The sequence below is a fragment of the Microcoleus sp. OTE_8_concoct_300 genome (assembly GCF_031383065.1).
Classification (GTDB): domain Bacteria; phylum Cyanobacteriota; class Cyanobacteriia; order Cyanobacteriales; family Microcoleaceae; genus Microcoleus.
Genome location: NZ_JANMZH010000141.1, coordinates 1 through 45,000, shown reverse-complemented (window position 1 = coordinate 45,000; position 45,000 = coordinate 1). Strand labels below are relative to the sequence as shown.

Sequence of the window (45,000 nt, the reverse complement as noted above, 5' to 3'; positions counted from 1 at the left end):
GAATTTCCAGTTTGTACCAGTTGAAACTGCTCCATAAATTGCGGATTGTTCTTGCCCTTTGCGGGCATTAAATATTTGAGCTGCTGCCATCTGAGCCGCACACTGTCCCAATCCTATTCTAATATCGTTGTCTTTTGCTTCCACCAATGTCAAGACTGGGGCAGTCACCAATGATTGATTGCTCGATGCGCTGAGGAGAAAGTCACAAGCCCCGGTTAATCCTTTGCTCTCTTCTACGTTAAATGTGTTGCCGGAAAAATAGCCAATTTTGTTGTTGAAAGTGCGCCGTATCTCGAGTAGAATGGGAGTGAGGATTAATTCCGATCGAGCTTTTTCCGTGCTGATACTTGAGGCTAAGTCTAAAGCTTCGTCTAGAGTTTGTTTGAGGCGTTCTGAAGGTGCGAGGGGGGTAATTTGGCTGAATAAGTGGGGAATGTCTTCAACGGTTAAATCCAGGGTTGAGACGGCTTGGTCGATGGTTTTGAAGTCGCTGTAGGACATATTTGATTTGGGGTGGGAGATATGATTTTTTTAACCGCAGATGCACGCGGACAGTGATATAATTATCACCAGTTTAGGCTATAAAATTAATTTTTAGTCTGCTGACACTGCTTAAATTGTCTAGTTTCTGCGTTATGGTTGTGCCTTGCGGTGCTTAACTTTTTGTTTAAAAGAGTGTAAAATTTTAGGTTGGATTGTATTTAATCATCGCGGGAGGAGGAAATGACTACAGGAGAAGAGTCCGAAAATAAGAATTTAGCATACTATCGCAATTGTTTTTCTCAGATCAATGTAGGCAAGAATAAACAAGGAGGCGATGCTCTAAATCAGCCAATAATGCTACTGTCTGTAATTGAGTTAATTACACAAGGTTTGCTTAAGGAGAACAACATTACCATTTCCGATGAATTAATTAACACATTCAAAAAATACTGGTCTGTGTTGACTTCTGATTCCTTCAAGGGTGTTAATTTTGCTATTCCATTTTTTCACTTGAAAAACAGGGAACCTAAATTTTGGTACGTTAAATTTAGCGAACAATACGAAGGAGGGCGTGCTCAAACAATCAACACCTTAAAAAGAGATGTTGATAGTGCCAAACTTGACGATGAACTATTTAATTTATTGCAAGATACTAATGCCCGCCAAGAATTAATAGATATATTGATATCTAGCTGGTTTTCATCTAACAAAAAACAGATAGAAGATGTTTTAACAATTAACGAGTCTCTCCAAGATTCTACCTGGGATAAATTAGATAGTAGTGAATCTGTTAATACAGATGGACTACCAAAGATGTATTTAAAAAAATCTCTGTTTAGAGAGGCTTTTTTTCGTAAATCTGTCGTGCATTTGTATGATTACCGATGTGCTTTTTGTAGATTAAAAGTGACTCGTTCACTTAGTCAAAGTATTGTAGATGGCGCACATATCAAGCCCTTCTCCGAGTTTTATGATAATAGAGTAGATAATGGACTCTCACTGTGTAAAAATCATCACTGGGCATTCGATCGCGGATGGTTTGCTGTTGACGATCGTTATCAAATTATAGTTGCTAGCGATCTACAAGAGGACTCACCATACCCTAGATTAATGAGAGAGTTTCACGGAGAACCGATTCTTTTGCCAAGTTTAGAGCAATATTATCCGAGAAAAGATGCGCTTCAGTGGCATCGCAAAAATGTGTTTACTTTAAAATCAAAACGGAGCTCTAGAAAATGAATGATTTACAACAAATGTCACTATTTCCGCCCCGCAATATTGGCGATTTAATGGCAGACATAGAAATTTTGAAAAAGGAAATTCAAGAGCTTTATTGTCAAGATGAACTCCCACTTGTAATCGGTTGGAGTGGCGGCAAAGATAGTTCGGCAGTCCTACAGCTTGTCTGGTATGCGATTGCAGAGTTACCACTTGAAAAACGCCACAAAAAAATTCATGTTTTAACAAATGATACACTGGTAGAAAACCCTATAGTAGCTGCTGGAGTACATAATTCTCTAAAACGGATGAAAGTTGCAGCCCAAGAACAGGGAATGCCAATAGAGACTCATTTAACTTATCCAGCCGTTCAAGATACCTTTTGGGTGTGCTTAATAGGTAAAGGATACCCAGCACCTAGAAATCGATTTAGATGGTGTACGGAACGATTAAAAATACAACCAACCGGTTCTTTTATTCGTGAAATAATTAGAACTAGCGGCGAGGTAATTCTTGTTCTAGGTACTCGCAAGGCTGAAAGTGCTAAACGCGCCGCAAATATGGCTAAACATAGGGAGTGGCGGGTAAGCGAACGCCTTAATGCTAATCCCACTCGCCCTAACTCTTATATTTACCTTCCCATTGAAGACTGGCGAACAGATGAAGTGTGGCTTTACTTGATGCAGTGGGATAATCCGTGGGGAAATAACAATAAAGATTTGCTAACTATGTATCGAGGTGCGACAGCAGATAATGAATGTCCTCTAGTTGTTGATACTTCCACCCCTAGTTGTGGAAATTCTCGCTTTGGCTGCTGGGTTTGCACAATGGTAAGCCAAGATAAATCTATGGAGGCAATGATTCAAAACGATGAGGAAAAAGAATGGATGCAGCCTCTACTCGATATTCGCAACGAATTAGACATTCCAGACGATCACCCAAAAAGAGACTTCCGCCGCATCTACGGTAGAGTAGAACTGTTTGAACGCAATATGGGCGACGACACAACCTCCGTCGAACCCATCCCAGGGCCCTACACCAAATTCTGGCGAGAACACTGGCTGAGACGAGTCTTGGAAGCACAAACCCAAATCCGCAAAACCGCACCCCTAGAAATGCGCGATATCACCTTAATTACCCCAGAAGAACTTAGCGAAATCCGCCGAATTTGGCTGGAAGAAAAGCATGAATTTGACGACTCTTTGCCCCGGATTTACGAAGAAGTTACGGGCGAACCTTTTGAAGATTCCCGTCCCGCCGCCGAAAGAAAACTCTTAGGTAGCGACGAATGGGCTGTGATCGAAGAGATTTGCAGAGACGACAAAATGCACCTCGAATTGATGGCAAAACTCCTGGATACAGAACGCCAATACTACACGAAGCCCCGCCGTACAGGCATTTACGCCGATTTGGACAAATGCTTTGAAACCAGTTCGCGATCGAAGGAAGAAGCGATTGGCAACGCCCACTATCAACGCAATTTAAAAAAAGCGGTGGAAGATATTAAAGCAAATCCGACCGAAAACATTCAGCAATTCAAAGATGCGATCGCCCAAACCAACAGTTCCGCCAAAAACGATACCGTTGATATTGCCAAACTTAAAGAAGAACTCGAAAGCAACAGCAATCAAAGTAGGCAGCTATCTTGGGCGGATATTAAATTTTCACCGCCAAATTCAGGAGAGGAAAAACCTAGCGATTAGCACGCGCTAGCCTGCGGTTAAACCCAAACTTGTTGACAGCCACCCCGCCGAGCGATCGGATACAATAGGCTGTCAATTAACCTGATTATTACCCAACCCTCATCGTTGAAATTACAAAATTTTTACGACCATGATTAATCCTAATATTCCCCATCAGGAACTTACATACAGCATCATCGGCTGTGCAATGAGAGTACACCGGAGGACGCAAAAAGGTTTAAGAGAAAAACATTACCAAAGAGCCTTTGATGCAGAAATGATAGAATCCGGTTTAACAACAGAAATGGAGTATCCCAGACAAATTTACGACGGTCAAGTTTGGATGGGAATCCTCTATCTAGACCATTGGGTGAATGAAGGTATTGTAGTAGAGGATAAAGCCGTAAATTATCCAATGACCGATAAAGATAAAGCTCAAATAATAGCTTACGTAGCAGCTACAGGAGCACAAGTAGGTTTATTTATAAACTTTGGACGCAGCAAGTTAGAATATCACCGCATCCTCCCACCAAAATCTGTACAAGGTTGGCAGAAACACATTCAACCATACTTGTGGACGCCGAAAACAAGTGGCAGGGGTTGGACAAGAGGAAGTTCAGGAACCTATGAAGAAACAGATGCTGAACTACCCTTACCTCCCAGCATTCAGCCCCGGAACCAGGAGGAAGATTCAACCGATGTGATTGATTGGTAGCAAGGGGGGGACGGTTAGCAACGGATTTTGTAACGGATGTAACGGATGATTGGTGGGTGATTACCAAATCCGCTGCTAATCGCCCCCCACCAACCACCCATCTGTTAAATCCGTTGCTAACCGCCACCCCACCAACCACCCATCCGTTAAATTCGCTGCTAATCGCCCCCCACCAACCACCCATCCGTTAAATCCGCTACCAAATCCGTTGCTAACCGCCCCCCCCACCAACCAACAACATCTACATCTACAATGCAATTCCTCGAACTCGTTCTCAAAAACTTCGGCCCCTATGCAGGCACCCAAACCATCAATCTCCGCCCCGAAAAAGACGGAAATCCCTGCCCAGTCATTTTATTTGGCGGCATGAATGGCGGCGGCAAAACCACCCTCATGGACGCCATTCGCCTCGCCCTCTACGGTAGCCGCGCCCAATGTTCCACCAGAGGCAATTTAAGCTACAGCGACTTTCTAAATCAATCCGTCAACCGCCACACTCCCCCATTAGAAGATACCCGCGTCGAACTAACATTTGAACAAGTCCAAGACGACAAATTAACTCAATTCAAAATAGTTAGATACTGGAAAAAATTAGATATCAAAGACAACCTAAGCATTCTCATCTACAGCGAGATTGTCAGCGATTGGTGGTCGGACAAAGCAATTACTAACACCTGGGACGAATACATCGAAACCCTTTTGCCCGTCGGAATATCCAACCTGTTTTTGTTTGACGGCGAACAAGTAAAAGAACTCGCCGAACTCGAAACACCGCCAGAGTTTGTCGTCGGAGCGATTAAATCTCTTTTAGGTTTAGAATTAGCAGAACGCCTCGCCGTCGATTTAGAAATATTAGCCGGCCGCAAGCGGAAAGAAATTGCTGGCAAAAAAGACTTGGCTGCTTTAGAGAAAATCGAAGAAACTTTTAAGAAAATTAGTGATGAAATAGACTCAGCTAAGCAAGAACAAGCTAGCTTTAAAAACGAATTAGATAAAGCTCAAAGAAATCAGCAACAAGCATCCGAAAAATTTATTTATGAAGGCGGGAAAATTGCCGCCGATCGCAGTCAACTAGACAGACAGCTAAACGACTACAGAAATCAGGCAGAAAAAAGCCGTCAAGCCATGACGGAATTGGCGTCAAATACGCTACCACTAGCCCTAATTTCGCCCTTGCTAAGCGAAGCAAAAATTCAAGCACAAACAGAAGCCAGCCAGCAGCAAGCAAAGATTGCCCAAAATGTTATCAAACAAAGAAGCGATCGCCTTCTCAACTATATCGCAGAAATCTCGTTAAATCCCCAACAGCTAGATAAAATTCAAGACTTCATCCGCCAACAAGACCAAGAACTCGAACAGCAAGCCGGAACAGACACTCAGCCCTGGATGAACGCCGACAACAACAGCATCCAGCAACTAGAAAACCTCCTTAGCTACCAAATCAAAGCCCAGCAAATTCTAGCCCGCGACCAAATAGAAGAAATCAAAAACATCGAAGCAGAAATTGACTTTACAGACAGACAACTCGCAGCCGCAGCTTCCCCCGAAGCATACGAAAAACTAGAAGAAGAAGTCAGGAAAGCCCAAAAAGCAGTCGCTATCGCAGCCGCAGCCTTGGAATCAGCCAACCGCCGCGTCGATGAATTAGAGAGAGAATTAGCCAAAAACCAAAAAGAACTAGAAAACTACAGCAGCGAATACATCACCATCAGAAACAGCCAACACGTCATCGCTTCGATCGCCAAAGCCCAAGCTACCCTGAAACTCTTTAAAGAAAAACTCACCCTCAAAAAACTCAACAAACTTGAAATAGAAATTACCGACTGTTTCCGCTACCTCTTGCACAAAACCGACCTCGTGCACAGAGTTGCGATCGACACTCAAACATTTAGCCTCTCCATTTACGATCCAGAAGGCAAACCTGTACCCAAACACCGACTTTCAGCCGGGGAAAAACAATTGCTGGCGATCGCCTTTTTGTGGGGATTGGCTAGAGTATCCGGGAGACAATTGCCAGTGGCGATCGACACTCCCTTAGGCCGCCTCGACTCCTCCCACAGAAACAACCTAGTCGAACGCTATTTCCCCTCGGCCAGCCACCAAGTCATCCTGCTTTCTACCGACACGGAAATTAGAAAAGTAGAATACGAAAAACTCCAAGAATTAGAGGCGATAGCCCACAGCTACCTCCTCAAATACGACTCCGCCAAACACCAAACCACCGTCGAAAAAGGTTACTTCTGGGAATAAAAATTCGCGCTAAAAAATAGCCGCAACCCCTTGACTTTGCTGGGGAGTTGCGGTAGTATATATTGTATAATGGGATGGTTGCGAAAATTTTATTTTGGCGAATATCCGATTATATAGGATAAATCCTACTAGAAATACAATACCAAAAACCGCCGATTTTATCAAGCCCGCGCCGTGTAAAAATTTGTTAATGAACAGCAGATGGAATTTTACCAGGTGTCAAATTATTGTAGCAGAAGGTGATTTTTGGTAGAGTTTTGGATGTGGGATTTTTTGAACCGCAGATGAGGGCAGATGAACACGGATGAACGCAGATTGGAACTTAATGAGATTACGGAAAAAATTATTGGGTGTGCTTTTAAGGTTGGAAACAGGTTGGGTTACGGGTTTTTAGAGAAAGTTTATGAGAATGCTTTGGTTTATGAATTGCGGAAAACAGGAATGTTGGTTGAACCTCAGTTTACAATTTATGTCCATTACGAAGATATAATTGTTGGGAAATTTGTGCCTGATGTGTTAGTGGAAAGAGCCGTGCTTGTAGAACTCAAAGCTATCAAATCACTCGGTGAAAGAGAAACAGCACAGTGTCTCAATGTCATAAAAGCTACAAAAATAACCATCTGCTTGCTAATCAATTTCGGCAACCCCAAAGTAGAAATTAAACGAATAGTCCACAACTTCTAAACAGCAGCTCCAATCTCATGGTATCATCTGCGTTAATCTCCGTTAATCTGCCAACATCTGCGGTTAAAAATATTAGACTCATGGAACCACCAGTCGATCGCATCCGCCTGTCCCAAACAGGCAAAGACCAACTATCAAAACTGAAACGATCGACCAAAATAGACCAGTGGAACATCCTGTGTCGCTGGGGATTTTGCCGATCGCTCGCCGAACCCAGCATCCCATCCCCAGTACCAATTCCCAGCGACAGCAACGTCGAATTAAGCTGGGATGTCTTCGGTGGCGACATGGCCGATATCTTGATAATTGCCCTCAAGCAGCGGTGTCACCAAGACAATTTAGGCACAGAAAAAGAAACACTAGCCAAACAATTTCGCCTGCACTTGCACCGAGGGATTGGTTATTTGGCCGGCGATCCGAATATTAAGAAAATCGAAGACTTGGTGGCGATCGCTCTATCGCCTGAAAAATTAAGAAATTAAACGAACCGCGAAGGCGCAAAGGACGCGAAGGAAGAAAGGAAGAGAAGGGATGAGTTCACAATTTACTTCAGTAAAAGCGGGAAAAAATGACCTACTGGCCCTTGGCCTTCCCCAATATCCAAAGCATATTTGAGAGCAGTAGTAACATAATCCTTAGCCAATGTCACGGCTGTAAACAAATCTTTACCCAAAGCCAAATTAGCAGCGATCGCAGCACTCAAAGTACAACCAGTCCCGTGAGTATTCCGAGTATCAACAGTCTCAGTCTTCAACACATCCAACCGCGTACCATCAAACCAAACATCAATTCCCCGCAAATCTCCCGCCATCCCGCCGCCTTTCACCAAAACAGCTTTCGCACCCAAACGATAAATCTGTTGCGCCGCCACCCGCATATCCTCTAAAGAAAAAATCTCCAAACCGCTCAAAATCTGAGCCTCAAACCGATTCGGAGTCACGACAGCAGCCATTGGCATCAAAACATCCCGCAAAAACGCGATCGCCCCGTCATCAACCAATCGATCGCCCGATCGTGAAACCATCACCGGATCGACAACCAAAGTCCCTATTCCCAAAGTTTCCACCTGTAAAGCCACCGCCGCCATAATTTCCCGATTCAGCAGCATCCCAGTTTTCACAGCATCCACCCCAATATCCCCAACCACCGCCTCAATTTGAGCCGCCACAGCCTCCGCAGACAAAGCATCAACTCGCATCACCCCCAAAGTATTTTGAGCCGTCACGCAAGTCAAAGCACTCGTACCGTGCACACAGTGAAACGCAAAAGTCCGCAAATCCGCCTGAATTCCCGCCCCGCCGCCACTATCCGAACCCGCCACAGTCAAAGCCACAGGAATCTTCCATTTAATCATCTTATTTCAACCGCAGATAAACGCAAACAAACGCAGATAAATCCCATCATATCCGCGTTCATCAGCGCTCATCCGCCCTCATCTGCGGTTACAAAATCCCATCATATCCGCGTTCATCAGCGCTCATCCGCCCTCATCTGCGGTTAAAATTCCCCAAACAAAATTAGGTATGATTAAAACAAATGTAAAGAATTATTGCAAACAACAGTGAAACTCACCCGAATCGACCTCAACTCTTGGATCTTCCAAATTGCCGGCCAAACAATCCTCGTCGATCCCTGGCTAGTCGATCCCCTCGTATTTTACGGTCAACCCTGGCTGTTCACCGCTTACCACAACACCCCCGTCGCCTTCACTCCCAGCACCTTACCGCCGATCGACCTCATCCTGATTTCCCAAGGATTAGACGACCACTGTCACAGACCAACACTCAAACAGCTTGATCGCACAATTCCCGCGATCGCCTCACCCACCGCCGCCCAAGTCCTCAGCAGTTTAGGCTACACCTGTATCACATCTTTAGCAAATTGGCAAGAGTTAAATTTTAAAGAAAAGTTACAAATTACCGCCGTACCCGGAGCCCAAATCCAGCCGGGACAGGAAGAAAACGGCTATTTGCTCAAAGATTTAAGCAGTGGCGAGACACTTTATTACGAACCGCACCTGCCACCATTAGAAAAAGTCAAACAGAAAATAGACACAGTAGACGTAGCCATCGCCCCAGTCATCGGTCAAATCTTCCCCTTCCTCGGACAAGTCCTCATGGGCCCAAAACAAGCCCTCAGCCTCGCCCAAACACTGAAACCTCGGTTTTTCCTGCCTACAGCGGCGGGAGACATCCGAGCCACAGGCATTTTACCAATGTTAGTGCGATCGGTCGGCAGCATCCCCGAATTTCGCGATTTACTAGCAAAATCGGGACTCTCCACCCAACTCCTCGAACCCGAACCCGGTCAAACCCTAGAAATTTTAGATTTTAGATTTTAGATTTTAGATTTAATCCGCCATCCAAAATCCAAAATCTAAAATTACCTCGTCGGACGACGGTTGCGCAGAAACTCAGGAATATCCAATCCCAAATCCTGCGGTTTCGTTTTCGGATCAGGCGTCTGTTGAGCAGGAGCCACAGGCACAGTTGCAGCCCGCCAAGGAGCATTAACATTTTGCGTCCGCCCCGGAGCCGGAGGCGACGCAACTTCTCCCGAAAAACCAGTAGCGATCACAGTAATCTTAATTTCCCCCTGAAGCCGCTCGTCAATCACCGCTCCAAAAATAATATTGGCATTCGGATCGACAACCTCGTAAATCGTCTCAGCCGCCGCATTCACCTCGTGCAGCGTCATATCAGTACCGCCAGTAATGTTAAACACCACACCTCTAGCGCCCTCAATAGACGAAGCTTCCAGCAGAGGCGAAGAAATAGCCTGCATCGCAGCCTCCCTAGCCCGCGACTTGCCAGAACCCACGCCTATGCCCATCAAAGCCGAACCCGCATCCGCCATTACTGCCCGCACATCAGCAAAGTCAACATTCACTAAACCGGGAATAGTAATAATGTCAGAAATACCCTGAACCCCTTGGCGCAGGATATCGTCAGCAACTCGAAAAGCCTCTTGCACCGGCATTTGTTCCGAAATCACAGACAGCAGCTTGTCGTTAGGAATCACGATCAGCGTATCCACTCGGGTTTGCAAAGCCGCGATCCCTTCCTCAGCTTGGCTGGTCCGCCGCCGTCCCTCAAACGTAAAAGGCCGCGTCACTATGCCCACAGTCAAGGCGCCCATTTCCTTAGCCACCTCAGCCACGATCGGAGCCGCGCCCGTACCCGTACCGCCGCCCATGCCGGCCGTGATAAATACCAAATCCGCGTGATTCAAAGCATTAGCAACCTCGTCGCGAGATTCCTCCGCAGCCTTTTGACCGATCGCCGGATTGCCCCCCGCGCCCAAACCGCGCGTCAACTTCTGTCCGACTTGCAAGCGTTTCGGAGCATTTGAGAGAACCAGAGCTTGGGAATCTGTATTCACGCACCAAAACTCGACACCAGAAACCTCGCTAGCAATCATCCGGTTAACGGCGTTGCCCCCACCGCCGCCGACGCCAATTACTTTGATTTTGGCGGCACTGCTGGGCATTATGTCTTTGGGATTGACCATAGGATCGATATCAATACTATCTACATTTACATAACCAGACTTGCGTCTAAAGGGATTGGCGGAATCTGCAGCCACCGGAAAATTTTTTACTTCTTCCGAAGTGGGACTGTTTTGCTCAGACTCCTCTCTATTATTAAGCTTCATGAGAGTCGGGGATAGTAGATTACAGCTTGTTAACTAAACGCCAATTCACAATCAACTATAGGCTAAGTTGCGCGAAAAACTAACACTGGTCGAGCCTCAATGTTAGCAATCTCAGATTTTGTCGGCTTCCCTAGCCCGTACCTGGCTTGACCCCGCCCAAAAACGGATATAATCCCCCGACTCGTGTCGTGGAGAGATCCCCATTTTAGACTCTTGTTCAAGCTCCCAGATTCATCTATGCAGTAAATCTCAAATCGTCTAGTCGTTCCACGCCTCGCGCTCGCGCCCCCCTCTAACATCTAAATATCGACTGACCCCATCAAGGCCCTGGTGCATAAGGCACTTTTAGGCAAGGCATAAGAAAAAAAAATGGATACCAGCCGAGCGATGCGGAACTCTCTCAAAAAAGTATCCTTATTTCAATCCCTGGGTATTGATCCTGATGTTTGACACTCACCGCCCGATCGAACGTGCGGTGATTCTTCGCTCAACGACCCAGCTTGCTGAAATAGGCTTGCACCTAAAACAGTAGAGGCTAAATCTCCCGAAGCGTTCGGGTTTAAAACCCAAGTTCCCATATGCCCTATGGTACTCAAAGCTAGCTCCAGAATATTAATAGCGGCATTCCAGTCTCTGTCTAACACGAATCCACACTCACAAATGTGGGTTCTTGTAGACAGAGACTTTTTGATTAGAGTGCCACAATTAGAGCATTGCTGGGAAGTATATGCCGGATTGACTGCAACAGTTATCCGACCATACTTAAGGCCAAAATGCTCTAACCATTTTCTGAATTGAAACCAACCTGCATCATTAATAGACTTGGCGAGACAATGGTTTTTGACTAAGTTCTTAATCCTCAAATTTTCATAAGCGACCAAATCGTTAGATTGGATTACGCAACGCGCCACTCTCTTGGCGTGTTGCAACACGATTGCCTACTTATTTTGAGGTGTACTCGCCCTAACTTATTAATAGCCTTCTTGCGGTTAGCAGAGCCTTTCTTTTTACGAGAAACACGGCGCCCGTGAAACTTCAACCGTTTTTCTCTGGTCCAATAAAACTTTGGGTTAGGTTCCGTGTGTCCATTGCTATCGGTGTAGAACTCTTTAATTCCTACATCTAGTCCTATAGTTTTCCCTGTTGGCTTCAAGGCTCCCTTGTTCTGAGCATCAACCAAGAACTGAACATAGTAGCCATAGGCACGACACACCAACCTAACCCGTTTGATCTGATGTAGTTGATAGAAGTTTAAATCCCACGTTCCTTTGAGCTTGAGCTTGCCAATCCCTTTCTTGTCGGTGAAAGCGATTTGTTTCCTAGTTTCGGAAAGTTTCCATCCTGAAGTTTTGTACTCCACCTCGCTGCAATTCTTCTTAAATTTTGGATAGCCTTTCTTCCCTGGAATAGATTTTTTGCTGTTGTCGTAGAACCGAGCTATAGAACTATAGGCTCTTTCAACAGATGCTTGGCAAGCACTTGAGTTTAAGGCTTTAGCAAAAGGAAATTCTTCTCTCAACGTCTTGCTAAGACGATACAGCTCTTTCTGTCCTACGCCTTGGTTATCCATCCAATAGCGGATACACTTATTGCGGACAAATTGAGCCGTCAATATCGCCTCATCAATAGCGGCATATTGAGTTGTTTTTCCCTTAGCCTTGAACTCTAGGACTATCATTTGCGTGGAAAAAGTCTACGCAAATATCATATCACAAAAAAGTCCCCCTAAAAGGGGGAGGCTTTAAACCCATTATTTTGGTAAAAATTCTGCCAGCCGATCGATACCTTCTAGCTTCTGTGGACAGAGGATCAATTCTGGGCGCGAGTTGGTGCGGGAGTTGAACTCTCCAAACTGCCAGGGAGTTCTGGCAAGTGGACGATCGGGGAAGCAGGATTTTTCAAGTCAATGTAGGCTATAAGGCTTGAATCTAGCTGTGAAGGCAATTGTCGCATTCGGTCTAAAACCTTAAGTTGCTCCGCAGTTCTGGAACTGTACGGCCCTAAGTGTACGGTACCGATCTCTGTTTTCAAGATCAAGTTGTTCGGGTCTTGCCAATCAATCTCAAACACTTTCACCGTCAAGCCGCTGAGTCCTTGGTAAAACTTCGGCCAAGAGGCGCGATACAGTTCCAAAGGCCCGATGACTTTTAAAGTTGGCAAAGAACGCTGAGGCCCAGGTCCCTGAATGCTGCCGGGCCCTTTTGAAGTATTCTGCGATCGTACAGTAGCAGTATAGCTCTCCGACGGCATCCAACCTCCGCGAGCGTCCAGCCACCCCACTTTTTCCTTATCGCTGTTGGATCTCAACACCGCCGTCGGCTGCGCCACCGCCACCGGTAGCCGTTCTGCCACTTCTATAGTCAAACTCGGGGGAAACAAGTTGCGAGTCACCTTAGCTTTGGCTATTGGCCCCGTTGACTCCAGTTTTTCTGCCAGCGCCTGCGGTTGAATCCCCCACAGTGACTGCGGGTAAGACAACGGCACCAAAGACCGCACCGCCTTGTCCGACAGCCACTGATTGCCCTCCACCTTCACTTGTTCCGATCGGGCAATCAACCAAGCCGGCTGAGCAATCCACCACAGCAAACCCCCGGCGATTGCGCTCGCTGCCAGCATTTGCCACACAACAGCCGCCAATCGAGCGCGCCTGCGCTGCCGCAACTTTTGGCGCCTGCGCCCTAACTCTGTTTTAGAAACCGCTCCAAAACTAGCCATCTACCTCTTGACAATATAGTAATTAAGGATTAGCACACATTCAAAACTGTTTAATCTCTCTCTAGCAGCCCCCTTCTCCCCTACCATTTAACCAGATCCCCGCAAATTTACCCAGACTCCTGCCAAGATCAGTAAAATCACTGATGCAGCTAGGTAATTAAAAATTATTAATTAAAAATCCACAATTCCAGCGCCGTCCAAGCCGCTTAGCAGATCAAGGTTACTTGGGTATTTAGGGCATTACCCCACAGGGCAAAAGGTTACAAATCCAACTAAACTCAAGCAAAGAAAGTTTAGACTTTCGATTAGCTTGTTTAACTTTTATTCGGCTTCAATTGTGATCCCACTCGAATTAGACAGATTCTATAAAGCGTGCAACCCGAGCAAAACCCTTGTTGCGGGAGACCCAGGAGATTATCAATACTACATTGATTTTGGTTCCGTGCGGGGCGGCAAAATCATTGAATCTTTACAGCGAACCATTACCCGCATCTCGCCCGATCAGCCAACCTGTCAGCTATTTACAGGACATATCGGCTGCGGCAAATCTACAGAATTGTTTCGACTGAAAGCTGAGCTAGAGCAAGAGGGTTTTTGTGTCGTTTACTTCGAGTCTTCCCAGGACTTAGACATGGGTGATGTAGACATCAGCGATATTTTGCTGAGCATTGCGCGCCAAGTCAGCGAAACTATGGAATCCGCGAAAATCAAACTCAGACCGAGCTATTTTACAAATCTGTTTGCAGAAGTGGCAGAATTTTTGCAGACTCCCATAGATTTGTCAGCGGAAGCGGAGTTATCTATAGGCATTGCTAAAGTTACTGCTAAAACTAAAGACTCTCCCAAACTGCGATCGCAACTCAGGCAATATCTCGAACCCCGCACCAACAGCATCTTGCAGTCCATCAACGAAGAACTCCTCAACAAAGCTAACGCCGAACTCAAGCAGCAAGGGAAAAAAGGACTCGCAGTCATCGTTGACAACCTCGACCGCCTCGACGCCTCCCTCAAACCCAGCGGACGCACCCAGCCAGAATATCTATTTTTAGACCGCGGCGAACAGTTGAAAAAACTCAATTGCCATGTCGTCTACACGATTCCCCTGACTTTGATTTTTTCCAACGACTTCGGCCGCCTCGCCAGTCGATTTGGAGTCAAGCCCAAGGTGATGCCGATGGTACCGGTGCAAATGCGATCGGGCGACGACCACAAGGAAGGAATGGCACTGCTGCGGCAGCTAGTATTAGCTAGAGCTTTCCCCGCAGTTGCTCCGGATCAACGCATCGATTTGATTTCCCAGGTCTTTGACTCTCCCGAAACTTTAGACCGGCTTTGCCGGATTAGCGGCGGTCACGTTCGCAATCTACTGATGCTTTTGTATAGCTGTTTGCAGCACGAAGACCCTCCCTTCTCTCGCGAATGCCTCGAAAGCGTCATTCAAGAATATCGCGATGACCTTTTGGCAGCGATCAATGACATGGAATGGGAATTGCTGTTTCAAGTCGTCAACCGACAAAGTGTAACCGGCGAGGAAGAGTCTCAAATCTTGTTGCGAAGTATGTTTGTGTTTGAATACCGCGATCAAGAAGGTCGCTGGTTTGGCATCAATCCAGTTCTAGCAGAAACCACAAAATATAAGGAGTGGCGACAGGGCATTGAGCCAAAATAGTTAGGATTTTTGAGATTATTCGCGACTCTCGATCGCAGCAACGCCATTCGTTACTTAGAAACTCTTTAACTTAAAATTCACCGCTCACAACTCCGAACTCCTACAATCCAATACAGCCCTCAGTCAGCGGTTTTTGCCGCTGGCTGATTTCTGTTGAATGCGGGCTATCTGCAGCGGATGTTTTTGTCGCGTAAAACTGTGCCGCCACCAAGGACTTTCCCCACTCTCAACTCTCATATCTGCAATGCCAGACCCCCTATGTCTGTTTTTACCTGTTGCTCTTAATTTCAAATAATCCCATCCCGGACGACAATTTTTTTGCCTGTTGTGCTAAATGCCTGCTACAGATATATTGGAGTTGTTTACTAATAGCTAGTCGTCGGTATTATCATAAATTTAGCGGTTGGCTATTTAGGGCCTGTAGTAATTTATCTGTAGCTGACTAAAAATTTTATTAGGCGGGCTTAAATTTTCTTGTGATCTCTCGCATTCTCTGAGATTGAGAGGTATGATATCTTTACATTGGAGCTAATAACTATGTAAGTATTGATACCAGAAGTAGGAAAAACTACGTATTTCTAAAGATACAAAGCCTCCAATAGAGACGCGTATCTCTGTAGAAATACCCTTTCTGTCACGATTGGCGAGGGTTAGGTAATTGATTTATGCAAAAGAGGTGCACGCATGACAGATCTAATTAAGGTTCAAGAAACTGCCAACTACAACGAGCGATCGCTCAAAACTCTGGTAAGATCCATCGCCATGTCTCAACAGCAATTCTCGCTAATTTTGGTGCGCTGCAACTACGAGCAGTTGCGGCAGCAAATAGCGCAGCGGCTGCGAGAAGCGTCCCCAGTTCCAATTCAAGATATCGTCCTGCCAGCTTCAGTCAAAACCCTCTACACTACCCTGCTCTCAAGCACTTTCCTGGAGGGGTATTCGCCTGTCGATTCCGCCTCGGCTTTGATGGTATTCGGTTTAGAAACAGTAGTAGCAATCGACGAACTGATGGCCTCTACCAATCAAGTGCGAGACGAATTTCGCAAAAATTTTTCCTGCCCGGTGATTTTGTGGGTAACAGATGAGATCGTGACCAAAATGATTCGTCTGGCCCCGGATTTCAAAAGTTGGGCCGCCGCCACAATTAAATTTGAAATGGCCGTTGACGAATTAATTAATTTCCTCGCTGGGCGAGCCGATACTATATTTAAAGTAGGCGAACTCAATCAAGAACTCGGCAGCAGCACCGTCGGCGCCCTCGCTAGTTTTGGAACCGGCCTTCCAAGGTGCGAAAAAGGCGCCCTGGAGCGCGAAATGGGTTCCGGAGAACGCTTTCTCACCTTTGACACTCAACGCCAAAACGGACGACAATCAGATGTCCACTCCTATTCGCCCTTGAGTCCGGGCAATACCCTCGATTTGGCGATCGGCTCTTTGCCACGCCGAGAACTAGAATTAGCTTTAAGAGATTTACAAAATCGCGGTCAAGAATTAGAACCCGCCCTCAAAGCCAGCCTGCAATTCGTTCTCGGTCGAGATTACTACGTCAGCGACCAAACCGAAACTGCCTTAATTCATTACAAAGAAAGTTTAGCATTTTGGCAGCAGCAAACCGGCAACTTGGAACTGGCCAACTTGGAACAGGGCGAAAACCCACAAACCTTGTCTTCCTTGTCGAATCCTGTCCCCAATATTTTATTTTTAGAGAGAGAAGGCATAGTGCTGTTTCACATAGCCCTGTGTCACCGTTTGCAAGCAGCCAGAAATCCGGTAGCCAACCGCCAGCACTGGGAACAAGCTTTGATTAGCCTCGAACAATCTAGAAACGCTTTCTCCCTTGCCTCACGCCTCGAATTGGTAGCTGAGGTGACAGCACACCTCGGAGAAGTGCTGCAGCGCCTGAAAGCTTGGGGAGAGTTGCAAGCATTAGCTGAAAATTCTTTGCAGCTGCACTTCACTTACGGTACTCCCAGCCAACTAGCTCAAGATTACGGATTTTTGGCTGAAGTTGCCCTGCAAGAGTCGAGGTGGAGTCAAGCCCGCCAACTAGCCGAGTTGGCTTTGGCGATTTTGGATCAAACACCTAATGATTTGAGATTGCTGATTGAAGATTTGAGATTGGGGTTTGAGGGAAATTATCCAGAATTTGTCGGCACTAACGAGTCAAGTAACGAACTCAAATCTAAAATCCAACATCCCAAATCCGACAGGAGTTCGTATCTTTTACTTTTAGCCCGAAGTTTGCGGCAGCTAGGCCAGTGGGAAGCGGCGGTTCATTCTTTGGAGTTGGCTCAATCTCAAAGCGAGCCGAAGTACGACCCCCGACTTTACATCGATATTTTGACGGAACTGCAAGCGGTTTATTTCGAGCAAGGAGAGTATCTTAAAGCGTTTCGGATTAAAAAAACCCAGCGGTCGATCGAATATCAATACGGATTTAGAGCTTTTATCGGAGCCAGCCAATTGCAGCAGCAGCGACAAGCCGTCAATCCTTCGGGTCCCTCAGCTCAAAATCAAGCCGCGATCGCAGCGTCCATGACAGCTTACTCGCGCCAAACAGATATCAATAGCTTGCTAGAAAGAATTAGCAGGGACGACCATAAATTAACTATTATTCACGGGCCCAGCGGCGTCGGAAAAAGTTCTCTAGTCAATGCTGGCTTAGTACCAGCTTTGAAAAATATTACTCCGGGCGCCCGCGATACATTGCCCGTAGTAGTCAAAGTTTACACCGACTGGCTGGTCGAGTTAGAAAATGCTTTGAATGGCGCACTGTACGAAAAACAAGCCGAGGAGGAAAGTAAATTAATCTCCAAAGGAGTACAGGAAATCCACAAAAGAAGTGGCTCGGTTATTCCTGCTCGTAGCTCGGAAGTCTCTTCTTTTATTCTAGAGCAGTTGCGCGAAAATGCCACAAATAATTTGTTGACTGTGCTGATTTTCGATCAATTTGAAGAGTTTTTCTTTGTTTCTACTTCAGTGGCACAAAGACAACTTTTTTATAAATTTTTGCGCTTGTTTTTGAATGTGCCTTATGTTAAGGTAATTTTGTGTTTGCGTGAAGATTATTTACACTACTTACTAGATTGCGATCGCTTCCCAAATCTTGACGCTATTAACAATAATATTCTCGACAAAAGCATCCGCTACCAACTGCGCAGTTTTTCTATCAAAGACGCGCGGGCTGTCATCGGACACTTAACGGAACGGGCGGAATTTTATTTAGAGCCGGCACTGATCGATGCCTTCGTGGAAGATTTAGCAGACGAACTGCAAGAAGTGCGACCTATCGAATTGCAGGTAGTGGGAGCGCAATTGCAAGAAGAAGGTATTACCAGTCTCGCACAATACCAGCAATTGGGGGACAATCCCAAAGCGGAATTAGTGAAGCGATCGCTCGAAAGAGTCATCTCTGACTGCGGACTCGTTAACGAAGACGCAGCTTGGAAAATCTTGTTTTCCCTGACAGATGAAAGAGGCGTTCGGCTGATAAAAACCAAACACGAACTCTCATTAGTTACAGGCCAGCAGCCAGCCGATGCCTGCGAAACCGAATTATCGGCGATCGGCAGCATCGGCAGAATTTCTCTACAGCGACAGTTGGCAAAAGACCCAGAAAGCCGACAAAAGAAAACCGACAACCTCGACTTAATTTTAGACATTTTAGTCGGTCACGGTTTGCTATTTCTGCTGCGGGAAGCCCCAGAAGACCGCTATCAATTGGTACATGACTATTTAGTGCGGCCGATCCGCCAAAGATTCGGCTTAGAAGCCAGACTGCACAAAGCAGAAGCGGACAAAAAGATGAGTCAAGCACAGCTCTACCGAGCCAATACTTTTCTCAAACAACTGCTGGGATTAGCAGTGATCGGCGTACTGCTGCTAACGAGTTCCACGATCGCCGCCGTAAACTTTTGGTGGCGGGCTGTGGGTCAAAAACAGCTAGCTGTGGCTCAAACTCAGCGAGCCGAAATCAGTACCCTCACAGCAGCTTCTGAAGCACTTTATTTCTCAAACAACAAATTTGACGCCATGATGGAAAGTTTGAGAGCTGGTAAAAAGTGGAGGCAGCTCGAACACTCCCAACAAATGTATACTCTCAAAGACACGGAAATTCTGATTTCTGCCGCCCTCCAGCAGGCCGTTTATGGAGTCAAAGAACGCAACCGCTTAGAGGGACACGGTGATGTAGTTTGGGGTCTTAGTTTCAGTCCAGACGGCGAAACAATAGCTTCTTCCAGTGTAGATAAAACCGTCAAACTTTGGCGGCGCGACGGCAGTTTGCTGGCAACTTTCAAAGGCCACACTGACAGCGTCTCCTGTGTCGCGTTCAGTCCGGACAACAAAACCATAGCCTCGGCAAGTTTAGATAAAACCGTCAAAATTTGGCAAAGAGACGGCAGTTTGCTGGCAACTTTAAAAGGGCATACTAATAGCGTTACCAGCGTTGCTTTTAGCCCTGATGGTCAAACGATCGCTAGTGCATCTAGAGACAAAACTATCAAACTTTGGAAAACCGACGGCACGCTGCTGCGAACGATCGAACAATTTGCTCCCGTAAATTGGCTCAGCTTCAGCCGCGACGGCAAAATAATCGCTGTGGCGAGCGATGACGGTAGTGTGAAACTATGGAGTTCTGACGGTAAGTTAATCGCTAATTTGTGGCACAGCGAAAACAGACAACCCTCGAAAATTTACGCCGTCAGTTTCTCCCCCGATGGTGAAACGATCGCCAGTGGGGGTGAAGACACAACGGTAAAAATCTGGAGCATCGCTGCACTAAAACACCCAGCAACACAAAATTCAACACAGGCGCGGGACGGCGAACTGCTAGCAACTTTGCGGGGACACAGCAAGTGGGTATTTGGTGTCAGTTTCTCAAACGACGGTCAAACACTTGCTTCTGGAAGTGCAGACGGGACTGTCAAACTCTGGAATCTGGCTGGTGTTGGCGACAAACGCCCAACAGATGCTAGCAACATTAAACCGGAGAGTCGCTTGCTGAGAACTTTTGAGGGACACGCCGATCGAGTTACTCAGGTGAGTTTTAGCCCGGAAGGCAAAACCTTGGCTTCGGCAAGTTTTGACAAAACTATCAGGCTGTGGCGGCTCGATGACGTACCGCTCAAAACCCTCGACGGACACCAAAACCGGGTGCAAAGCGTTACTTTCAGCCCCGACGGCCAAAGGCTGGCTTCTGCTTCTACGGACAAAACTATCAAAATCTGGAGCCGCACGGGTGTTTTGCTCGAAACCTTGGAAGGACACACTCAGAGAGTCGCCAGCGTCAGCTTCAGCCCCGATGGCCAGCTAATTGCTTCTGGGAGTTACGACAAAACGGTGAAAATCTGGAGTTTGAAAGAAGATGGCATGAATAATATTCTGCCTTGTCCTTCGGCTCCCCTGTTCCCGTGTTCGCCTTCTGTGCTGTTGACTCTCGACGGCCACGCTGACAGCGTGATGAGCGTGAGTTTTAGTCCTGACAGCGAGATTCTCGCTTCGGCGAGCAAGGACAAGACTGTTAAACTCTGGACGAGAAACGGCAGGTTGATTAAGACTTTGACGGGACACCAAGGCTGGGTGACAGGGGTGACTTTCAGTCCCGACGGCTCGATGCTGGCTTCTGCAAGCGATGACGGTACTGTAAAACTCTGGAATCGGGACGGTCGTTTGCTGAAAACTTTTGAAGGGGCTCACAACAGTTTTGTGTTGGGGGTTGCTTTTAGCCCTGACGGCAAAATGCTGGCTTCGGCGGGTTACGACAATTCGGTGAAATTGTGGAAGGTGGACGGGACTTTGGTGGCGACGCTGCTCAAGGGTTCTAGCGACAGCGTGACTAGCGTTGCTTTTAGTCCGGATGGTTTGTTGGTTGCTTCGGGCAGTTACGATCATAAGGTGAAGCTGTGGAGTCGCAGCGGGACTTTGCTAAAAACTTTGACGGGTCACAAGGATAGCGTGATGAGCGTGAGTTTTAGCCCGGATGGGAAGGTTCTGGCTTCTGCTGGCCGGGATAATCGGGTGATTTTGTGGAATTTGGATCTTGACGATTTGCTGGTGAGGGGCTGCGACTGGGTGGGCGATTATCTGAGAACTAATCCTAATGTCAGCCATCGCGATCGGCGTCTCTGTGACGGGGTTGGGGCAAAACCAAATTGATTTTCGATTTTCGATTTTCGATTTTCGATTGAGGGATATCGATTTTAGATTTTCGATTTTCGATTTTCGATTGAGGGATATCGATTTTAGATTTTCGATTTTCGATTTTCGATTGAGGGATGCAGTTGATTTTCGATTTTCGATGTTACTCACCCCCTTGAGGAGCTCGATCGCTAATTTCTCCCCCCTTCCCCCTCTCCCCTCTCCCCCTCTCCCCCTCTCCCCCTTCCCCCTCTCCCCCTCCCCCTCTCCCCTTCCCCCTTTCTCAAAAACTATTTTTTCCTTCCCCTTGCTCTCCCCTTCCTGTAAAGTAAATAATTGTAAAGAAATATGAGTTTTCTCTGATCCTTTGGTTAAGACCGCCAGCTAGTATTCACAATTAAGACCCGGATTACAAGTTCCTATGTCACAGCTTTTCCCGCGAAAATTTCTAGCCTCTGTTGCCGCATTTTTTCTGGCTTTGTCGGTGTGGACGATCGCACCGGAGGCTCACGCTTTCAACAATCCCGATTTGTTGCCGTCAACTCAGACGCCGATCATTGATTTAGCTAAAGCCCTCACGGATATTGAAGAAGAGGGTTTGGCAAAAAATTTAAAGACCTTTGAAGCCGAAACCGGCTGGAAACTGCGAGTGCTGACTCAGTACGATCGCACGCCGGGTTTGGCTGTCAAAAGCTATTGGGGGCTAGATGACAAGAGTGTGTTATTAGTTGCTGACCCCCGAGGGGGCAATTTGCTCAATTTTAATGTGGGCGACTCGCTGTATCCGCTGCTGCCGCGCACTTTTTGGGTGGAACTGCAAACCCGCTACGGTAATCAATTTTTTGTGCGGGACAATGGCGAAGATCGAGCGATTATTGAATCTTTGGAGTCGATAGAAGGCTGTTTGCGTCAGGGCGGCTGTCGCGTGGTTCCCGGTTTGCCGAGGGAACAGTGGGTTCTGACGTTAATTACGTCGGTGGTTGGCGGCGTCATCTGCGGGTTTGCGGCTCAGCCTCGGAAACCGGGACAGGTTGTGGCTTGGCAGTGGGCGCTGATTTTTTCGCCGCTGTGGGGCATTCTGTTTTTCGCTTTCGGACTTGGGCCGGTGGTGACTCGGACTTCTGACTGGTTACCTGTGGTCCGGAATGTGGCCGGTTTTGCGATCGGAGCTTTGGCGGCATTCCTGACTCCGGTGCTGGGCAAATCTTCTTCGTCGTCGGAAACTTAGCAGTGCGATCGTCGCTGGCTGAGCGCTCGACCCTGACGGGGGGCGCTGGCTGCCGAGAAACCAGTGCGATCGTCTCTGCTGTTCAGTTTTGGACGCGCTGCGACTCTTAAAAACCGGGTTTTTCACCTTGGAGGCTGGCTGTAACGAAGTATTGCTGTGAAAAAACCAAGGTGATCGGCCCCGCGCGCAAGTCTTGAGATTATTTGTTGGCAGTCCAAATGGACCAAAAACCTGCTCCTAACAAATAACTAATAACTAATGACTAATGACTAATCACTAAAAACTGGTAAGCTGATACCTGACAACTCACTGGCGACAGCTATCCAACAAATGGAATGGCACGTAAGCGATGCCCAGAGTCTGGGATTAATTGATAGCGAAATTGGCGACCACGGTTTTTCAGCGGCGGAGTACGAAATAGTCCGCCGTGTGATTTATGCGACTGCTGATTTTGAGTACAAGTCTTTAATTAGTTTTTCCGATCAGGCTTTGCAAGCCGGGGCGGCTGCTTTGGCTGCTCGGACTACGATCGTGGTAGATGTGCCGATGGTGCAGGTGGGCATTACGCCCTTGATCCAAAGTACCTTTGCGAATCCGGTTTACTGTTCGATGGAGGCTTTGACACGCCCCCAAAAGGAAAGGACGCGGGCGGCTTGGGGGATTGAAACTTTGGCAAGACGCTATCCTGAGGGGATTTTTGTGGTGGGCCAGGCTCAAACTGCTTTGTCGGCGATCGTAGATTTGATTGAATCTGAGGAAATTCGACCGGCTTTGGTGATTGGGAGTCCTTCTGGGTTTGTCGGGGTTGACGTGGCTAAGTCGCGGCTGCACGATTCGATGATTCCTCACATTCGGATTGAGGGCCGCAAGGGATCTGCGGTGGTGGCTGTCGCTATTGTTAACGGGCTGGTCGATTTGGCTTGGCAAGCTTACGGCCAAGAGCGAAACAGTTGATCGAGAAGTCAGCAGTCATTAGTCATTAGTTATTAGTCGTTCGGGATTATTTTGAGCAGTGTTGCGGTTAATTAACCAACGTTCAAGCGAGCGTTGACTTTCATTGCTACGTCTGCCAGCTAGCAAACCCTCAACCTCAATGTGTTCATCTAAATCAGTCCATTTAATGGCATAACCGTCTCCAAGTAGCTGCCAATTATATCATTTCCGGTTACACCGGAATGATGTTGACGGTTGACGGTTGACGGTTGACAGTGAACAGTCAACAGTGAACTCGAATTTACTATTCCGAGGCTAACGGATTTGATATTATGTCTTTCCTCCGGGGAACCGTGCCACAAACGGGGATACCAAGCTAAGGGAACACTCAAAGTGCGACCATCAGCTAAGTCCACAATCACTTTTTCGTCTGTCACCGTGACTTTAATCACAAGGGGTTCTGTTTCAAGGATCAAAGTAGTCCTCCCAAGCCTCCAACAATGTTTGTTCTTGTTCCTCTACAAGATGAGCTATCTGGTTTAATTCATGTTCTTTGAAGCCTCGATTTTTTTCTAGAGATACAGGATTAATCCAAAATTTAGCAAGTTGCCGATATCGCTTAACATGAATGTGGGCGGGTTAGCCTCGATCGGAACTAAAAAAGATGAAACTGTAGGGGCCAACCTGAAGAACCGTAGGCATTAGGAGCTATAAGAGTGAATTTTGTCCTAAGTTTAACTTGCGATCTCTCTTAATCGCTATTATCCATATTAATAATCAGCTGGCGATCGCCTTCTAGTTCCTCTACTTTGATTATCGCGCTCGCGCCCTTTTTTCTGTCTACCTTTTTTAATCTGTTGGCTCATCTCGACAAACAAATCTCTGCGTAAATAAGGATAGTCGCTCACCCACACGTCGCGGCTGGGAATATAAATATCTGAAACTTTGGCAATTCTGCCTAAATCTTCTTGATTTGACATAATTAACATTAAAGCAGCTTGGCCCGGGACAATTCCTTGGTGTTCTTTCCGCAAGGGAGCTCGAAGTGTAGTGGTAAATCCGGTTTTGTCGCCTACTTCTAAGTTGATGCGTGGTTCTAGGTTGTCAACTATTACGAGTTGTCCTTTTTGATTGACTGTTTCTTCTTGACTTGTGACTTCATCTGTGATGTATATATCCAAAACTCGTCCTTGCCAAAAACCGCAGTATTGATATTTGCGACATTCTGCATTCCGCAAACTCGCCCACAAAATCGGTCCCCACAGCCAGTACAAACCAGCTATCAATCCGGTGATTAAAACTAGCGGTCCGACATCCGAACCTGCGAAGTTGTAGAGGACCAGGAGTAAAACTACGCTGACGGCAGAGATTAACATTCGCCTCAAAAAATCGGGCGGTTTTCCCCAGGTATATTTGTATTGCGCTCCCGTGGCGACGGCGGGAATTAGTTCTTGAAAGGTTTCGCGGGTTAAGGGAAGTAGCATAGGAAGTTCGGCAACAGATTTTGTAACGGATGCAACTGATGTCTGTTCGGCAGGGGATTCTATAAGCGTTGTAACTCATAGGTTGGACTATTGTCAATTAACCTTTTATGAACAGGCAAGATGCCTGTTCCACAAAATATAAATTTTCTTGTGGAACAGGCATCTTGCCTGTTGCTCACAATGGTGCAAGAGTCTGTTCGGCAGGGGATTCTATAAGGGTTGTAACTCATATGTTGGACCCTTGTCAATTAACCTTTTATGAACAGGCAAGATGCCTGTTCCACAAAATATAAATTTTCTTGTGGAACAGGCATCTTGCTTGTTGCTGACAATGGTGCAAGATATCAGTTGTAACGGATTTAAGGGATTGAGGTTGAAGTCAGAAATCAGAAGTTAGAAGTCAGAAGTTAGAAGTTAGATTGATTCTACATTACCAATGACTAATGACTAATGACTAATGACTAATGACTAATGACTAATGACTAATGACTAATGACTAATGACTAATGACCAATGACGAATGACTAATGACTAATGACCAATGACGAATGACGAATGACGAATGACTACAATATCTTTTCCAGGCCGTAAACGAGCGATCGCAGTTCCAGGACTTTGCGTACAGACAGCAATACTCCGGGCATATAACAAGCGCGATCGCTCGTATCGTGTCGTAAAGTATAAACTTGACCGGCGCCGCCAAAAATTACCTCTTGGTGGGCAATTAAACCGGGTAAACGGATGCTGTGAATGCGAATCCCTTCATCGGCCACTGAACCCCGAGCTCCGGCTAATTTTTCGGTTTCTTCAACTTCAGGCACATTGAAAGTTTTTCCCATTTCTGCTAACATTTGGGCAGTTTGAATCGCCGTGCCGCTGGGAGCGTCGGCTTTTTGATTGTGATGCAGTTCGATAATTTCTACGTGTTCAAAATACTGAGATGCCGTGACGGCGGCTTGTTGGAGCAACACCATGCCGATCGAGAAATTCGGTATGATCAAACAACCGATGCTCGCTTTATCAGCGAATTCAGCTAGTTTTTCAATTTGCTTGCTGCTCAATCCGGTAGTGCCGACTACTGGGCGAACCCCGTAAGCTATGGCCGATCGCACGTTTTCATAAACAGACGAAGGGTGCGTAAAATCTACCATCACTCCTAACTGCTTTTCCTGAGATGCTAATACCAGCATTCCTTGCAAGTCGTCAGTGATGGGAACTTCTAAGGGGCCGCATCCGGCTAATTCCCCGGCATCGGCGTTGAGGAACTCAGGAGAGCGGTCTACAGCCCCAAATAAGGTCATGTCACTAGCATGGGCGATCGCCTTAATTACTTCGCGGCCCATCTTGCCTGCTGCACCGTTAACAATCACCGGAATCGGAAGTTGATTCGCCATAATCTCAAAAATATCCTGAAAGTTCGATCGACTAAATTTTAACGCTTGTGGGAATTTGGGGAAACAAGGAATGAAAGACAGGATTTGTCGGCAAATCTTCAGAAACCCGGTTCCCATCCGAGAAATACTTTGCCAAATCGAGTTATTAGCTTAAAGAAACTCGGTTGCGGCACAAGTTCTGAAAAAATTATCAAAAAATTGGGTTTAAAACCCCGTCCTTCTAGAACGGCTTTCTCCTAATGTAGGGGATACGACACGTAATTGTAAAGCTTTGTGAACAAGTTTAGCGATGTTAAGCTAGCGCTGCTAGCATAAGAGTATCGTGATTAGGTCGAAGTCATGCTAGTTTTTGAATTCAAAGCATACGGTAAAAAGCAGCAATTAGATGCTATAGATGAAGCCATTAGAACAGTGCAGTTCATCCGCAACAAAGCATTGCGCTTTTGGATGGACAACCAAAAAGTCGATAAATACGACTTAAATAAGTACAGCGCTGTTTTAGCTAAAGAATTCCCGTTTTGCGATGACTTGAACAGCATGGCTCGGCAATCTAGCTCAGAAAGAGCGTGGTCGGCAATCTCCCGATTCTACGATAACTGTAAAAAGAAAATTCCGGGAAAAAAGGGATTTCCGCAGTTCCAGAAAGACAACCGCTCTGTCGAATATAAGACAACCGGATGGCGGATGGCAACCGACCGGAAATCTCTCACTTTTACCGACAAGAAAGGAATCGGGAAACTCAAACTAAAAGGGACGCGCGACTTACATTTTTATCAGCTCCGTCAAATCAAGCGAGTACGCTTAGTAAAGCGAGCAGACGGATATTTCGTCCAGTTTTGCGTTCAAGTTGACCGCTTTGAAAAGATTGAGGTCACAGGCAATGCCATTGGATTAGACGTGGGGCTCAAAGAGTTCTACACAGACTCAAATGGCGTTGCCGTCGAAAATCCGCGATTTCTTCGCAAGGGAGAGCGCAGGTTAAAGAAAGCCCAAAGACGAGTTTCAAAACGAGTCAAGGGTTCGCAGAACAGAAAAAAAGCTAGAGTGATTTTAGGAAAACGCCACCTCAAAATAAGTAGACAGCGTAAAGATTTTGCCGTGAAATTGGCAAGATGCGTCATCCAGTCAAACGACTGTGTAGCCTACGAAGATTTGAGGATTAAAAATATGGTGAAGAATCACTGTTTAGCCAAATCGATTAACGACGCATCTTGGTATATGTTCCGAAAATGGATGGAATATTTCGGTAAAGTATTCGGAAGGATTACGATTGCCGTGCCAGCCAATGGAACAAGTCAAGAATGTTCTAGCTGCGGGAAAGTTGTTAAGAAAAGTCTATCAACGCGAACCCACGCTTGTCAGTGCGGATGCACCCTTGATAGAGATTGGAACGCCGCTAGAAATATCCTGAGTCGGGGATTAAGTACGGTGGGGCACACCGGAACTTGGATCTTAGATCCGAACGCTTGTGGAGAATTGACCGCTACCGATGTTGAAGCAATTCTGCATCGGCAAGTCGATTCTGCGAAACAAGAATCCCCTCGGCTTTAGCCAGGGGAGTGTCAAATTCAATCTCATATTAAGCCCTATTCTGTAAGAACAGACTTGTGCGAAGCGAATTTGCACCGATATATTCTTGCTGTGACTGCCCAATTCTCTCGAAATCTTCGATATGTAATGTCTGTCGCAACTGGCCTCAACCTGAGTTCTCAAAACCGAGGGGTCTGGATTTTGCCTGCAATGCTTGCGGGCGCGACTGTAACACTGCTGAATATGGGAGTTCGGCAGTTGGGAGGTATGCAAAGCTGGGAATTGGGGAGTTTTGACTCGTTAGTGCGCTTGCAGCCCGATTCCGGCCCCGATCGGCGGCTGCTGGTAGTGGCAATTTCTGAGGCCGATATTCAAGCTTTGGGGAGATTTCCGATTTCCGACAAGGCGATCGCTCAAACCTTGACAAAACTGCAAAAGTATCAGCCAAAAGTCATCGGTTTGGACTTGTACCGGGATTTGCCTCAACAACCGGGAAACCAAGAATTGCTGACTCAACTGAAAGCACCGAATGTGGTGGGGATTAACAAATTGAGCGATTCAGATAGTCCGGGAGTGCCTGCGCCTCCGGGGATACCACCCGATCGAGTCGGTTTTAACGACTTGGTGCTCGATGGTGACGGCGTTGTGCGCCGCCATTTGCTTTCAGTCTCCCAAGCAGAGAAGAATACTGCTTTCTCGTTTTCTGTGCAAGTGGCTTTGCTGTATTTCAAAGACAGAGTGCAGCCGAAAAATAGCCCTGTTCATCCCCACCAAATCAACTGGGGAAAGGCAGAATTTGTACCTTTAACTTCTGACAGCGGCGGCTATGCAAATCTCGACGCCAGAGGCTACCAAATTCTGCTCAAATACCGTTCTGCCAAGGAGGTGGCGCGACAAGTCAGTATCAGGCAGGTATTGAATGGGGAAATTGACCCAAGGTGGGTTAAGGACAAGATTGTGTTGATCGGGACGACGGCACCCAGTACCAGAGATTTGTTTTTGACGCCCTACAGCCCCGCCCAGGAGCAAAGTCCGAAAATGCCGGGGGTGCTGGTGCACGCGCAAATGCTGAGCCAAATATTGAGTGCGGTTGTGGATGGGCGATCGCTGTTTTGGGTGTGGCCAGAATGGGCGGAAATTTGGTGGAACGCTGCTTGGGCGGTGGTTGGGGGGATTGTGGCTTGGCGGATTCAGCACCCTGCGAGGGCGGGATTGGTTGGGGGTGTGGCGTTGATGGGTTTGTTGGGGATTAGTTTTGGGATTTTTACTGGCGGTGGGTGGGTGCCGCTGGTGTCGCCGGCTTTGGGTTTGGTGGTGACTGGTGTGGGTGTCAGCGCTTACAGGAAGCTTTACGATGCTTTTCACGATTCTCTGACGGGTTTGCCCAACCGGGATTTGTTCGTGAATTTCTTGGGGCGGGCGATCGCCCATACTAGGGGCCGCCCCAGCTATCGGTTTGCGGTGCTGTTTCTGGATTTAGACAGGTTTAAGGTGATTAATGATTCTTTGGGTCATTTGGCGGGGGACGAACTGCTGATTTCGGTGGTGCTGCGGTTGAGGGCAAGTATTGGTGCTGCGGATACTGTGGCGCGGGTGGGGGGTGACCATTTTGCGATTTTGGTGAGGAATATTAATGTTGACAGTGCGGTGGATTTGGCCGATCGCATTCACCAAGCTTTAATTGTGCCTTTTGAGTTGAAGGGGCAGGAGGTGTTTGTGACGGCCAGCATCGGGATTGCCCTGGGGGGCGAACCCGCTGCTACTGTCAGGGAACAGCCGGAACACTTGCTGCGGGATGCCCACACGGCGATGTACCGGGCGAAGGCTTTGGGAACGGGAAGGTATCAGGTGTTTAATGCTTCGATGCACGCTGTGGCGGTGGAGAGGTTGCAGTTGGAGACTGATTTGCGGCTGGCCCTCAAGCGTCGGGAGTTTGTGCTGCACTACCAGCCGTTTGTATCTTTTGCAAGCGGGAGGATTATTGGGTTTGAGGCTTTGGTACGCTGGCTACACCCGGTGCGGGGTTTGATTGCGCCGATGAAGTTTATTCCGGTGGCTGAGGAAACGGGGGCAATTGTGCCGCTGGGTGAGTGGGTGCTGGAGGAGGCTTGCCGGCAGTTGCGGCTGTGGCAGGGAATGTTTGATTTTGATCCACCTTTGATTATGAGTGTAAATTTATCTGGGAAGCAGTTTGCTCAGCCGGATTTGGTCGATCGCCTGAAGGCGATTTTGGGAACAACGGGTTTGAAAGCTGAGAGTTTGAAGTTGGAGATTACTGAGAGTGTGGTGATGGATGATGTGGAGTCGGCGATCGCGGTTTTGAAGCAGATGAAAGGGTTAAATGTCAAGTTGGGAATTGATGATTTTGGCACTGGTTATTCGTCGTTGAGTTATTTGAGTCGGTTTCCTACGGATACTTTGAAGGTTGATAAGTCGTTTGTGGGGCGAATGGAGACCGAAAGCGAGGGGGAGAATGTGGCGATCGTGCGGACTATTGTGGCGCTGGCTCACGCTTTGAGTATGGATGTGATTGCTGAGGGTGTGGAGACGGCGGCACAATTAGCTAAGTTGAGGTCGATCGGCTGCGAATACGGTCAGGGTTATTTTTTTGCTAAGCCGTTACCGAGCGAGGCTGCGACTGCTTTGATGGCTTCAGGGCCACAGTGGTAGTTGTTAGTTATTGGTTATTGGTTATTGTAAGTTAGAGCTAAAATTGAAAGTCGATCGGGTTCCCAAAACAGCTCTTTAATCTGTTAGATGCTAAAATTAGTGTTATGTAAACAAACATGAAGCTGAAAGAACTTGTCAGCCATCTCGTTATCGATCCTCGAAAATTAACAGAGTATGCTCTTAATGTAGATAATCCAGTCGGTAGCGATAAAGCTGTAATATTTCAGCGTCGTTTAGGATTTAGCCAAGAAAACTATGAATTGCTGTTAGCACAGATTTCAGCTAAAACTCTTGATGCTGAAGCAGTTTTAGGACTAAATGACAAACACGGACAGCGCTATACTGTAGACTTGGAAATTGTGGGCGCACAGGGACAGCAGGGGATTGTCCGTACAGGTTGGATCGTAGAACCGGGTAGTAATGGGGCGAGACTGGTAACACTATTCGTTCGGAGGTAAGCACGATCGTGCCAGAATTATTTGATGTAGTCGAATTGTTAGTAACATTGCCTGAATCTAATTTGCACCAGGGTGTTAGAGGGGCAATTGTAGATTGTTATGATGATGGAAATTACGAGGTAGAATTTAGCGATCGCTCGGGCGAAACGATAGCTTTGTGTACTCTGTCTACGGAGCAGTTTTTAGTTGTTTGGAAGTCGAAAGAAAGGCGTTGGTTGTCTGTATCTGAGCTATTAGCTGCGATGGTTGGACGTTTGTCAGACGAACGTCAGATACAAGTTTTAGAGTTTGCGCGTTCTTTGTCTGGGAGATAGCGAGTTTTTGTGAGGGCGATCGCTTATATCAAAAAGACGATCTTTCTCTGGCCAAAAGGGCGATCGCCTATATGACACTAGCTTTTGCTGAGTTCCGATTGCGTAATCTACTTTAATTAACACTGCTTACCGCTGCAATTAACCACATCCTAAGATGTGCTTAATGCCTTCGACTACAGCCGCTACAGCCGCGATATCTAAAAGTCCCTGAAATGGAACTATTATCGAACCCAAGCTAGCACTGATTCCCAAAATAGCCATAACCTTCGCCGCAGCAGTGCCTACTGAAGCAATTGTCACTGTTGGCAGACCAGCCGTAGAGGCAAAGGTTAAAAGTCCCCCTAGTAAAGCTAGGATAGCGATTAAGTCTAACGGCCCGACAGTATGGCAAGAGTTAGTTTGTGCTAGTAGCAATTGAGTAAATTCCAAGGGAATTAAGATAGACATTTGATTTTTTTTAAACTTACTTCTATAAAAATAAAGTATACACAGTAAACTGTCAACTGTTCATCGAAAAATGTGTTTTATCTTTCGGACTAGCTCCTACTTTTTTGCCTCAACCTCATTTCTCCGCGAGGGGTTCAAGGGCGATCGCACTTTCAAGTATGCGAAGAAAAGCGATCGAGCGATAGCTCTTCCCCTCTTAACAAAGCGATCGCCCTTCGCCCGTGAAAAAGTCGTAAAGGGCGATCGACCTTTCGATGCCAAAAGTGCGATCGCTGGAAATCCGATCTAAAATGTGATTGTGCCCGCGAGCTCGGCTACAATAATCCTCATATCGTAGTTTAGAAAAGCTTTATGCCAGAAGTTGCACGATTTTACGGAATAATTATCAAAATTTTCTTTGGAGATCATCCACCGCCTCATTTTCACGCAGTTTACGGTGAGTATAATGCTTTGAGCGGCATTGAATCTTTAGAAATTATTGAAGGAGATTTACCGAATCGGGCTCAAAAGCTGGTAATAGAATGGGCTACCTTGTACCAGAAAGAACTGCTGAATATGTGGAATAGTCAAGAGTTTAGTAAACTTCCGCCATTAAAATAACTGTGATTGTTTTATGAAACCTGAGCGCATTGTTTCTGCTAAAGCTATTGACGATCGCACCTTGATGGTCAAGTTTACCAATCTTGAAATCAAGAAATATAACATCTCTAAGTTATTAGACAATCCGATGTTTGCAATGTTAAGCAATCCTGGCTTTTTCAGAAATTTTAAAATTGAACCTGGTGGTTATGCACTGGTTTGGAATGAAGATATCGATATCAGTGAATATGAACTTTGGCAGAATGGAGTCAGTTGCACGGATGAGGAAATTGAGCAATACATTGAATCTATTCATAATTCGTTCGGAGGAAAGCACGATCGTGCCAGAATTATTTGATGTAGTCGAATTGTTAGTAACATTGCCTGAATCTAATTTGCACCAGGGTGTTATATCATGTCCGGTCGATTACCCTGATTCCTGTAAGGGCGGGTTCACCAATAATATTTGCCAAAAACGGACAATCTCATAAACCCGCCCCGACCGGGATATTATGGTTAATCAATCGGACATGATATCAGTTATATTGTGAAGCGCAATAATTAGTATTTTATTGGGTTCAGGACTAAAATGCAATCTTAACTTGCCCGTTGCGGAAAATTTTTCACACTTTAAGGCAATATCTTGAGTAGAACTTGGTTCAATTATAATTGGAGTATCAATGACAAGTTGAAATTTATTTTGCTTTTCATCTTTTAAATAAAAGTGGTCGCAGAGGTTGTTCACTAAATAGCTACACTTTCCGTGATTGACAATACAAACACTCAAAGTTATTCCACAGTGGCGCTGAACATCATTAACTGTGATACTAAAATCGCTAATTCTAAGCGTTTCCGTAATATATCCGTAGGTGACAGGATTAAAACCTAAAAGCTTGATTACTAACTCATCTACAGTGGTATAAGGATTTAATTCATATATTTTTTTATCACAAGCAGCTAGATCTTTTGCCATCTCCATCCGTAACCAGGCTGCATTTTCAATAGCTGTTTGAGTCAGGTCTTTAAGTCTAGGATAAATGGAAATATCTGCTTTTTTAGAATAGCCTGTAAAATAACCTGCTTGTTCCAAATAAGTAATAACATTCTGCGATTTATCGAAAGCCTTTCGATTCTGTTCGTAATGCAATAAAATCCAATGTTCAAAAGCAATACTTGAAAACCCTAGCTTAATACCGTGTTTCTGTGCATCGGAAAATGCTTTTTCATGTTTGGTATAACCATCTTTATCAAAAACTGCCCAAACTTCGTCATAATTTTTTATTTCTTGTTTGGCGAGTTTGACCAGATTCACCGCATCTGTTTTAATAGATTCACCTTCTTTTTTTGAGGCTTTTATTTGGTCTTCTTCACTTGGATAAACTGTGATGGCATAATTGTCAAATACATCATTTTCCTGAGCAATCGCCTCAAAGTAAATCGGTTCCGTATTAGTTCCTTCACATACTATGTAGATGGACTGCTTTAACTGTTTTAATTTTCTTTTTGTTTGTCTACTCATCGCCAAAAATAAATTCAACTTCTTTAATATTAGGTTGACCACCAAATTTACCTTGCATATACCAGAGGTCAAAAGGTTCATCACCTTTTACCTTATCAAAGTCTTGGGCCGAAAAGAGTTGTGTTTCACCATATTTATTTTTTTCGGTAAACCAGATTTGATCTTTTCTCAATAATTCCTTATCTAGTAGAGTGGTTTCATGGCTGGCAAAAATTAGTTGGGCATTACGGGGATTAGTTAACGGATGGTGAAATAACTTAATTAAGAACTTACACAGTTTAGGATGTAAACTATTATCTATTTCATCAATAACTAAAATATCACCTCTCTTTAATATCAATAACATTAGAGCGCCCAGACCGTAAAGTCTAATAGTTCCGATTGATTCTTTTTGTAAAAAATTAAAAATTGTTACACCTTCTGATACGCCATCTCGAAAATTTTTATGTAGTGCAAACACTTCATACTTATTGTCACTAATAATGAAATTTTTCATGCCCTCTGGCACCTCATCAGGAAATTCAATCTTAACATTCTTTTCTTCTAATTGAATTTCTTCGATCTGAGTATCAGCTATTTTAATGAGTTTATCCAACTTGAGTTTGAGCTTTTGATCTTTTTGCAATTCTTGATTAACATAATGTCGTACTGAACGGCTCATGTCAGTATCGTTGGCTGCAAAAAAAGCATATACTTTTAAGTATTCATAAATTTTTTGCATTTGTTCATGTTCTTCACGAGCCACTTTTGATAAATAAGGATATTTAGTTAATGCTTTGCTTGAAAACAATCGCTTGTCTTGAAAATAATCACCGCGCTTGACCTCGTTTTTTGTACGAATAAATAAGTTTGCTTGTCTTTTATGTGGATAAAAATCTAGCTGTTCGTGATGAACTTCTCGACTGTCAAAAGCAATTTGATACTTATACATAATTCCTTCAATAATAAAACTAAGCTTGAAGATTGAAGGCTGGCGTAACCACAACTGGTCTAACTCAAATGGTTCGTAATAAGGAATATTGTCATCAACATCAATATTGAGAGTTTGAATATAAGAAATCAGTCTATCCAAAGCCTTGAGAATATTTGACTTGCCAGAAGCATTTGCTCCATAGATCGCCGCCGAGTCAAGCAAGCGCAGTTTATTACCTTCGATTGGCACAAAAGTATTGTCATTCTTCCGGGTGGAAGAGTCGGCAATCATACTTAATGTTTGCTCTTCTTTAATTGACCTAAAGTTACTGACTGAAAATTCAATTAACATAAAGTAACTCAACTTTTAATGCGATAGACTTAGCCAATATATGCCGATATATGCCGATAAAATAGATAGAGAAATACCTCATAATTATAACTCTTGACGGACGTTACAAGATATTATAGAGGTGTATGAAATTTTGTAAGCCGACGAGGCTACTCAAAACGACGATCGCCTACCTTTGAGTGACTGTTGTCCACCTATATGTCACAATAAACAAGCAATTATTATATTTTGAGTTATCCTGTGAGTCCTACTGCCGAAGTCAGCAATAACCTGAATGCGGGCGTTCTACCAACCGTTACCGCTACCCCAGCCCGCCGCCCTGTTTTTCCCTTCACTGCAATTGTTGGCCAGGAGGAGATGAAACTGGCGCTGCTGTTGAATGTCATCGATCCGAAAATTGGCGGGGTGATGATTATGGGCGATCGAGGTACTGGTAAATCTACCACAATCCGGGCCCTCACTGATTTGCTGCCGGAAATTGAGGTGGTGGCTGACGATCCTTTTAACAGTCATCCCACCGATCCTGATTTGATGAGTGACGAGGTGCGCGATCGCACTTTATCTCAAACTGACATTAAAATCGCCCGCAAGAAAGTCCAAATGGTAGATTTACCTTTGGGCGCTACCGAAGACCGAGTTTGCGGTACGATCGACATCGAGAAAGCTTTGTCGGAAGGTGTTAAAGCTTTTGAACCCGGGCTTTTAGCTAAAGCTAATCGCGGCATTCTGTACGTTGATGAAGTCAATTTGCTCGACGATCATTTAGTCGATGTTTTGCTCGACTCCGCCGCCAGCGGTTGGAATACTGTTGAAAGAGAAGGCATTTCGATCCGCCACCCGGCTAAGTTTATTTTAATCGGTTCCGGGAATCCAGAAGAAGGAGAATTGCGGCCGCAGTTGCTCGACAGATTCGGGATGCACGCCGAAATTCGGACTGTAAAAGACCCGAATTTAAGAGTGGAAATTGTCGAACAGCGATCGAGTTTTGACCAAAATCCGCCGGAGTTTCTCGCGAAATATCAGCAGGAACAAGATGATATGCAGCAGACGTTGGTGGAGGCTCAGGAAAGGTTGAAGTCGGTAACTATCGATCGAGATTTGCGAGTAAAAATCTCCCAAGTTTGCGCGGAATTGGACGTAGACGGACTGCGGGGCGATTTGGTCACAAATCGCGCCGCCAAAGCTTTGACCGCTTTAGAATGCCGCACAGAGGTGACAGTGGACGATATTCGCCGGGTGATGACCCTATGTTTGCGCCACCGATTGCGGAAAGATCCGCTAGAATCAATAGATTCTGGTTCTAAAGTGACCAAAGTGTTCGATCGGGTATTCGGTCTAGAATCAACTGAGGAGTAATTGGTAATTGGTAATTGGTAATGGGTAATTTGTGGTGATGAAACCTTCCCCAAATTTTCCTACCTTATTCCCATTCCCAATTACTAATTCTGGCAATGGAAAAACGAATTTTAGGATTAGATCCGGGCTTAGCAAATCTTGGCTACGGGGCAATTTCTTGTCAAATTGTCCCGGGCAAACAAGATAAAAACAGCGTTTCCCTGATTGATTGCGGCGTCATACAAACAACGCCAAAACAGGAAATGGGACAGCGGTTGAAAACAATTTACGACGATTTGCACGAGGTAATTGAACAGATTAAACCTGATCTAGCAATTGCCGAAAAACTGTTCTTTTACAAGATGGGAAATACGATACTTGTAGCGCAAGCGCGGGGCGTTTTGACGCTAGTATTGGCGCAGTGTGGAGTGCCGCTGTTCGAGTTTACGCCGGCTCAAATTAAGCAAGCTTTGACCGGCCGCGGTAATGCGGATAAATCTGAAGTGCAAGAGGCTGTGGCGCGGGAGTTGGAGTTGGGTTACATTCCGAAACCGGACGATGCGGCGGATGCTTTGGCGGTGGCTTTGACTGGTTGGTATGATGATGATATTTGTCCGAAAAAAATACAGTTGGAAACAGGAAAAATTTGAGGCAATATCAAGTCATCGGCAAATTAAGCACAAATCCGGGCAAGACATCTTCTCCGGATAAACTTACAGGAAATTGTACAATCTCTACTTCGCGAGAAGGGCGATAAATTTCTACTTGTTCGTCTTGAGGATTAATTAGCCAACCCAAGCGCAAACCGCTGTTTAGATACTCCTGCATTTTCTCCTGAAGCGGCCGCAGGGAATCTGTGCGCGATCGCAATTCTATGACAAAATCAGGACAGATTGGCGGAAATTTCTCTTGTTCTTCTGTTGTTAAAGCAGACCATCTTTCTAAGCTAACCCAAGCGGCATCAGGCGATCGATCGCCATTATTGGGCAATCGAAAAATTGTGGAAGAACTAAACACTATCCCTAGCTGCGTTTGACGGTTCCACAAGCCCAACTCTGTAATTAAATAGGCTTCTCGATTGCCGCTGACTCCGCCTACGGGTGACATAATGATAATTTCTCCTTTAGGTGTCCGTTCAAATTGCCAATCTCGATTCATCTGGCACAAACGGTAAAACTGTTCGTCTGTTAGTTCGACAGTATCTAAGTTTAAAGTAACGGTTGTCATTTTATTACCTCTCTTCTCTTCTCCTCTCTTCAGTCTTGCGTTGCGCGGACGAAAGTTTGTGCGGTAGGGGCAATCCGTTGCCCTGATTCCAATCGCCGATTAATCTATTTTAGCGCCATTTTATTGAGAATCTTTGTTTTAATTAAAAATTAATCCTTATACAATTCCTAATTTTTTAAGTGCTATTGTCCGGTTTTTCGATGCCCAGTGGTAATCTGGTTTGAATTTTAAGGCTTTGTCCTAGGAGGCGATCGCATCTTCAAGCCTGCCTAATTTACCCAGTGCAAAGCCCCGACAGTACCAGGCTTTGTGATAATCAGGTTGAATTTTTAAAACTTTGTCATAGGAGATAATTGCTCCTTCAAAATCGTTTAAATCATATTCTTTTTTACCCCGATAGAACCAGAGTTTAGCCTCCCCATCAACCTCCTCTCCCCCCCAACCGAAACTAGCGGAAACTCAACCAAAATCTCCTTACCAACATTCCCCGCCACCTCTGACAATTCCCCACCCGCAACTCTACCCAACAACTCCAACCTGCGCGCCAATTCCTGAAGCGATACCACCGCATCCGTAGGGGCCGTGCCCCCGTGTCCGCCCTCTGTACTCCCCTGCGCGCCCGCCAACAATCGAGTCCCAAACCCTCGCAACCAAGCCGCCAAATCACCATTTTCAATTTGTTTGGCGCTTAATAATTCCGCAACACCGCCTTTTCCCCAGCCCTGATTCACCCCTTCGAGAAGTTCCATGAACTTCGCCTCGTATTCCGCATCAGTCAAAGTTGGCGCAGGTTGAGGAGGTGTCAGTTGAATTTTCGGATTTGTGCCGAATAGCCGCCGAATTAATTGTTTGAGGAATCGCCAGATTTTATCTAACATTGGTGAGATGGTGAGACGGTTGGTTTTTGTTATTGTAGCAGGGATTGCGGTCAGCAACAGGCAAGATGCCTGTTCCATAAAAAACATTATTTCTTGCTTGTGGGGTGGGCTTCTAGCCCGCTGATAAATCAGCCATTTGCAACAGGCAAGATGCCTGTTCCACAAGAGACATTATTTCTTGCTTGTGGGGTGGGCTTCTAGCCCGCCCATCAATAAAGCCCACCCCACAACCAAATTAACTCTTTGTGGAACGGGCATCTTGCCCGTTGCTAAGAATGATACCAATCCCAACCTCAAAAAAAATGCTATAATATCAACTTTAATTGCTAAACTTATCCCACCAGCAAAAAACACAGGAAAATAATATGGTAATTATTACCTCACAACAAATTGCCCAATTTCGCTCGCAATTAGCCGAATATCCCGAAGCCCTAAAAGCCCTAGACGCAATCGAAGATTGCGAAGGTAACATCGAAGATGCAGCGATATCACTAGCAATTCAAGCCGGACAAGAACCGAATATATCAGAAAATTGGTTAGACGGATTGGCTAAAAGATGCCGCGTTGCTATCTGCAAATCTGAGGTCAAAGAAGAGTTGACAAACGGAGAATTGAATGCAGCATTTAGAGATTTAGTGGCTGCCAAAATTTGCCCGGAGATTTTGGTGGCTTCGGTGATTATTTATGTATTTAAAACTGGCGTGAATGAGTTTTGTGAACCTCTCGAATATCAACTGTAAAGCCATCTATGCCTTTAAAAAATACGTGAAGCGAAGCTATCCCGAAGGCTAGGGAATCGCCCCGATTTATCAAAACATGATACAACGAGGCGATCGCACTTTTTCTCTACCCCCGTGCACTACTCTACCCAGCAGGCATCAAATCCGGCGACAAACCCAAAGATTTCCCCAGCAAACGAGCAAGTTGCACTAAAAAATTAGCAGTATCTTCGTCACCTTCGCGGGCCATTGAAGCCGATATCTCGATTAGCATTTGCACAAATCCCGCATCAATTAAATCGGAACAGCAACTCAAAACTTCTGGTTCTTGACCGCTGGGACAGGTAAGCACTCGCTCGATTAATTTCAAATAAGCCTCTTGGCGTTCTGGATTCATTTGCGGAGGATCTGTACAGTAAATAATTTAATATTACGTTTAAGTCATTCCTGTCAATCAGGCGATCGCATACGCGAGTCCCGTCTTTCCTCTAGAAACTCCATTCAGTCGGGAATAGACAGAAGCTTAAAGAAAATCTTAAGTTTCTCAATGCTAGTTTAGTCGAGGTAAGGTTCTTATGCGCGCACACTAGGATTGAAGGTAAGGTGCGCCCATAAACACCCTTGGATTCAACGGAATTAAGAATATACAAAATGAAAATAGGAATATTTTTAGGGAATCTCGGCAATCCCGCCATCTACTATCCCAAACTCGCCAAAATCACCGGCGGAGTCACAGCCAGTATTTTTCTGTGCCAATTATTGCAATGGCAAGCACAACATTCCTACTCCGGCGAATGGGTGAAAACTAACAGCACAGAAATAGAAAAAGCCACTGGTTTAAATCAGGAAGAACAGGAATTTGCGAGACAGCAACTCAAAGTGCGATCGCTCCTCAAAGAAAAATTAACAAATCCCAACACGGACACCCTAGAACTATGGGCGGACATTGACGCTTTCGAGGAAAAACTCAATAACTTTTGGACACCCAATCCTGCGGATATTATAACACAAAAAAGCCGCGAAAACAACACTCACCCTGTAGAAATATTCCCCGAAACATCACCCCCAAATCATGCAGTTAAAACCGACAAATATTTTGGGCAACCTCGCCAGCAAATAGCCGTTGCTGTCACCCCGAATTACCGATTTAGCGGCCCTTGGAACTCCGAAGAAGAACTGCATAACTTTCAGCGAGCCTTAGAAGCATATGCTAAAGAACGTAATTTAGGATTTGGCAATCCTTCTGGATGGGCATTTAAAATTATTGACAGCATGACAAAAGGCTTAACCTCGACTTTTTGGGAGGAATTTATCGCCGGAATTCCGTTAGGAGAAAGTCAGAAAGTCCAGCGGGATTGGGAAATCGAGCCGGAAGTGCCTTATCCTGCTTTTGAAGAGGAGCGAATTCAGTATTACGTCCACAAAGGCGAACCGCTAGAAGCAGCAGTATCTAAAGCCCGTGCTGACTTGAGAAACCCGGTTTTGGGTAACGATTTGTGGGAGGGATTTTTGCGAAAGTGCGATCGCCTTGCTGATGATGCACTCAAAGCCAAAAACCTAGGAGTGCAGACACCCTATCTGCCACCTTCCTTTACAGAAAAACCTCAATTTACCAAAGAAAGTGTCATGAAGAAACTGGAAGCGATCGCACCTCAAATTTCCCTCACACCATCGACTGCTAACACCCTTTCCCCCAGAACTTTAGTAGAACAACAGGAAAGTAAGGAAAAAGAGTCAGATTCAGTTGTTGAAGCTCCCAGTATTGAACTTTTGCAGAAAGCTTGCAAAACTCCGATGGGTCGGAGTATGATTGAAAAACAAATCACCGAACATCCAGAATGGGGCTACGAAATAGTTGACGGTGAGATCGTAGAATCAATTCCTTTTTAGGAGGCAACCATGCAACGAATTAGCGAAATAGATGTATTTGGTTTAGAAAGACCTTCTCTCTCAGAAGCAGAAAGAAAAAGGCTGCGCCGGGAAAGAGGGCAGCAAGAGAAAGAGGAAGGATATCAAAAGTTAGCTGAACTGTGTTATTTAGGTGAATATGACATGGCAAAGCAACTGGCAAATAAACACTATAATTGGGGATACGAAATTGTTGACTGTATTGTGATGGAGAGGATAGATTAAAATAAATTAAATGGTGAATGTGCAACTTTACTGAAAAAGCTTTAGAAGTTGCCAAAAATCTAATTCGCGGTATTTTATCCAAAATTTAGCGACATCATTTTGTCTGAGTAGCTGGAGAGAGTTGTCATAGTAATCTCTATTTTCAAGCTCTGTCATAAACATTTCCCAGTTAGCCTCAAAAAAGGGAACTTGTTGAAGTTTCTCTGCTCTAATGATTTCTGCTTGCTGAATCTCTAAGGCAGTTCCTACTAATTCAGGAAGTTTTAAACTGATAGATAATTCTCGTGCTTCTTTCGGGGTCATGGATTTTGCTACTCGATCACCGCAATCTCTATGTTAAAATTATAGCTAAAACTTAAATACATATCAAAATATGACAACAACTATTAACGCCAAAAACCTAACTTTAGCAGAAGTACACCGTCTGTTCGGCTTTCAAAAGCAGTACACTAACTCATTTACCTCTCTGCTATCCCTTGAAGATATCACAGAACACGAACAGCAGGAACTTATACAAATTAGGGATGACTTCGATGACTACATTTCAACGGATCGAGTTTCTGAAGGATTGGTAAAAGCTCTGACTACTTTTCCCCTAATGCGATTGGCTGGCTTCTACCGCCGCCCGATTAAAATTAGTTTAGAACAAGACATCGCCGAAATTAGCATTGAAGATGAAGATACAATCATTAAAGGACGGTTTGATATCTTGGCTGTCAACAGGATAAAACCTATCAGAAGCGATACATATTTTTGGGTTTTGGTGATTGAAAGTAAAAATTCTGGAATCAACGCATTGATGGGTTTATCCCAATTGCTAACCTATGCTTATCAAAATTTAAAATATCAAGACACAATCTGGGGTTTGACAACAAATGGAATGCACTATCAGTTCGTGAATATTCAGGGGAGCAATACTCCAACCTATCAGCTAATGCCTTTGCTAAACCTGATGGAGTCCGACTCTTCAATTTTGTTGCTGCAAGTGTTAAAAGCTATTTGCAAACTATAAAAAAAGAGGCAGGGAAAATTCCCCGCCTCCAATCTGCAATGACTGTTAACCTAAAATTTAGATTAGTCAGCCAATACTTTTTAGTAGCCTCTGGTGTTCGGCTTGTGCACGATGAAGCTCAGCACTTGGCATTGCTTCACGTTGTCAAAACCCATGACGCGGATATAGCACGTCGGATTTTCTTGGCGGCAACCTTGAACTTCAGCCATGATTTCTTGGACGCTGCGAGCACCAAACAAAGGCAACTTCCACAAAGTCCAGTAGCGCATTTCTGCAGCAGAGGTTTCGTTGAATTCTACGCCGGGAATGTAGCCTTGATCCAGGATGTACTGGAGTTGCTTGGCAATTTGCGCGTCTGTCAGCGGGGGCAAATAGGACAGAGTTTCGTAACGACGCTCTTTAGGTAAAGTCTTCATTTTTTGTATCTCTAAGGTGTGTGTTCGATCGCACTTATCGATCGATTAACTCGACAAATTATCCAGATTCGGTTCAGAATCTATTGATGTTTCAGGATTACTGCTAGAAACAGACCAATTAAGTTGCGTAATTCGCTCTAAATGCTGGCGTCTGTGTTCCATATTCGCCTGTTGAATGCCAGTAGAAACCATTTCTGGCAAATATTCTGTCACATCGTGAGCCAGATACTCTCGCACAGTCATGATCCGAAATCCTAAATCTTGATTTTCCCTCAGCAACTCTTGAATGTAAGCTTCTCCATCTTGGATTTTGCTCTTCGTGGAAAAGTCATTCAACCAGATTGCCAGAGGAGGATTGGTTTCGCTCAACTGAGCGACCACTATCCGCACGGATTGATAGGTTAGGTAACTTGCCAGCACCTTAGCGGTGTCTTTCGCAACTTGTTTGAGATCCATTTTTGACCCCAGCTCCCTCAAATTTTAGATTTTGGATTTTAGATTGTGGATGCAAACTTACAAGTAAATCTTCTTCAAAGATAAAGACTTCCCAGCAAGTTTGCGACCTCAAACCTAAAATCTCAAACCCAAAATCATCAAACGGTATCCATTGCCTCGAACTCAAACTTGATTTCTTTCCAGAGTTCGCAAGCAACAGCCAGTTCGGGGCTCCACTTACAAGCTTCGCGAATAATGTCTCCGCCTTCGCGCATCAAGTTGCGGCCTTCGTTACGAGCTTGGACGCAAGCTTCCAAAGCAACGCGGTTAGCAGTTGCACCAGGTGCGTTACCCCAAGGGTGGCCCAAAGTGCCGCCGCCGAACTGCAAGCAGGAGTCGTCGCCGAAGATTTCCACCAAAGCCGGCATGTGCCAGATGTGGATACCACCAGATGCAACCGGCATGACACCGGGCATGGAGGCCCAATCTTGGGTGAAGTAAATACCGCGGCTGCGGTCTTCTTCGATGTGGTCTTCGCGCATCAAGTCTACGAAGCCCATCGTGATGCCTTTTTCGCCTTCGAGTTTGCCCACAACTGTACCGGAGTGCAGGTGGTCGCCACCGGACATCCGCAAGCACTTGGCAAGCACGCGGAAGTGGATACCGTGGTTTTTCTGACGGTCAATCACGGCGTGCATGGCGCGGTGAATGTGCAGCAAGATACCGTTACGGCGGCACCATTTGGCCAAGGTGGTGTTAGCAGTGAAACCACCGGTCAGGTAGTCGTGCATGATGATGGGGGTTTTGATTTCCTTAGCGAACTCAGCCCGCTCCATCATTTCTTCGCAGGTGGGGGCAGTTACGTTGAGGTAGTGACCCTTGACTTCGCCGGTTTCTGCTTGGGCTTTTTCAATAGCTTCTTGAACGAACAAGAAGCGATCGCGCCAGCGCATGAACGGTTGCGAGTTGATGTTTTCGTCGTCTTTGGTGAAGTCCAAACCGCCGCGCAGAACTTCGTAAACGGCACGGCCGTAGTTCTTAGCAGACAGACCCAATTTGGGTTTAATTGTACAGCCCAGCAAAGGACGACCGTACTTGTTCAATTTGTCCCGCTCAACGGTAATACCGTGAGGAGGGCCTTGGAAGGTTTTCAGGTAAGCAATGGGAATCCGCAAGTCTTCCAACCGCAGAGCGCGCAGAGCTTTGAAACCGAACACGTTACCGACCAAAGAGGTCAGCAAGTTGGTGACGGAACCTTCTTCAAACAAATCCAAAGGATAAGCAATGAAGCAGATGTATTGGTTGTCTTCACCGGGAACTGGTTCGATGTCGTAGCAGCGACCTTTGTAGCGGTCGAGGTCGGTCAGGAGGTCAGTCCAAACAGTCGTCCATGTACCTGTGGAAGATTCAGCAGCCACAGCAGCTCCAGCTTCTTCTGGGGGAACTCCCGGCTGCGGTGTGACGCGGAATGCTGCCAAAATATCTGTATCTTTCGGCGTGTAGTCCGGCGTGTAATACGTTAGTTTATAGTCTTGAACTCCGGCTTTATACCCAGCCTTTGATTGAGTTTGGGTTTGAGCGTAAGCCATATCTCGCTTCCTAGTATTCGCTTAATTTTTTTGCCCGATCGCGGGCTGTTAAAAATATATCAACAAACTGGCGCTCTCAAATTTTAATATTCTTTTTATCATCATAAGTATTGTTTATTTTGCTTTACATTCCGAAAATACTTGTAACATATCTTATAAGATGTAAGCGACGAAGGATGCAGGAGGAAAGGCTGGGGATCGCTGAGCCGGGGCGGGAATTTCGATCGA

At 45.6% G+C, this 45,000-nt stretch carries 46 protein-coding genes and 1 pseudogene; 25 read left to right on the top strand and 22 right to left on the bottom strand.

The features are described 5' to 3' along the window. Nucleotides 1-501: hypothetical protein (locus ACUVJL_RS07170; protein ID WP_445245222.1), on the bottom strand; the 501-nt coding region annotated here is incomplete at its 3' end. Between the two features lie 222 nt (nucleotides 502-723). On the opposite strand from ACUVJL_RS07170, the gene ACUVJL_RS07165 reads away from it, so the two are divergent. The 3 genes from ACUVJL_RS07165 to ACUVJL_RS07155 all read left to right on the top strand — a co-directional run bounded on the left by ACUVJL_RS07165 (nucleotide 724) and on the right by ACUVJL_RS07155 (nucleotide 4,098). Beyond that, on the top strand, nucleotides 724-1,722 hold the full coding sequence (locus ACUVJL_RS07165) for an HNH endonuclease (RefSeq protein WP_445245221.1): 999 nt from the start codon (nucleotides 724-726) through the stop codon (nucleotides 1,720-1,722). Continuing rightward, complete coding sequence (gene dndC, locus ACUVJL_RS07160; RefSeq protein WP_445245220.1) at nucleotides 1,719-3,404, top strand: DNA phosphorothioation system sulfurtransferase DndC; 1,686 nt, start codon at nucleotides 1,719-1,721, stop codon at nucleotides 3,402-3,404. The genes ACUVJL_RS07165 and dndC overlap by 4 nt, the downstream gene beginning before the upstream one ends. Before the next feature lie 130 nt (nucleotides 3,405-3,534). Further along, nucleotides 3,535-4,098 (top strand): GxxExxY protein, encoded by a 564-nt coding sequence (locus ACUVJL_RS07155; protein ID WP_445245219.1) that lies wholly within the window; start codon nucleotides 3,535-3,537, stop codon nucleotides 4,096-4,098. Between the two features lie 75 nt (nucleotides 4,099-4,173). Here the strand turns inward: ACUVJL_RS07155 and ACUVJL_RS07150 are convergent, their stop codons facing one another. Further along, a complete protein-coding gene (locus ACUVJL_RS07150; RefSeq protein ID WP_445245218.1) occupies nucleotides 4,174-4,329 on the bottom strand; it encodes a hypothetical protein in 156 nt (51 codons plus the stop codon). A gap of 21 nt (nucleotides 4,330-4,350) precedes the next feature. Between ACUVJL_RS07150 and dndD the strand changes: the two genes are divergently transcribed. The 3 genes from dndD (at nucleotide 4,351) to dndE (ending at nucleotide 7,514) form a co-directional block, all read left to right on the top strand. Continuing rightward, nucleotides 4,351-6,348: a DNA sulfur modification protein DndD gene (gene dndD, locus ACUVJL_RS07145; protein WP_445245217.1), complete on the top strand. Its 1,998-nt coding sequence runs from the start codon at nucleotides 4,351-4,353 to the stop codon at nucleotides 6,346-6,348. A gap of 294 nt (nucleotides 6,349-6,642) precedes the next feature. Continuing rightward, complete coding sequence (locus tag ACUVJL_RS07140; RefSeq protein WP_445245216.1) at nucleotides 6,643-7,032, top strand: GxxExxY protein; 390 nt, start codon at nucleotides 6,643-6,645, stop codon at nucleotides 7,030-7,032. Between the two features lie 80 nt (nucleotides 7,033-7,112). Beyond that, nucleotides 7,113-7,514 carry a DNA sulfur modification protein DndE gene (gene dndE / locus ACUVJL_RS07135; RefSeq protein ID WP_190660605.1) on the top strand — a complete coding sequence of 134 codons (402 nt, stop codon included), beginning with the start codon at nucleotides 7,113-7,115 and terminating at the stop codon, nucleotides 7,512-7,514. Nucleotides 7,515-7,576: 62 nt separating this feature from the next. Here dndE and thiD read toward each other — a convergent pair whose 3' ends face one another. Beyond that, on the bottom strand, nucleotides 7,577-8,386 hold the full coding sequence (gene thiD, locus ACUVJL_RS07130; protein WP_445245215.1) for a bifunctional hydroxymethylpyrimidine kinase/phosphomethylpyrimidine kinase: 810 nt from the start codon (nucleotides 8,384-8,386) through the stop codon (nucleotides 7,577-7,579). A 207-nt stretch (nucleotides 8,387-8,593) separates the two neighbouring features. Between thiD and ACUVJL_RS07125 the strand changes: the two genes are divergently transcribed. After that, nucleotides 8,594-9,373, top strand: coding sequence for an MBL fold metallo-hydrolase (locus ACUVJL_RS07125; RefSeq protein ID WP_445245214.1), 780 nt, complete (start codon nucleotides 8,594-8,596; stop codon nucleotides 9,371-9,373). A gap of 41 nt (nucleotides 9,374-9,414) precedes the next feature. On the opposite strand, the gene ftsZ is transcribed toward ACUVJL_RS07125, so the two are convergent. The 3 genes and pseudogenes from ftsZ to ACUVJL_RS07110 form a co-directional block, all read right to left on the bottom strand. Beyond that, complete coding sequence (gene ftsZ / locus ACUVJL_RS07120) at nucleotides 9,415-10,686, bottom strand: cell division protein FtsZ (protein WP_445245213.1); 1,272 nt, start codon at nucleotides 10,684-10,686, stop codon at nucleotides 9,415-9,417. Between the two features lie 419 nt (nucleotides 10,687-11,105). Continuing rightward, nucleotides 11,106-12,364: pseudogene (locus ACUVJL_RS07115) on the bottom strand (RNA-guided endonuclease InsQ/TnpB family protein). A gap of 131 nt (nucleotides 12,365-12,495) precedes the next feature. Next, entirely contained in the window at nucleotides 12,496-13,401 is a 906-nt protein-coding gene (locus ACUVJL_RS07110; RefSeq protein WP_445245212.1) for a cell division protein FtsQ/DivIB, read from the bottom strand. A gap of 337 nt (nucleotides 13,402-13,738) precedes the next feature. Here ACUVJL_RS07110 and ACUVJL_RS07105 point away from each other — a divergent pair, with 337 nt between their 5' ends. The 4 genes from ACUVJL_RS07105 (at nucleotide 13,739) to ACUVJL_RS07090 (ending at nucleotide 23,390) form a co-directional block, all read left to right on the top strand. Then, nucleotides 13,739-15,070: a P-loop NTPase fold protein gene (locus ACUVJL_RS07105; RefSeq protein ID WP_445245211.1), complete on the top strand. Its 1,332-nt coding sequence runs from the start codon at nucleotides 13,739-13,741 to the stop codon at nucleotides 15,068-15,070. Nucleotides 15,071-15,754: 684 nt separating this feature from the next. Continuing rightward, the gene (locus tag ACUVJL_RS07100; protein WP_445245210.1) at nucleotides 15,755-21,226 is read left to right on the top strand and encodes an nSTAND1 domain-containing NTPase; all 5,472 of its coding nucleotides are present in this window, start codon (nucleotides 15,755-15,757) and stop codon (nucleotides 21,224-21,226) included. Between the two features lie 403 nt (nucleotides 21,227-21,629). Next, entirely contained in the window at nucleotides 21,630-22,436 is an 807-nt protein-coding gene (locus ACUVJL_RS07095; protein WP_445245209.1) for a TPM domain-containing protein, read from the top strand. 330 nt (nucleotides 22,437-22,766) lie between these two features. Then, a complete protein-coding gene (locus ACUVJL_RS07090; protein WP_445245208.1) occupies nucleotides 22,767-23,390 on the top strand; it encodes a precorrin-8X methylmutase in 624 nt (207 codons plus the stop codon). Between the two features lie 18 nt (nucleotides 23,391-23,408). Here ACUVJL_RS07090 and ACUVJL_RS07085 read toward each other — a convergent pair whose 3' ends face one another. From ACUVJL_RS07085 to ACUVJL_RS07070, 4 genes are all read right to left on the bottom strand, one after another. Next, nucleotides 23,409-23,558 (bottom strand): hypothetical protein, encoded by a 150-nt coding sequence (locus ACUVJL_RS07085; protein WP_445245225.1) that lies wholly within the window; start codon nucleotides 23,556-23,558, stop codon nucleotides 23,409-23,411. Continuing rightward, nucleotides 23,540-23,845 carry a DUF2442 domain-containing protein gene (locus ACUVJL_RS07080; RefSeq protein ID WP_445245207.1) on the bottom strand — a complete coding sequence of 102 codons (306 nt, stop codon included), beginning with the start codon at nucleotides 23,843-23,845 and terminating at the stop codon, nucleotides 23,540-23,542. The genes ACUVJL_RS07085 and ACUVJL_RS07080 overlap by 19 nt, the downstream gene beginning before the upstream one ends. Continuing rightward, entirely contained in the window at nucleotides 23,835-23,999 is a 165-nt protein-coding gene (locus ACUVJL_RS07075; RefSeq protein ID WP_445245224.1) for a DUF4160 domain-containing protein, read from the bottom strand. The genes ACUVJL_RS07080 and ACUVJL_RS07075 overlap by 11 nt, the downstream gene beginning before the upstream one ends. A gap of 140 nt (nucleotides 24,000-24,139) precedes the next feature. Then, complete coding sequence (locus ACUVJL_RS07070; protein ID WP_445245206.1) at nucleotides 24,140-24,853, bottom strand: phosphate ABC transporter permease; 714 nt, start codon at nucleotides 24,851-24,853, stop codon at nucleotides 24,140-24,142. Between the two features lie 271 nt (nucleotides 24,854-25,124). On the opposite strand from ACUVJL_RS07070, the gene ACUVJL_RS07065 reads away from it, so the two are divergent. Beyond that, a complete protein-coding gene (locus ACUVJL_RS07065) occupies nucleotides 25,125-25,250 on the top strand; it encodes a hypothetical protein (protein WP_445245205.1) in 126 nt (41 codons plus the stop codon). 169 nt (nucleotides 25,251-25,419) lie between these two features. On the opposite strand, the gene dapB is transcribed toward ACUVJL_RS07065, so the two are convergent. Continuing rightward, nucleotides 25,420-26,247: a 4-hydroxy-tetrahydrodipicolinate reductase gene (dapB, locus tag ACUVJL_RS07060; protein ID WP_445245204.1), complete on the bottom strand. Its 828-nt coding sequence runs from the start codon at nucleotides 26,245-26,247 to the stop codon at nucleotides 25,420-25,422. 339 nt (nucleotides 26,248-26,586) lie between these two features. On the opposite strand from dapB, the gene ACUVJL_RS07055 reads away from it, so the two are divergent. The 4 genes from ACUVJL_RS07055 to ACUVJL_RS07040 all read left to right on the top strand — a co-directional run bounded on the left by ACUVJL_RS07055 (nucleotide 26,587) and on the right by ACUVJL_RS07040 (nucleotide 31,219). After that, nucleotides 26,587-27,798, top strand: a complete 1,212-nt coding sequence (locus ACUVJL_RS07055; protein ID WP_445245203.1) for an RNA-guided endonuclease InsQ/TnpB family protein — start codon at nucleotides 26,587-26,589, stop codon at nucleotides 27,796-27,798. 126 nt (nucleotides 27,799-27,924) lie between these two features. Next, nucleotides 27,925-30,447: an EAL domain-containing protein gene (locus tag ACUVJL_RS07050; protein ID WP_445245202.1), complete on the top strand. Its 2,523-nt coding sequence runs from the start codon at nucleotides 27,925-27,927 to the stop codon at nucleotides 30,445-30,447. Nucleotides 30,448-30,563: 116 nt separating this feature from the next. Continuing rightward, nucleotides 30,564-30,905 carry a DUF6883 domain-containing protein gene (locus ACUVJL_RS07045; protein ID WP_332954813.1) on the top strand — a complete coding sequence of 114 codons (342 nt, stop codon included), beginning with the start codon at nucleotides 30,564-30,566 and terminating at the stop codon, nucleotides 30,903-30,905. Between the two features lie 8 nt (nucleotides 30,906-30,913). After that, nucleotides 30,914-31,219: a DUF4926 domain-containing protein gene (locus ACUVJL_RS07040; protein ID WP_445245201.1), complete on the top strand. Its 306-nt coding sequence runs from the start codon at nucleotides 30,914-30,916 to the stop codon at nucleotides 31,217-31,219. Between the two features lie 138 nt (nucleotides 31,220-31,357). Here the strand turns inward: ACUVJL_RS07040 and ACUVJL_RS07035 are convergent, their stop codons facing one another. After that, nucleotides 31,358-31,666, bottom strand: a complete 309-nt coding sequence (locus ACUVJL_RS07035) for a hypothetical protein (RefSeq protein ID WP_445245200.1) — start codon at nucleotides 31,664-31,666, stop codon at nucleotides 31,358-31,360. A gap of 70 nt (nucleotides 31,667-31,736) precedes the next feature. Here ACUVJL_RS07035 and ACUVJL_RS07030 point away from each other — a divergent pair, with 70 nt between their 5' ends. From ACUVJL_RS07030 to ACUVJL_RS07020, 3 genes are all read left to right on the top strand, one after another. Further along, a complete protein-coding gene (locus ACUVJL_RS07030; RefSeq protein ID WP_445245199.1) occupies nucleotides 31,737-31,955 on the top strand; it encodes a hypothetical protein in 219 nt (72 codons plus the stop codon). A gap of 62 nt (nucleotides 31,956-32,017) precedes the next feature. Continuing rightward, the gene (locus ACUVJL_RS07025; protein WP_445245198.1) at nucleotides 32,018-32,266 is read left to right on the top strand and encodes a DUF4160 domain-containing protein; all 249 of its coding nucleotides are present in this window, start codon (nucleotides 32,018-32,020) and stop codon (nucleotides 32,264-32,266) included. 13 nt (nucleotides 32,267-32,279) lie between these two features. Then, a complete protein-coding gene (locus tag ACUVJL_RS07020; protein ID WP_445245197.1) occupies nucleotides 32,280-32,603 on the top strand; it encodes a DUF2442 domain-containing protein in 324 nt (107 codons plus the stop codon). Nucleotides 32,604-32,765: 162 nt separating this feature from the next. Here the strand turns inward: ACUVJL_RS07020 and ACUVJL_RS07015 are convergent, their stop codons facing one another. Then, nucleotides 32,766-33,764: an RloB family protein gene (locus ACUVJL_RS07015; RefSeq protein WP_445245196.1), complete on the bottom strand. Its 999-nt coding sequence runs from the start codon at nucleotides 33,762-33,764 to the stop codon at nucleotides 32,766-32,768. Continuing rightward, the gene (locus tag ACUVJL_RS07010; protein WP_445245195.1) at nucleotides 33,757-35,028 is read right to left on the bottom strand and encodes an AAA family ATPase; all 1,272 of its coding nucleotides are present in this window, start codon (nucleotides 35,026-35,028) and stop codon (nucleotides 33,757-33,759) included. Before ACUVJL_RS07010 ends, ACUVJL_RS07015 begins: the two co-directional genes overlap by 8 nt. A 240-nt stretch (nucleotides 35,029-35,268) precedes the next feature. Between ACUVJL_RS07010 and bchI the strand changes: the two genes are divergently transcribed. Both bchI and ruvC read left to right on the top strand, forming a co-directional pair. Beyond that, nucleotides 35,269-36,384, top strand: coding sequence for a magnesium chelatase ATPase subunit I (gene bchI, locus ACUVJL_RS07005; RefSeq protein ID WP_445245194.1), 1,116 nt, complete (start codon nucleotides 35,269-35,271; stop codon nucleotides 36,382-36,384). A 95-nt stretch (nucleotides 36,385-36,479) separates the two neighbouring features. Next, the gene (gene ruvC, locus ACUVJL_RS07000) at nucleotides 36,480-37,013 is read left to right on the top strand and encodes a crossover junction endodeoxyribonuclease RuvC (RefSeq protein WP_172187982.1); all 534 of its coding nucleotides are present in this window, start codon (nucleotides 36,480-36,482) and stop codon (nucleotides 37,011-37,013) included. A gap of 7 nt (nucleotides 37,014-37,020) precedes the next feature. On the opposite strand, the gene ACUVJL_RS06995 is transcribed toward ruvC, so the two are convergent. The 3 genes from ACUVJL_RS06995 to ACUVJL_RS06985 form a co-directional block, all read right to left on the bottom strand. After that, nucleotides 37,021-37,590 (bottom strand): Uma2 family endonuclease, encoded by a 570-nt coding sequence (locus ACUVJL_RS06995; RefSeq protein ID WP_445245193.1) that lies wholly within the window; start codon nucleotides 37,588-37,590, stop codon nucleotides 37,021-37,023. Nucleotides 37,591-37,830: 240 nt separating this feature from the next. Then, a complete protein-coding gene (locus ACUVJL_RS06990) occupies nucleotides 37,831-37,941 on the bottom strand; it encodes a tetratricopeptide repeat protein (protein ID WP_445245223.1) in 111 nt (36 codons plus the stop codon). Between the two features lie 20 nt (nucleotides 37,942-37,961). Continuing rightward, nucleotides 37,962-38,546 carry a hypothetical protein gene (locus ACUVJL_RS06985; protein ID WP_445245192.1) on the bottom strand — a complete coding sequence of 195 codons (585 nt, stop codon included), beginning with the start codon at nucleotides 38,544-38,546 and terminating at the stop codon, nucleotides 37,962-37,964. A gap of 287 nt (nucleotides 38,547-38,833) precedes the next feature. Here ACUVJL_RS06985 and ACUVJL_RS06980 point away from each other — a divergent pair, with 287 nt between their 5' ends. Next, entirely contained in the window at nucleotides 38,834-39,208 is a 375-nt protein-coding gene (locus ACUVJL_RS06980; protein WP_445245191.1) for a hypothetical protein, read from the top strand. A 124-nt stretch (nucleotides 39,209-39,332) separates the two neighbouring features. Here the strand turns inward: ACUVJL_RS06980 and ACUVJL_RS06975 are convergent, their stop codons facing one another. After that, nucleotides 39,333-39,584 (bottom strand): hypothetical protein, encoded by a 252-nt coding sequence (locus tag ACUVJL_RS06975; RefSeq protein WP_445245190.1) that lies wholly within the window; start codon nucleotides 39,582-39,584, stop codon nucleotides 39,333-39,335. Between the two features lie 254 nt (nucleotides 39,585-39,838). On the opposite strand from ACUVJL_RS06975, the gene ACUVJL_RS06970 reads away from it, so the two are divergent. Both ACUVJL_RS06970 and ACUVJL_RS06965 read left to right on the top strand, forming a co-directional pair. Continuing rightward, nucleotides 39,839-41,077 carry a hypothetical protein gene (locus tag ACUVJL_RS06970; protein ID WP_445245189.1) on the top strand — a complete coding sequence of 413 codons (1,239 nt, stop codon included), beginning with the start codon at nucleotides 39,839-39,841 and terminating at the stop codon, nucleotides 41,075-41,077. Between the two features lie 9 nt (nucleotides 41,078-41,086). Further along, nucleotides 41,087-41,320: a hypothetical protein gene (locus ACUVJL_RS06965; RefSeq protein WP_332984773.1), complete on the top strand. Its 234-nt coding sequence runs from the start codon at nucleotides 41,087-41,089 to the stop codon at nucleotides 41,318-41,320. Between the two features lie 27 nt (nucleotides 41,321-41,347). On the opposite strand, the gene ACUVJL_RS06960 is transcribed toward ACUVJL_RS06965, so the two are convergent. Beyond that, nucleotides 41,348-41,623, bottom strand: coding sequence for a hypothetical protein (locus ACUVJL_RS06960; RefSeq protein ID WP_332984771.1), 276 nt, complete (start codon nucleotides 41,621-41,623; stop codon nucleotides 41,348-41,350). Between the two features lie 70 nt (nucleotides 41,624-41,693). Between ACUVJL_RS06960 and ACUVJL_RS06955 the strand changes: the two genes are divergently transcribed. Further along, the gene (locus ACUVJL_RS06955; RefSeq protein ID WP_445245188.1) at nucleotides 41,694-42,332 is read left to right on the top strand and encodes a restriction endonuclease subunit R; all 639 of its coding nucleotides are present in this window, start codon (nucleotides 41,694-41,696) and stop codon (nucleotides 42,330-42,332) included. An 80-nt stretch (nucleotides 42,333-42,412) separates the two neighbouring features. Here ACUVJL_RS06955 and ACUVJL_RS06950 read toward each other — a convergent pair whose 3' ends face one another. The 3 genes from ACUVJL_RS06950 to ACUVJL_RS06940 form a co-directional block, all read right to left on the bottom strand. Further along, complete coding sequence (locus ACUVJL_RS06950) at nucleotides 42,413-42,748, bottom strand: ribulose bisphosphate carboxylase small subunit (RefSeq protein ID WP_445245187.1); 336 nt, start codon at nucleotides 42,746-42,748, stop codon at nucleotides 42,413-42,415. 45 nt (nucleotides 42,749-42,793) lie between these two features. Beyond that, the gene (rcbX, locus tag ACUVJL_RS06945; protein WP_332954824.1) at nucleotides 42,794-43,204 is read right to left on the bottom strand and encodes a RuBisCO chaperone RbcX; all 411 of its coding nucleotides are present in this window, start codon (nucleotides 43,202-43,204) and stop codon (nucleotides 42,794-42,796) included. Between the two features lie 137 nt (nucleotides 43,205-43,341). Beyond that, the gene (locus tag ACUVJL_RS06940) at nucleotides 43,342-44,772 is read right to left on the bottom strand and encodes a form I ribulose bisphosphate carboxylase large subunit (protein WP_333228667.1); all 1,431 of its coding nucleotides are present in this window, start codon (nucleotides 44,770-44,772) and stop codon (nucleotides 43,342-43,344) included. Between the last annotated feature and the right edge of the window lie 228 nt (nucleotides 44,773-45,000).

Bases quoted from the DNA above. Each gene is read 5' to 3' on its own strand.
- ACUVJL_RS07165 (WP_445245221.1), top strand. From the start codon at position 724: ATGACTACAGGAGAAGAGTCCGAAAATAAGAATTTAGCATACTATCGC.
- dndC (WP_445245220.1), top strand. From the start codon at position 1,719: ATGAATGATTTACAACAAATGTCACTATTTCCGCCCCGCAATATTGGC.
- ACUVJL_RS07155 (WP_445245219.1), top strand. From the start codon at position 3,535: ATGATTAATCCTAATATTCCCCATCAGGAACTTACATACAGCATCATC.
- dndD (WP_445245217.1), top strand. From the start codon at position 4,351: ATGCAATTCCTCGAACTCGTTCTCAAAAACTTCGGCCCCTATGCAGGC.
- ACUVJL_RS07140 (WP_445245216.1), top strand. From the start codon at position 6,643: ATGAACACGGATGAACGCAGATTGGAACTTAATGAGATTACGGAAAAA.
- dndE (WP_190660605.1), top strand. From the start codon at position 7,113: ATGGAACCACCAGTCGATCGCATCCGCCTGTCCCAAACAGGCAAAGAC.
- thiD (WP_445245215.1), bottom strand. From the start codon at position 8,386: ATGATTAAATGGAAGATTCCTGTGGCTTTGACTGTGGCGGGTTCGGAT.
- ftsZ (WP_445245213.1), bottom strand. From the start codon at position 10,686: ATGAAGCTTAATAATAGAGAGGAGTCTGAGCAAAACAGTCCCACTTCG.
- ACUVJL_RS07110 (WP_445245212.1), bottom strand. From the start codon at position 13,401: ATGGCTAGTTTTGGAGCGGTTTCTAAAACAGAGTTAGGGCGCAGGCGC.
- ACUVJL_RS07100 (WP_445245210.1), top strand. From the start codon at position 15,755: ATGACAGATCTAATTAAGGTTCAAGAAACTGCCAACTACAACGAGCGA.
- ACUVJL_RS07095 (WP_445245209.1), top strand. From the start codon at position 21,630: ATGTCACAGCTTTTCCCGCGAAAATTTCTAGCCTCTGTTGCCGCATTT.
- ACUVJL_RS07090 (WP_445245208.1), top strand. From the start codon at position 22,767: ATGGAATGGCACGTAAGCGATGCCCAGAGTCTGGGATTAATTGATAGC.
- ACUVJL_RS07070 (WP_445245206.1), bottom strand. From the start codon at position 24,853: ATGCTACTTCCCTTAACCCGCGAAACCTTTCAAGAACTAATTCCCGCC.
- ACUVJL_RS07065 (WP_445245205.1), top strand. From the start codon at position 25,125: ATGCCTGTTCCACAAAATATAAATTTTCTTGTGGAACAGGCATCTTGC.
- dapB (WP_445245204.1), bottom strand. From the start codon at position 26,247: ATGGCGAATCAACTTCCGATTCCGGTGATTGTTAACGGTGCAGCAGGC.
- ACUVJL_RS07055 (WP_445245203.1), top strand. From the start codon at position 26,587: ATGCTAGTTTTTGAATTCAAAGCATACGGTAAAAAGCAGCAATTAGAT.
- ACUVJL_RS07050 (WP_445245202.1), top strand. From the start codon at position 27,925: ATGTCTGTCGCAACTGGCCTCAACCTGAGTTCTCAAAACCGAGGGGTC.
- ACUVJL_RS07045 (WP_332954813.1), top strand. From the start codon at position 30,564: ATGAAGCTGAAAGAACTTGTCAGCCATCTCGTTATCGATCCTCGAAAA.
- ACUVJL_RS07035 (WP_445245200.1), bottom strand. From the start codon at position 31,666: ATGTCTATCTTAATTCCCTTGGAATTTACTCAATTGCTACTAGCACAA.
- ACUVJL_RS07030 (WP_445245199.1), top strand. From the start codon at position 31,737: ATGTGTTTTATCTTTCGGACTAGCTCCTACTTTTTTGCCTCAACCTCA.
- ACUVJL_RS07025 (WP_445245198.1), top strand. From the start codon at position 32,018: ATGCCAGAAGTTGCACGATTTTACGGAATAATTATCAAAATTTTCTTT.
- ACUVJL_RS07020 (WP_445245197.1), top strand. From the start codon at position 32,280: ATGAAACCTGAGCGCATTGTTTCTGCTAAAGCTATTGACGATCGCACC.
- ACUVJL_RS07015 (WP_445245196.1), bottom strand. From the start codon at position 33,764: ATGAGTAGACAAACAAAAAGAAAATTAAAACAGTTAAAGCAGTCCATC.
- ACUVJL_RS07010 (WP_445245195.1), bottom strand. From the start codon at position 35,028: ATGTTAATTGAATTTTCAGTCAGTAACTTTAGGTCAATTAAAGAAGAG.
- ruvC (WP_172187982.1), top strand. From the start codon at position 36,480: ATGGAAAAACGAATTTTAGGATTAGATCCGGGCTTAGCAAATCTTGGC.
- ACUVJL_RS06995 (WP_445245193.1), bottom strand. From the start codon at position 37,590: ATGACAACCGTTACTTTAAACTTAGATACTGTCGAACTAACAGACGAA.
- ACUVJL_RS06985 (WP_445245192.1), bottom strand. From the start codon at position 38,546: ATGGAACAGGCATCTTGCCTGTTGCTGACCGCAATCCCTGCTACAATA.
- ACUVJL_RS06980 (WP_445245191.1), top strand. From the start codon at position 38,834: ATGGTAATTATTACCTCACAACAAATTGCCCAATTTCGCTCGCAATTA.
- ACUVJL_RS06975 (WP_445245190.1), bottom strand. From the start codon at position 39,584: ATGAATCCAGAACGCCAAGAGGCTTATTTGAAATTAATCGAGCGAGTG.
- ACUVJL_RS06970 (WP_445245189.1), top strand. From the start codon at position 39,839: ATGAAAATAGGAATATTTTTAGGGAATCTCGGCAATCCCGCCATCTAC.
- ACUVJL_RS06965 (WP_332984773.1), top strand. From the start codon at position 41,087: ATGCAACGAATTAGCGAAATAGATGTATTTGGTTTAGAAAGACCTTCT.
- ACUVJL_RS06960 (WP_332984771.1), bottom strand. From the start codon at position 41,623: ATGACCCCGAAAGAAGCACGAGAATTATCTATCAGTTTAAAACTTCCT.
- ACUVJL_RS06955 (WP_445245188.1), top strand. From the start codon at position 41,694: ATGACAACAACTATTAACGCCAAAAACCTAACTTTAGCAGAAGTACAC.
- ACUVJL_RS06950 (WP_445245187.1), bottom strand. From the start codon at position 42,748: ATGAAGACTTTACCTAAAGAGCGTCGTTACGAAACTCTGTCCTATTTG.
- rcbX (WP_332954824.1), bottom strand. From the start codon at position 43,204: ATGGATCTCAAACAAGTTGCGAAAGACACCGCTAAGGTGCTGGCAAGT.
- ACUVJL_RS06940 (WP_333228667.1), bottom strand. From the start codon at position 44,772: ATGGCTTACGCTCAAACCCAAACTCAATCAAAGGCTGGGTATAAAGCC.